Source organism: Stenotrophomonas sp. 86428_Sma (genome assembly GCF_056481585.1).
The window spans coordinates 1951154-2008824 of sequence record NZ_CM151156.1 but is presented as its reverse complement, the minus strand read 5'-3'; the positions used below and the strand labels follow the sequence as shown (position 1 = coordinate 2008824).

At 66.4% G+C, this 57671-nt stretch carries 47 protein-coding genes and 2 pseudogenes (2 of these 49 running past the window's edge); 22 read left to right on the top strand and 27 right to left on the bottom strand.

The annotated features are described in order from the left end of the window. Window positions 1-171 (top strand): IS3 family transposase gene (locus ACZK3J_RS09295; protein ID WP_223224739.1); it begins 1064 nt to the left of the window's first position. Within the gene, window positions 1-171 belong to an annotated coding region that runs on past the window's edge; the region does not span the whole gene. Window positions 172-428: 257 nt separating this feature from the next. On the opposite strand, the gene galU is transcribed toward ACZK3J_RS09295, so the two are convergent. From galU to cmk, 8 genes are all read right to left on the bottom strand, one after another. Further along, window positions 429-1307: a UTP--glucose-1-phosphate uridylyltransferase GalU gene (galU, locus tag ACZK3J_RS09290; RefSeq protein WP_019336276.1), complete on the bottom strand. Its 879-nt coding sequence runs from the start codon at window positions 1305-1307 to the stop codon at window positions 429-431. Beyond that, window positions 1304-3217 carry a polysaccharide biosynthesis protein gene (locus ACZK3J_RS09285; protein WP_032130079.1) on the bottom strand — a complete coding sequence of 638 codons (1914 nt, stop codon included), beginning with the start codon at window positions 3215-3217 and terminating at the stop codon, window positions 1304-1306. Before ACZK3J_RS09285 ends, galU begins: the two co-directional genes overlap by 4 nt. Before the next feature lie 3 nt (window positions 3218-3220). Next, window positions 3221-4210 (bottom strand): MraY family glycosyltransferase, encoded by a 990-nt coding sequence (locus tag ACZK3J_RS09280; RefSeq protein ID WP_049462301.1) that lies wholly within the window; start codon window positions 4208-4210, stop codon window positions 3221-3223. A gap of 3 nt (window positions 4211-4213) precedes the next feature. Then, window positions 4214-5392, bottom strand: a complete 1179-nt coding sequence (lapB, locus tag ACZK3J_RS09275) for a lipopolysaccharide assembly protein LapB (RefSeq protein ID WP_005416232.1) — start codon at window positions 5390-5392, stop codon at window positions 4214-4216. A 6-nt stretch (window positions 5393-5398) separates the two neighbouring features. Further along, window positions 5399-5683: a LapA family protein gene (locus tag ACZK3J_RS09270; RefSeq protein WP_010484569.1), complete on the bottom strand. Its 285-nt coding sequence runs from the start codon at window positions 5681-5683 to the stop codon at window positions 5399-5401. A gap of 77 nt (window positions 5684-5760) precedes the next feature. After that, window positions 5761-6066, bottom strand: coding sequence for an integration host factor subunit beta (locus tag ACZK3J_RS09265; RefSeq protein ID WP_005409286.1), 306 nt, complete (start codon window positions 6064-6066; stop codon window positions 5761-5763). Between the two features lie 87 nt (window positions 6067-6153). Further along, window positions 6154-7839 carry a 30S ribosomal protein S1 gene (gene rpsA, locus ACZK3J_RS09260; protein WP_005416230.1) on the bottom strand — a complete coding sequence of 562 codons (1686 nt, stop codon included), beginning with the start codon at window positions 7837-7839 and terminating at the stop codon, window positions 6154-6156. A 198-nt stretch (window positions 7840-8037) separates the two neighbouring features. Continuing rightward, window positions 8038-8715, bottom strand: coding sequence for a (d)CMP kinase (gene cmk, locus ACZK3J_RS09255; protein ID WP_049462302.1), 678 nt, complete (start codon window positions 8713-8715; stop codon window positions 8038-8040). Window positions 8716-8912: 197 nt separating this feature from the next. Between cmk and ykgO the strand changes: the two genes are divergently transcribed. The 6 genes from ykgO to ACZK3J_RS09225 all read left to right on the top strand — a co-directional run bounded on the left by ykgO (window position 8913) and on the right by ACZK3J_RS09225 (window position 13411). Continuing rightward, the gene (gene ykgO / locus ACZK3J_RS09250) at window positions 8913-9038 is read left to right on the top strand and encodes a type B 50S ribosomal protein L36 (protein WP_005409283.1); all 126 of its coding nucleotides are present in this window, start codon (window positions 8913-8915) and stop codon (window positions 9036-9038) included. Window positions 9039-9214: 176 nt separating this feature from the next. Beyond that, on the top strand, window positions 9215-9514 hold the full coding sequence (locus ACZK3J_RS09245) for a hypothetical protein (protein WP_227837998.1): 300 nt from the start codon (window positions 9215-9217) through the stop codon (window positions 9512-9514). Between the two features lie 39 nt (window positions 9515-9553). Beyond that, window positions 9554-10591 carry an agmatine deiminase family protein gene (locus ACZK3J_RS09240; protein ID WP_032130076.1) on the top strand — a complete coding sequence of 346 codons (1038 nt, stop codon included), beginning with the start codon at window positions 9554-9556 and terminating at the stop codon, window positions 10589-10591. A 162-nt stretch (window positions 10592-10753) separates the two neighbouring features. Then, window positions 10754-11641, top strand: a complete 888-nt coding sequence (locus ACZK3J_RS09235; protein WP_005409280.1) for a carbon-nitrogen hydrolase — start codon at window positions 10754-10756, stop codon at window positions 11639-11641. A gap of 14 nt (window positions 11642-11655) precedes the next feature. Then, window positions 11656-12186: a GNAT family N-acetyltransferase gene (locus ACZK3J_RS09230; RefSeq protein WP_049461887.1), complete on the top strand. Its 531-nt coding sequence runs from the start codon at window positions 11656-11658 to the stop codon at window positions 12184-12186. Window positions 12187-12190: 4 nt separating this feature from the next. Continuing rightward, the gene (locus ACZK3J_RS09225; protein WP_100437560.1) at window positions 12191-13411 is read left to right on the top strand and encodes a TraB/GumN family protein; all 1221 of its coding nucleotides are present in this window, start codon (window positions 12191-12193) and stop codon (window positions 13409-13411) included. A gap of 201 nt (window positions 13412-13612) precedes the next feature. On the opposite strand, the gene ACZK3J_RS09220 is transcribed toward ACZK3J_RS09225, so the two are convergent. Genes ACZK3J_RS09220 through ACZK3J_RS09210 form a run of 3 tightly spaced genes read right to left on the bottom strand, consistent with a single transcriptional unit; the run spans window position 13613 to window position 21365 of the window. After that, on the bottom strand, window positions 13613-16699 hold the full coding sequence (locus tag ACZK3J_RS09220) for an efflux RND transporter permease subunit (RefSeq protein ID WP_049461885.1): 3087 nt from the start codon (window positions 16697-16699) through the stop codon (window positions 13613-13615). Then, entirely contained in the window at window positions 16696-20217 is a 3522-nt protein-coding gene (locus ACZK3J_RS09215; protein ID WP_478476790.1) for an efflux RND transporter permease subunit, read from the bottom strand. Before ACZK3J_RS09215 ends, ACZK3J_RS09220 begins: the two co-directional genes overlap by 4 nt. Further along, window positions 20214-21365 (bottom strand): efflux RND transporter periplasmic adaptor subunit, encoded by a 1152-nt coding sequence (locus ACZK3J_RS09210; RefSeq protein ID WP_478476788.1) that lies wholly within the window; start codon window positions 21363-21365, stop codon window positions 20214-20216. The genes ACZK3J_RS09215 and ACZK3J_RS09210 overlap by 4 nt, the downstream gene beginning before the upstream one ends. A 206-nt stretch (window positions 21366-21571) precedes the next feature. Here ACZK3J_RS09210 and ACZK3J_RS09205 point away from each other — a divergent pair, with 206 nt between their 5' ends. After that, window positions 21572-21961: a c-type cytochrome gene (locus tag ACZK3J_RS09205; RefSeq protein WP_012510782.1), complete on the top strand. Its 390-nt coding sequence runs from the start codon at window positions 21572-21574 to the stop codon at window positions 21959-21961. Window positions 21962-21970: 9 nt separating this feature from the next. Further along, on the top strand, window positions 21971-22432 hold the full coding sequence (locus tag ACZK3J_RS09200; protein ID WP_006361215.1) for a c-type cytochrome: 462 nt from the start codon (window positions 21971-21973) through the stop codon (window positions 22430-22432). A gap of 148 nt (window positions 22433-22580) precedes the next feature. On the opposite strand, the gene ACZK3J_RS09195 is transcribed toward ACZK3J_RS09200, so the two are convergent. Together ACZK3J_RS09195 and ACZK3J_RS09190 are read right to left on the bottom strand one after the other, a co-directional pair. Continuing rightward, window positions 22581-24461 (bottom strand): ATP-binding cassette domain-containing protein, encoded by a 1881-nt coding sequence (locus tag ACZK3J_RS09195; protein WP_049461882.1) that lies wholly within the window; start codon window positions 24459-24461, stop codon window positions 22581-22583. A 256-nt stretch (window positions 24462-24717) separates the two neighbouring features. Then, a complete protein-coding gene (locus ACZK3J_RS09190; protein WP_049461881.1) occupies window positions 24718-25593 on the bottom strand; it encodes a LysR substrate-binding domain-containing protein in 876 nt (291 codons plus the stop codon). Between the two features lie 102 nt (window positions 25594-25695). Here ACZK3J_RS09190 and ACZK3J_RS09185 point away from each other — a divergent pair, with 102 nt between their 5' ends. Both ACZK3J_RS09185 and dbpA read left to right on the top strand, forming a co-directional pair. Then, complete coding sequence (locus ACZK3J_RS09185; RefSeq protein ID WP_049461880.1) at window positions 25696-26775, top strand: YeiH family protein; 1080 nt, start codon at window positions 25696-25698, stop codon at window positions 26773-26775. Between the two features lie 84 nt (window positions 26776-26859). Continuing rightward, window positions 26860-28236 (top strand): ATP-dependent RNA helicase DbpA, encoded by a 1377-nt coding sequence (gene dbpA / locus ACZK3J_RS09180; protein WP_049461879.1) that lies wholly within the window; start codon window positions 26860-26862, stop codon window positions 28234-28236. Between the two features lie 174 nt (window positions 28237-28410). On the opposite strand, the gene ACZK3J_RS09175 is transcribed toward dbpA, so the two are convergent. From ACZK3J_RS09175 to ACZK3J_RS09155, 5 genes are all read right to left on the bottom strand, one after another. After that, the gene (locus ACZK3J_RS09175; RefSeq protein ID WP_049461878.1) at window positions 28411-28947 is read right to left on the bottom strand and encodes an adenine phosphoribosyltransferase; all 537 of its coding nucleotides are present in this window, start codon (window positions 28945-28947) and stop codon (window positions 28411-28413) included. 215 nt (window positions 28948-29162) lie between these two features. After that, window positions 29163-30514, bottom strand: a protein-coding gene (locus ACZK3J_RS09170; protein WP_329916253.1) for an IS3-like element ISStma2 family transposase whose coding sequence is annotated in 2 segments (ribosomal slippage) — window positions 29163-30067 and window positions 30067-30514 — 1353 coding nt in all. Because the reading frame shifts where the segments join, the coding sequence is not laid out codon by codon here. A gap of 452 nt (window positions 30515-30966) precedes the next feature. After that, window positions 30967-32532, bottom strand: coding sequence for a protein adenylyltransferase SelO (locus ACZK3J_RS09165; RefSeq protein WP_478476786.1), 1566 nt, complete (start codon window positions 32530-32532; stop codon window positions 30967-30969). Between the two features lie 32 nt (window positions 32533-32564). Continuing rightward, window positions 32565-33254, bottom strand: a complete 690-nt coding sequence (locus ACZK3J_RS09160; RefSeq protein ID WP_049461212.1) for a glutathione S-transferase family protein — start codon at window positions 33252-33254, stop codon at window positions 32565-32567. A gap of 188 nt (window positions 33255-33442) precedes the next feature. Continuing rightward, the gene (locus ACZK3J_RS09155; protein ID WP_004153307.1) at window positions 33443-33652 is read right to left on the bottom strand and encodes a cold-shock protein; all 210 of its coding nucleotides are present in this window, start codon (window positions 33650-33652) and stop codon (window positions 33443-33445) included. Window positions 33653-33953: 301 nt separating this feature from the next. Between ACZK3J_RS09155 and ACZK3J_RS09150 the strand changes: the two are divergent. Further along, window positions 33954-34443: pseudogene (locus ACZK3J_RS09150) on the top strand (YaiI/YqxD family protein). Window positions 34444-34449: 6 nt separating this feature from the next. Here ACZK3J_RS09150 and ACZK3J_RS09145 read toward each other — a convergent pair. Then, window positions 34450-35328, bottom strand: coding sequence for a pseudouridine synthase (locus tag ACZK3J_RS09145; RefSeq protein ID WP_049461203.1), 879 nt, complete (start codon window positions 35326-35328; stop codon window positions 34450-34452). A 125-nt stretch (window positions 35329-35453) separates the two neighbouring features. Here ACZK3J_RS09145 and ACZK3J_RS09140 point away from each other — a divergent pair, with 125 nt between their 5' ends. From ACZK3J_RS09140 to ACZK3J_RS09130, 3 genes are all read left to right on the top strand, one after another. Further along, on the top strand, window positions 35454-36002 hold the full coding sequence (locus ACZK3J_RS09140) for a YaeQ family protein (protein WP_005409263.1): 549 nt from the start codon (window positions 35454-35456) through the stop codon (window positions 36000-36002). Further along, window positions 35999-37183, top strand: a complete 1185-nt coding sequence (locus tag ACZK3J_RS09135) for a BaiN/RdsA family NAD(P)/FAD-dependent oxidoreductase (protein ID WP_049461201.1) — start codon at window positions 35999-36001, stop codon at window positions 37181-37183. Before ACZK3J_RS09140 ends, ACZK3J_RS09135 begins: the two co-directional genes overlap by 4 nt. Before the next feature lie 91 nt (window positions 37184-37274). Next, window positions 37275-39344 (top strand): GGDEF/EAL domain-containing response regulator, encoded by a 2070-nt coding sequence (locus ACZK3J_RS09130; protein ID WP_049461210.1) that lies wholly within the window; start codon window positions 37275-37277, stop codon window positions 39342-39344. A 60-nt stretch (window positions 39345-39404) separates the two neighbouring features. Here the strand turns inward: ACZK3J_RS09130 and fabV are convergent, their stop codons facing one another. From fabV to queA, 6 genes are all read right to left on the bottom strand, one after another. Then, window positions 39405-40664 carry an enoyl-ACP reductase FabV gene (gene fabV / locus ACZK3J_RS09125; protein ID WP_164139171.1) on the bottom strand — a complete coding sequence of 420 codons (1260 nt, stop codon included), beginning with the start codon at window positions 40662-40664 and terminating at the stop codon, window positions 39405-39407. A 650-nt stretch (window positions 40665-41314) separates the two neighbouring features. After that, window positions 41315-42295: a protein translocase subunit SecF gene (gene secF, locus ACZK3J_RS09120; protein ID WP_071228983.1), complete on the bottom strand. Its 981-nt coding sequence runs from the start codon at window positions 42293-42295 to the stop codon at window positions 41315-41317. Window positions 42296-42310: 15 nt separating this feature from the next. Continuing rightward, window positions 42311-44167 carry a protein translocase subunit SecD gene (secD, locus tag ACZK3J_RS09115; RefSeq protein WP_277778588.1) on the bottom strand — a complete coding sequence of 619 codons (1857 nt, stop codon included), beginning with the start codon at window positions 44165-44167 and terminating at the stop codon, window positions 42311-42313. A gap of 61 nt (window positions 44168-44228) precedes the next feature. After that, entirely contained in the window at window positions 44229-44573 is a 345-nt protein-coding gene (gene yajC / locus ACZK3J_RS09110) for a preprotein translocase subunit YajC (RefSeq protein ID WP_005409257.1), read from the bottom strand. A 134-nt stretch (window positions 44574-44707) separates the two neighbouring features. Continuing rightward, entirely contained in the window at window positions 44708-45838 is a 1131-nt protein-coding gene (gene tgt / locus ACZK3J_RS09105; RefSeq protein ID WP_478476783.1) for a tRNA guanosine(34) transglycosylase Tgt, read from the bottom strand. A 97-nt stretch (window positions 45839-45935) separates the two neighbouring features. After that, on the bottom strand, window positions 45936-47003 hold the full coding sequence (gene queA, locus ACZK3J_RS09100) for a tRNA preQ1(34) S-adenosylmethionine ribosyltransferase-isomerase QueA (protein ID WP_049462689.1): 1068 nt from the start codon (window positions 47001-47003) through the stop codon (window positions 45936-45938). A gap of 210 nt (window positions 47004-47213) precedes the next feature. Here queA and ACZK3J_RS09095 point away from each other — a divergent pair, with 210 nt between their 5' ends. Beyond that, window positions 47214-48710: an aminotransferase class III-fold pyridoxal phosphate-dependent enzyme gene (locus ACZK3J_RS09095; RefSeq protein WP_032128302.1), complete on the top strand. Its 1497-nt coding sequence runs from the start codon at window positions 47214-47216 to the stop codon at window positions 48708-48710. A 217-nt stretch (window positions 48711-48927) separates the two neighbouring features. Continuing rightward, a complete protein-coding gene (locus ACZK3J_RS09090) occupies window positions 48928-49521 on the top strand; it encodes an LOG family protein (protein WP_032128301.1) in 594 nt (197 codons plus the stop codon). Between the two features lie 19 nt (window positions 49522-49540). Here the strand turns inward: ACZK3J_RS09090 and ACZK3J_RS09085 are convergent, their stop codons facing one another. Continuing rightward, complete coding sequence (locus tag ACZK3J_RS09085; RefSeq protein WP_100437557.1) at window positions 49541-52381, bottom strand: bifunctional diguanylate cyclase/phosphodiesterase; 2841 nt, start codon at window positions 52379-52381, stop codon at window positions 49541-49543. Between the two features lie 247 nt (window positions 52382-52628). Here ACZK3J_RS09085 and ACZK3J_RS09080 point away from each other — a divergent pair, with 247 nt between their 5' ends. From ACZK3J_RS09080 to ACZK3J_RS09060, 5 genes and pseudogenes are all read left to right on the top strand, one after another. Continuing rightward, a complete protein-coding gene (locus ACZK3J_RS09080; RefSeq protein WP_229301232.1) occupies window positions 52629-53147 on the top strand; it encodes an RNA polymerase sigma factor in 519 nt (172 codons plus the stop codon). Next, window positions 53144-54147 (top strand): annotated as a pseudogene (locus ACZK3J_RS09075) (hypothetical protein). The gene ACZK3J_RS09080 and the pseudogene ACZK3J_RS09075 overlap by 4 nt, the downstream one beginning before the upstream one ends. Window positions 54148-54187: 40 nt before the next feature. Beyond that, the gene (locus ACZK3J_RS09070; RefSeq protein WP_049400110.1) at window positions 54188-54784 is read left to right on the top strand and encodes an IMPACT family protein; all 597 of its coding nucleotides are present in this window, start codon (window positions 54188-54190) and stop codon (window positions 54782-54784) included. After that, entirely contained in the window at window positions 54777-56549 is a 1773-nt protein-coding gene (locus tag ACZK3J_RS09065) for an ABC transporter transmembrane domain-containing protein (protein ID WP_049462692.1), read from the top strand. Before ACZK3J_RS09070 ends, ACZK3J_RS09065 begins: the two co-directional genes overlap by 8 nt. Window positions 56550-56619: 70 nt before the next feature. Next, complete coding sequence (locus ACZK3J_RS09060; protein WP_005409247.1) at window positions 56620-56814, top strand: hypothetical protein; 195 nt, start codon at window positions 56620-56622, stop codon at window positions 56812-56814. 265 nt (window positions 56815-57079) lie between these two features. On the opposite strand, the gene ACZK3J_RS09055 is transcribed toward ACZK3J_RS09060, so the two are convergent. Next, window positions 57080-57671 carry the 3' portion of a prephenate dehydrogenase gene (locus ACZK3J_RS09055; RefSeq protein ID WP_478476781.1) on the bottom strand. It continues 533 nt past the right edge of the window, so 592 of the gene's 1125 nt are visible here — the last part of the coding sequence; its start codon lies beyond the right edge, outside the window; it ends in the stop codon at window positions 57080-57082.

Below are 57671 nucleotides of genomic sequence, written 5' to 3'. Positions count from 1 at the left end.
CGAGTCAACGGGATCCTCAAGTGCGAGTTCCTGCTTCATCGCCCACGGGACCTGGGGCAAGCCCGCCAGATGGTGGCTGAGGCCGTAGACATCTACAACGCTGAGCGCCCCCACCTGTCCCTTAAAATGCAGACGCCCGATGCGATGCATCGGGCGTCTTTGGCCGCCTGACGGCGGCCGGACCATCCACCCATCGGTGTCAACCTATGGCAGGACGAGTCACTGTTTTTGCCTTTGATTCCGCCCTTCCCGTCCGCGCCCGCAGGAAACATGACAGGCGGGGCGGGTGGGCCTTTGCAGGACCGTTCGCCGCATGGATGCGGCGACCGAGCCCCCATGGACGGGTTTACGGCGTGTCCTGCAAAGGCCCACCCGTCCCGCCCATCACGTATCAATCAAGGCGCAGCACGGAGCGCTTGATAGAACCCTTATTCCGCCAACATCGCCGTCAGTTTCTCCCGCGCCGGCCCTGCCAGCTTCGGGTTGTCCAGCGCGAAGCGGATCGTCGCCTCCACCAGCCCCAGGTGCGTGCCGCAGTCGAAGCGGGTGCCCTCGAAGCGGTAGGCATCGACCTCTTCGGTCTTCAGCAGCTGCGCGATCGCATCGGTCAGCTGGATCTCGCCACCGGCACCACTGCCGGTCTGTTCCAGCAGCTCGAAAATCTTCGGGCTCAGCACATAACGGCCAACCACCGCCAGATCGCTCGGCGCGTCCTCCGGCTTCGGCTTCTCCACGATCTGCGAAATGCGACCCTTGCGGCCGTCGAACGCGTCAGTGGCAACGATGCCGTAGCTGGCAGTCTTGTCGTGCGGCACGTCTTCAACGGCGATCACGCTGGCACCACTGGCCTCGTTGAGGTCGGCCATCTGCTTCAGTGCGCCGTCGCCGCGGTTCCAGATCAGGTCGTCCGGCAACAGCACCGCGAACGGCTCGTCACCGATCACGGCCTTGGCGCACAGCACCGCATGGCCCAAGCCCAGTGCTTCGGCCTGGGTCACGAAGATCGCGCGCACGCCATTGGGCAGCACATGGCGGATCATCTCCAGCTGCTCCTGCTTGCCGGCGCGCTCGAGCTTCTGCTCCAGTTCGTAGGCCTTGTCGAAGTAGTCGGCCACGGCATGCTTGTAGCGGTTGGTGATGAACACCAGCGTGTCGCAACCGGCTTCAATCGCTTCATCGACCGCGTACTGGATCAGCGGACGATCAATGATCGGCAACATTTCCTTCGGAACCGTCTTGGTTGCCGGCAAAAAGCGCGTCCCGAGCCCTGCCACTGGAAAAACTGCCTTGCGAATTCGCTTGCTCATTGGTGCCTGTTGGCCTCACGTGCCGGAAAGGGCACGACTTTAGCGGATGAAATGTAAGCATCCTGTTCGATGGGAGAGAACTCCGGCATCGTCGCGAACAGGATCTCCTGGATGCTGGTCGTGTCGTAACCAGCCACGGCATCGCGCAGGCGCGGGACATTGCCCAGCACCAGGTCACGCGAGAACGTACGTACACCGGCCTCGAGAATCTTCGGGTGCGCGGTGGAACGGTAGTCCTCGTCCGAATAGAACAGCGTCTCGTGCAGCTTTTCGCCCGGACGCAGCCCGGTGTAGATGATCGGAATGTCCTTGTACGGCTGCTTGCCGGCCAGGCGGATCATCTGCTCGGCAAGCACGCGGATCGGCACCGGCTCGCCCATGTCGAGCGTATAGATCGCACCATGCGATGCCGAAGCGGCCGCCTGCAGGATCAGCTGGCAGGCCTCCGGGATGGTCATGAAGTAGCGACTGACTTCCGGGTCGGTGACGGTCACCGGACCGCCACGCAGAATCTGTTCGCGGAACAGCGGCACGACGCTGCCGGCCGAGGCCAGCACATTGCCGAAGCGCACCGTAACGAAACGGGTATGCGTGGACTTCTGGTCCAGGCTCTGGCAGATCATCTCCGCATAGCGCTTGCTGGCGCCCAGTGCATTGACCGGGTCGACCGCCTTGTCGGTGGAGATGAACACGAAATGCTCAACGCGCGCTTCCAGACAGGCGCGGGCCACGTTCTCGGTGGCCAGGATGTTGTTGCGCACCGCTTCGCGCAGCTGCCGCTCCAGCACCGGCACGTGCTTGTAGGCAGCCGCGTGGAAGGCGGTGTCGACCGGATGCAGCGACAGGGCGTGGCGGATCACCGCCGGGTCACCGCAGTCGCCCAGCACCGCTTCGATCTCGACATCGGGGAAGCTGCGCCGCAGCTCGCCTTCGATGGTCAGCAGCAGCAGTTCGCTGATCTCGAGCAGGATGATGCGGCCGGCACCATGCCGTGCGCACTGGCGGCAAAGCTCGGAGCCGATCGAACCGCCGGCACCGGTGACCATCACCGTACGCCCGCCCAGCCAGCCACGGATCAGGTTCCAGTCCGGCATGATCGGCTTGCGGCCCAGCAGATCCTCGATCGCCACTTCCTTCAGCTGCCCCGGCAGCGACTGGCCCTGCAGGATGTCGCTGAGCTTGGGCACGGTGCGGAACGGCACGCCGGTGCTTTCGCAGATGGCGACGATCCGCTGCATGCCCGCCGCGTCCAGCGACGGAATGGCGATCACCAGCAGCTTCGCCGCTGTCTCCCGGACCACCGTCGGCGCATCGTCCAGGGTGCCGAGGATCGGCAGGCCCTGCAGCTTGGCGCCGCGCAGGTGCGGCGCATCGTCCAGCAGGCCGACCGGCTCGAAATTACCGGAACGGCGCAGGTCACGGACCAGAGTCTCGGCGGCCTGGCCGGCACCCAGGATCAGCACGCGGCGCGCGGACGAGTCCGACTGCAGTGCCTGATAGTCCTTCCAGGCCCGGTACAGCAGGCGCGGCGCGCCCAGCAGCGCCGACAGCGCGAACGGATAGATCACCAGCACCGACATCGGCACGCCGTCGAAGCGCTTCCACATCAGCACCAGCACGATGGCGACCATGCCGATGAAACTGGCCTTGAAGATGTTCAGCAGGTCGCTGACGCTGGCGAACCGCCACAGGCCCCGATAGAGGCCCACGCGCCAGAACACCATGCCCTGCAGCAGCAGCACCAGCGTGGTGTCGACGTTCCAGAGAGGGAGCTCGGGGGCGTTGGCCAGGATCGAATACCGCCCCGCGTGGAGCAGCTGCCAGCATGCCCAGACCATGAACAGGTCGTGGCAGACGATGGCCGAACGCGGCATCAGGCCGAGGATTCTGTCCCGCCAGGGTGAAGCCATAAGTCAGGTATTTCCTTTTGGGTGGCGCAATCCATTGCGCAGGAGGAGCCAGAGGACGCTCAGCGCAATGAACCACGCGAACGCCACGGCAGCCTCCCACCTCGGCTGCAAATTGGAGCAGACATTAAGCACTGTAATACTGAACAGGCCCAAAGCAAAGTACATCCCTGTTACCTGGGCGTGACTGGCTCCTGCCTGCACCGCGCGCTGGTAGACATGCTGGGTATGGGGTTCCATCCAGCGTTGTCCGGAAATGATGCGCGCCAGCAGTGTGAAGCCCGCGTCCACAAGGAACGGCGATGCCGACACCAGCAGCAGGATCCAGTGGATGTCGGTCTTGACGCTGGCCAGTGCCAGCACTGCCGCCACCGCGTAGCCCAGCGCGCCACTCCCGACATCGCCCATGAAGATCCGGGCCCGCGGGAAGTTGAACGGCAGGAAGCCCAAGCAGGCCAGGCCCAACGCGACCGCCGCCAGCGAGTACGGCCAGGGCAGCAGCGGCGCCAGCCCCAGCGCGACCACAATGGCCTGGCTGGCCGCGATGCCGTTGATCCCATCCATGAAATTCCAGATGTTGATCAGCGAGGCGGTGAACAGCAGGACCAGTACGGCCAGCAGCCAGCTGCCACCGTGGACCTTGACCAGCGCGGCCAGCAGCGCGGCGGCGATGAAGTGCACCATCAGGCGGCGCATGGCCGGCAGCGGCCGGTGGTCGTCCCACCAGCCGATACCCGCCACCAGCGCCAGGCCAAGGCTGGCGACCAGCAGGCTCGGACGCGCTTCGGGCCAGGCCCACATGGCAACACCGGCGGTCACCAGCAGGCTGATGACAATGGCGATGCCGCCGCCGCGGGGGGTCGCCACGCTATGGCTGCGCCGCTCGCCCGGCTGGTCAAACAGTTGCCGGCGCAGCGCGTAACCCCGCGCCGCCCAGGTCAGTGCCGCACTCAGCAGGGCCAGGCCCAGCAGCGCGCCCATCACGAGCCACGGCATGGATCAGAGCACCGCGTAGTTCAGCAGCGGCTTGACCGTACCCCACTCCTTGCAGCTCGGGCACTGCCAGTGGTGGGTGCGCGCACCGAAACCACAACGGGTGCAGCGATAGGCCGGATTGCGCACCAACAACTGGTCGGTGATGTGCTTGAGGTCGTGCAGGGTCGCCGTGGAATCGGCGCCTTCAGCCAGGGTCAGGTCGATCAGCGCGGACTCGCCACGCACCGACGGGCGATCCTTGAGCTGGCGGCCCAGGTAGGCACGGGCCGGCGCCACGCCCTCCTGCTCTTCCATCAGGCGGGTCAGCGCCAGCACCGGGGCGATGCCGCGGTAGTGCTCGGTCATCTCCGACAGGAACGCGCGTGCGCCTGCCAGATCGCCGACCTTGCGGTAGTTCTGCATCAGCGCCGGCAGCAGTTCCGGCAGGTATTCGGGGTCGTTGCGCGCGGCACGCTCGAAGGCGCGCACGGCCGCTTCCGGATTGCCGGCATCGGTTTCCAAGCGTCCTTCAATGATGCCGGCGCGTACCGACATCGCATCGGCCTGGTAGGCCCGGGCAATCGCTGCCCTCGCCTCTTCCAGCTTGCCAGCACCGCGGAAGCGTTCGGCCAGTTCGCACTCGAACTGCCCGATCAGCTTGCCCATCGGCTCGCCGGTGACGTCCTCGAAACGGGTCGCGTTGTCGATCGCCTTTTCCCAGTCGCGCTCGGCCTGGTAGATACCGATCAGGTGCTTGAGTGCCTGCGGCGCACGCTGGTCCAGCTGGGCCAGTTCGGTGAACACGGTCTCGGCGCGGTCCAGCAGGCCGGACTTCATGTAGTCCTCGCCCAGTGCCAGCAGCGCCTGCACGCGTTGCGCATCGCTGAGGTCGTGGCGGTTGACCAGGCCCTGGTGCAGGCGGATGGCGCGGTCGACTTCGCCGCGGCGACGGAACAGGTGGCCCAGCGCGACCTGGGTCTCGAAGGTTTCCTTGTCCAGCTCGGCGATGTGCAGGAACAGCTCGATGGCCTTGTCCGGCTGTTCGTTGAGCAGGTAGTTCAGGCCGCGGAAGTAGGTGCTGGACAGGCGGCTGACCTGGCTGTCACCGTGGCGTTGACCACCACGCCGTCCGATCACCCACCCGGCCAGTGCGGCCAGCGGAACGAACAGGAAGAACCAGAACCACTCGGTGACGAAATCCATCTTCGATCAGCGTCCATCAAAAGATTGGGGGGAAGCAACCGGTGCCGGCGTGGCGACAGCGGACTTGTTGGCGCGGCGCAACTGGCTGTAGAGCGGAATGACCACGCTCACCAGCACCAGGCCGGCACCGACGATGACACCCACCAGCAGCGCGGCGATCAGGGCCACGCCCACCGAGGTATGCAGTTGGGTAAACAGCAGGTTGATCGACATCGCGGTCATGTTGACCGCACCGATGATCAACCCAAGGATCAGAACCGCCAGCAGGACCAGCAGACGAAAAACCTTCATGCGACAGCTCCAGTGGCAGGAGTCCGTAGCTTATCCGACTCGCGGCTGGATTCGCACGCGGTGGCGCGACGGGAGGCTCAGGCCGGATCGGCGTCCAGCGGCAGCACGCTGCTGACCCGCTCACGCAGTTCCTTGCCCGGCTTGAAATGAGGGACGTGCTTGCCCGGCAGGGCAACCGATTCGCCGGTCTTCGGGTTGCGACCCAGGCGCGGCGGACGATAGTGCAGCGAGAAGCTGCCAAAACCACGGATTTCGATGCGATCCCCGGCGGACAGCGATCCGCCCATCATTTCCAGCAACGACTTCACCGCCAGATCGACATCATCGGCCTTCAGGTGCGCCTGGCGGCGCGCAAGGATTTCGATCAGTTCGGATTTGGTCATTACCGGCTCACATCAGGGGTATCTCAGCCTGAAACGGCCCGGGCAATGCCCGGGCCGTCCAGGAAACAACGAACAGCGTAAGGCCGATTACTCGGACTTGTTGCCGTTCAGCTGTGCACGCAGCAGCGCGCCCAGCTGGGTGGTGCCGCTGGAAGCCGAAGAGGACTGGTATTCCTCCAGCACTTCGCGCATTTCAGCGTCGTCCTTGGCCTTGATCGACAGCTGCAGGGTACGGCCCTTGCGGTCCATGCCCACGAACTTGGCTTCGACCTTGTCGCCGACCTTCAGGTGCTGGGTGGCGTCGTCAACGCGCTCGTTGGCGATGTCGCGTGCCGAGACGTAACCTTCGATGCCGTCAGCCAGCTCGATGATCGCGCCCTTGGCGTCGACTTCCTTCACCACGCCTTCGACCTTGGAGCCCTTCGGATTGGCAGCCATGTACTGGCCGAACGGATCCTGCTCCAGCTGCTTCACGCCCAGGGAGATGCGCTCGCGCTCCGGATCGACAGCCAGGACGACGGCGTCCAGGGTATCGCCCTTCTTGAAGTTGCGAACGACGTCTTCGCCAGTGGTGTTCCAGCTGATGTCGGACAGGTGGACCAGGCCGTCGATGCCGCCGTCCAGGCCGATGAAGATGCCGAAGTCGGTGATCGACTTGATCTGGCCCGACACCTTGTCACCCTTCTTGTGGGTGGCAGCGAAGGTTTCCCACGGATTGGCGGCAACCTGCTTCATGCCCAGCGAGATACGGCGACGCTCTTCATCGACGTCCAGCACCATCACTTCGACTTCATCACCAACCTGGACAACCTTGGACGGGTTGACGTTCTTGTTGGTCCAATCCATCTCGGAGACGTGCACCAGGCCTTCGACGCCCGGCTCGATCTCAACGAACGCACCGTAATCGGTGACGTTGGAGACCTTGCCGAAGACGCGGCTGTTGGCCGGGTAACGACGGCCGATGTTGTCCCACGGATCCTCGCCCAGCTGCTTCAGGCCCAGCGAAACGCGGTTGCGCTCGCGGTCGAACTTCAGCACGCGGACGTCCAGCTCGTCGCCGACGTTCACGACTTCCGACGGGTGACGCACGCGCTTCCACGCCATGTCGGTGATGTGCAGCAGGCCGTCGATACCGCCCAGGTCCACGAACGCGCCGTAATCGGTCAGGTTCTTGACGACACCCTTCAGGATCGCGCCTTCCTGCAGCTTGTCCATCAGCTGCTCGCGCTCTTCCGAGTGCTCGCTTTCGACGACAGCGCGGCGCGAGACCACGACGTTGTTACGCTTGCGGTCCAGCTTGATGAGCTTGAACTCGAGCTCCTTGCCTTCCAGGTAGGCCGGATCGCGCACCGGGCGCACATCGACCAGGGAACCCGGCAGGAAGGCGCGGACATCCTTGATGTCCACGGTGAAACCACCCTTGACCTTGCCGCTGATGCGACCGGTGATGGTTTCGTTCTTTTCCAACGCTTCTTCCAGCTCGTCCCACACCATCGCGCGCTTGGCCTTCTCGCGCGACAGGACGGTTTCGCCGAAGCCGTTCTCGATCGAGTCGAGGGCGACCTTGACGATGTCGCCTTCGGCGACGTCGATTTCGCCAGCGTCGTTACGGAACTGTTCGATCGGCACGATGCCTTCGGACTTCAGGCCAGCGTTGATCACCACGACGTCGCCGCGGACTTCAACAACGGTACCGCTGACGATGGCGCCCGGCTTCAGCTTGGCCAGATTGGCCTGGCTGGCTTCAAACAGTTCGGCAAATGATTCGGTCATTAGATTTACTCTGTTGGACACATGGGTCGGTGGCGTCCCCTTCAGGGGAATGGCGACCGCCCGCCTGTTGGTCGACCCCGAAAACGCAGGTCGTGTGTAGTAGGAAAACCGCCACGCATCATTGCGCGACGGAGCTGGTACAGCACTGCTATGCGCGACCACCACCGATGCTGCTGGCAGCGCTCCCGCGCGAACGGATCAGGCAGCCGGAACCGGAAGCAGATCCATCACTCTGGCAACGACATCTGCGATGCCGACGCCTGTGGTGTCGATGAGGACAGCATCGTCTGCCGGCTTCAGGGGCGCCACGGTACGCTGAGCATCACGGGCGTCGCGGGCCATGATCTCGCGCAGGAGGTCATCAAAGTTAACAGAAACCCCCTTGTCTTTCAACTGCTTATGCCGGCGCTCGGCGCGCTCCTCGGCACTGGCGGTCAGGAAGACCTTGTAGGAGGCGTCCGGGAAGATCACCGTGCCCATGTCGCGGCCATCGGCAACCAGGCCGGGCAGCTCCCTGAATGCGCGCTGACGCTCCTTCAGGGCAGCCCGGACCTCGGGAATGGCGGCGATGGCCGAGGCCAGCGCGCCGGTGGTCTCCAGGCGCAGCTCGTCGGTGGCATCGGTCCCGTTCACCATGACCCGCATGGCTTCACCCTGCTCGACAAACTGAACGTGGGTATCAAAGGTGCAGCGGACCAGCGCCGAGGCATCGGAGGTATCGATGTCGGCCCAGCTCGCGGCCACGCCCACTGCCCGGTACAGCGCGCCCGAGTCCAGGTAATGCCAGCCCATCCGGCGCGCGATGATGCGGCTGATGGTACCCTTGCCAGCCCCTGAAGGGCCGTCGATGGTCAGGACGGGAGCGAGTGGATTCATGGGGTTCCCAGAGCGTGTGAAGGGGTCATTCTAGCCCCTGTCAGACGCCCCCAATGGGATCTTTTGTGCAACCACTTGAAACCACGAGGAAAAGCCCGGTAGAATGGCGGGCTTGAACGAGCGTCAACTGCCGATTGTCTTTCGCATATCGCGGCCACGCTCCACCCGAACAACTACTGTTTACGCCGAGGTATGCCATGAAAGTCCTGTCCTCCCTGAAGTCGGCGAAGGCCCGTCACCGTGACTGCAAGGTCGTGCGTCGTCGTGGCAAGATCTTCGTCATCTGCAAGTCGAACCCGCGTTTCAAGGCGCGTCAGCGCTAAGCCCAACGGCCTTCGCGGCTGCGGCTGGCCCTACGCGGGGCCGACCCGATGCAAAAAGCCGCCTTCGGGCGGTTTTTTGTTTATGCGGCTTTTTCCTGCCGTTTTTGCTGTAATCGCCTTTCTTGACCACTGGGGAGTAGATCGAGATGAAGCGTTACCTGTCCGCCCTGGCCGTGATGGCCACCCTGGCCGCCGCCACGCCGGCGCTGGCCGATACCCTGCTTGTCGACCGTGCCCGCGAGAAGCCGGCCGGTGCCCTGCCCGTGCGCGGCCAGAGCATGCAGCAGGTACAGGCGCAGTTCGGCGCGCCGAGCGAGCAGCTGCAGCCGCGTGGCGGGCAGAAGCGGCAATGGCCGACCATCAACCGCTGGGTGTACCCGCAGTTCACCGTCTACTTCGAGAAGCAGAAGGTGATCGACGTGGTGGCCAACCAGGCGGACCCGAACGAAATCGGCCCGAAACCGCCGATCCGTTGATCCCTTTACCCGCCCTGGGCGGGCCTGTGTAGCGAGACCATGAACCAGACCCTTCGTTTTCCTGCCGAGTGGGAAGCCCAGAGCGGCGTCCTGATTGCCTGGCCCACCGCCGACACCGACTGGGCCGACCGCCTGGGCCAGGTGGAAGAGACCTACATCGCGCTGGTCGCGGCCATCACCCGCTTCCAGCCGGTGCTGATCTGCGTGGCAGACGACGATGTGGAGACCTATGCCGAGATGCGGCTGCGCTCCAACCGCATCGACATGGACAAGGTCCACTTCACCACGGCGGCCTACGACGATACCTGGTTGCGCGACTCCGGCCCGATCACCCTGCGCCGTGCCGACGGCGGCTTCCAGCTGCTGGATTTCCGCTTCACCGGCTGGGGCGGCAAGTTCGACGCCACCCTGGATGACCAGCTGGTGGGCGTGCTCGACCAGGCCGGCGTGTTCAACGACGCACCGGTGCGCAGCATTCCGTTCGCGCTGGAAGGCGGCGGCATCGAGACCGACGGCGAAGGCACCCTGCTGACCACCTGGAAGTGCCTGCACGAGCGCCACCCGGACCGCGACCGCGCCAGCCTGAGCGCCGACCTGGCCGACTGGCTGCAGCAGGACCGCGTGCTGTGGCTGGACCACGGCTACCTGGAAGGCGACGACACCGACGCGCACATCGACACCCTCGCCCGCTTCGCCTCGGCTGACAGCATCGTCTACCAGGCCTGCGACGACGAGAGCGACTCGCACTACGCCGAACTGCAGGCGATGGGCAATGAGCTGGCCGCGCTGCGTACCAAGGATGGCCAGCCGTACCGCCTGTTCCCGCTGCCGTGGGCACAGCCGGTGATCGACGAAGGCCGCCGCCTGGCTGCCTCGTACGCCAACTACCTGATCGTCAACGGCGCGGTGCTGATGCCGGCCTATGGCGATCCGGCCGATGACCTGGCCCGCGACGTGCTGGCACAGGCGCACCCGGGCCGCGAAATCGTGCAGGTGCCCTGCCGCTCGCTGATCTGGCAGAACGGCAGCCTGCACTGCATCACCATGCAGCTGCCGGCAGGGTTGTTGAAGGCCTGAGGATGGGTAGTGCCGGCCGCTGGCCGGCAACCATGCAATGCCTGATGGATTGACGGGGTTGCCGGCCAGCGGCCGGCACTACCAGCACCCATTCAGCGCGCGACACGCCGTCGCCGCCCATCCGCGCTAACATGCTGGTTTTCCCCCGCAGGAACGCCCCGCATGAACTCGCGCAGCCCCCTTACCGTCGCCCTGATCCAGGAGCGCAACCACGGTGATGCCGCCGCCAACCTGGCGGTGATCGAAGCACGCGTGGCCGAGGCGGCTGCGCAGGGTGCCAAGCTGGTGCTGCTGCAGGAACTGCATAACGGCCCGTACTTCTGCCAGCACGAATCGGTGGACGAGTTCGACCTGGCCGAGCCGATCCCGGGCCCGAGCACCGAGCGCCTGGGCGCGCTGGCGAAGAAGCATGGCGTGGTGCTGGTCGGCTCGCTGTTCGAGCGCCGTGCTGCCGGCCTGTACCACAACACCGCCGTGGTGTTCGAGAAGGACGGTACGCTGCTCGGCAAGTACCGCAAGATGCATATCCCGGACGACCCGGGCTTCTACGAGAAGTTCTACTTCACCCCGGGCGACATCGGTTTCAAGCCGATCGATACCTCGGTGGGCCGCCTCGGCGTGCTGGTGTGCTGGGACCAGTGGTACCCGGAAGCGGCACGCCTGATGGCGCTGGCCGGCGCCGAGCTGCTGCTGTACCCGACCGCGATCGGCTGGGACCCGGACGACGTGCAGGACGAGAAGACCCGCCAGCGCGACGCCTGGGTGCTGAGTCACCGCGGCCACGCTGTGGCCAACGGCCTGCCGGTGCTGAGCTGCAACCGCGTCGGCCACGAGGCATCGCCACTGGGCGCGTCGGGCATCCAGTTCTGGGGCAACAGCCACGTGCTCGGCCCGCAGGGCGAATTCCTGGCCGAAGCCGGCACTGACGCCACCGTGCTGCTGTGCGATGTCGACCTGCAGCGCAGCGAGCACGTGCGCCGCATCTGGCCGTTCCTGCGCGATCGCCGCATCGACGCGTACGGTGACCTGCTCAAGCGCTACATCGACTGAGCCGGAGCCCGCGCATGGCCGTCCTCATCCGTGATGCCGGCCCGGCCGACATCGACGCGATCACCGCGATCTATGCGGTGGAAGTGACCGACTTCGTCAACACCTACGAGTACGACATCCCCGACGCGTCCGAGATGCTGCGACGCATGCGCGACATCATCGACCGTGGCTTCCCCTACCTGGTCGCCGAAATCGACGGCCAGGTGGCCGGCTATGCCTACGCCAACACCTACCGCACCCGCGTTGCCTACCAGTGGACCGTGGAGAACTCGGTCTACGTCGATGCCGCGTTCCAGGGCCAGGGCGTGGGCACCGGCCTGCTGCAGGCCTTGATCGATGCCTGCGTGGCGCGTGGTTACCGGCAGATGGTGGCCGTGATCGGCGAACCGACCAACGCCGCGTCGATCAAGCTGCACGAACGCTTCGGCTTCGAGCTGGTCGGCGTGTTCCGTGGCCTCGGCCGCAAGCATGGCCGCTGGCTGGATACCGTGCAGATGCAGCGCGCGCTCGGCGATGGCGCCGACACCGCACCTTCCAATGAATGAATCCATGACTGAAACCCTTCCTGACACCGGCGACGACCTGTTCGCCGGCCAGCCGGTGCGCATCGTTGAACGCGACGGCGTGCGCTACACCCTGCTCGGCACCGCGCACGTTTCCCGCGCCAGCGTCGAAGCGGTGGAAAAAGCGATCGACAGTGGCCGCTTCGACGCGGTGGCCGTCGAGCTCGATCCGCAGCGCCTTCAGGCGCTGAGCGACCCGGACACGCTGGCCAAGCTCGACCTGGTCGAGGTGATCCGCAAGGGCCGCGTCGCCCTGTTCGCCGCCAACCTGGCGTTGTCCGCCTATCAGCGGCGCCTGGCCGAACAGCTCGACATCGAGCCGGGCGCCGAACTGAAGCGCGCGGTGGAACTGGCGCGCGAGCGCAACCTGCCGGTGCATCTGATCGACCGTGAAGTCGGCCTGACCTTCCGCCGTGCCTCGCAACGGCTGGGCTTCTTCGGCAAGCTGAAGCTGGTCGCCGGGCTTGGCGCAGGTCTGTTCTCATCCGAGGAAGTGGGCGAAAACGAGATCGAGAAGCTCAAGCAGGGCGACATGCTGGAGTCGAGCTTCGGCGAGTTCGCCAGCGAGAGCCCGGCGCTGTACGAGACCATCATCGGCGAGCGCGACCGCTACATGGCCACGCGCCTGCGCGAGGAACACGACCCACAGCAGCGTGAAGTGCTGGCGGTGGTCGGTGCCGGTCACCTGGCCGGGCTGGCACGCTATCTGGAAACCGACACCGAGGCGCCGGCACCGCTGCGCGCCGAGCTGGAAGCAGTACCGAAGAAGCGCAACATTCCGTGGTTCACGCTGGGCATCCTGGCGATCGTGGCGACCGGCATCGGCGTAGGCTTCTACCGCGGCGGTCTGGGTGTGGGCACCGAACTGCTGGCAACCTGGGCGATGTACACCGGCGGCCTCGCCGGCCTGGGCTGCCTGCTGGCCGGCGGCCATCCGCTGAGCATCCTCACCGCGATCGCGGTGGCGCCGTTCAAGCCGTTCCGCCTGAGCATCCCAACCGGCGCATTCTCGGCCCTGGTGGAAGCGCGCCTGCGCAAGCCGGCGTACGAAGACTTCCTCAAGCTGCGCGACGATGCGCAGAGCCTGAAGGGCTGGTATCGCAACCGCGTCACCCGCGTGGTGCTGACCTTCATGCTGACCAACATCGGCAGCATGCTGGGCCTGTGGCTGACCACGTTCAAGGTGTGGGGCAAGGTCGCCGGTTGATTGCAACGCCCCGCCGGGCATGGCCCGGCGCTACCGGCCGCACGGCGTCTGCGCGCGCGCCCGGCAGGTGCCAACCTTGGTTGGCACGCTTTACGCCGACCGCAAAGATCGGCCGAGCATGCTCTGCGCAGAACATCAAAAAAAGGGGGAGGCCGCCCCACTACGACCGGCCTCCCCCACACCACAACACGTTGATGTGCATTACAGCCGGGCAGCGCCCGGCTCTACCATTTCCACTCCACGCGCGCGGCGGATCAGTCGCGTGACCGCACTGCGCAGGTCATCCAGCACTGCATAGATCGTCGGCAGGAACAGCAGGCTGACCACGGTCGAGAACGCCAGGCCGCCGGCAATCGCGCGCGCCATCGGCGCGTACTCCGGGCCGTTGCCGAACATCTGCGTACTGGTCAGCGAGATCGGCACCATCGCCAGGATCGCCGTGCCCATCGTCATCATGATTGGCCGCAATCGCTCGCGTGAGCCCTCCACCAGCGCCTGGGTGCGTCCCATGCCGCCGCGCCGCAGGTTGTTGATGTGCTCGATCATCACGATGCCGTTGTTCACCACCACACCCATCAGCACCAGGATGCCGATGAAGGACATGATCCCGAACGAGGTACCGGTGATCCAGAACAGCCAGAACACGCCGAAGATCGAGAACAGCACGCCACTCATGATCGCCGCCGGGAACAGCAGCGACTCGAACACCGCCGCCATCACCACGTAGATCATCACCAGCGCGATCAGCAGGTTGAACACCATCTGCTGCATCGCTTCGTCGTCGTTGCCGTAGTCACCGCCATCGAAGGTGAAGCCATAGCCGGCCGGGAAGTTCATCGGCTTGAGCACCGACTCCATCGCCTTGCGGCCATCCGGCGCGGTGACCTTCTCGGCCAGGTTGGCCTTGATGGTCAGCGTGGTCTGGCGGTTGGTGCGTCCGATCTGGGTGGCTGACGAACCGACATCGACGGTGACCAGGCTCAGCAGTGGCACGCTGCGGCCATCGCCGGTGCGCACGCTGAAACCGGCCAGGTCTTCCGGGCTGCTCTGCTCGGCACCGGCGAAGCGCACCCATACCGGCACTTCGTTGTCGCCGCGGCGGAACTCGCGCATCGGTGCACCGCGCAGCGCCAGGCCGACGAAGCTGGCTACCTGCTCGGCATTGAAGCCGAACGCCGCCGCACGCTCGCGGTCGACCCGCACCTTCAGTTCACCACCCTTTTCGCCGTTGTCGATGCGCACATCGCGCAGCTCGGCGCGCTGGGCCAGCAGCGGCACCACTTCCTGGCCGATCTCCTGCAGCATCGAACTGGAGTCGCCGACCAGCTGCACCTGCACGCCCTGGTTGCCGCCACCACCGCCATCACCGCCCTGGTTGCCAACGAAGTAGTCGGTGCGGGCCGACTTCGGCAGGCCCTTGCGCAGCTCTTCCTGCAGCGCCTTGATGTCCTTGGCGTACCTTTCGTCCAGGGTGACCACGGTGGAGCTGCCTTCCTGCTCGCTGTACCAGGAATACACCTGCTTGACGTGCAGGCGCTCGCGGTTGGCGTCGATCCAGTTCTCCACCCGCGCCACTTCCTCGGACATCTGCCGGTAGGTGTAGGCGCCCTTCCACATGTAGCCGATGAAGATGTCCTTGCCGCCGTCACCACCGAACATGTCGACCTTGGTCAGCTTCATCGGCACCAGGCTGACCAGCACCACCAGCACGATGCCGAGCAGGCTCCAGCCGCGATGGCGCAGCGACCAGTCCAGCAGTGTCGCGTAGCGCCGCTGCAGGCGCGCGATCACGCCGGTCTGCGAGTGCACCAGCTTCGGCGTGGCCATGCGCGCGGACAGCATCGGGATCAGGCTGACCGCGACCAGCCACGAGGCCAGCAGCGAGACCGAGATGGTGATCGCGATCTGCGCCATGAAGATGCTGATGTTGTTGGTCTCGCCGAACAGGTTCGGCACGAACACGATGCAGTGGCACAGCGTGCCGGCGCTGAGCGCGATGGCCACGTTGCGGGTGCCGATGATCGAGGCCAGCCGCGGCTGCCCCGGCATGCGCTCGCGTTCCTGGTAGATGCTCTCCACCACCACCACGGCGTTGTCGACCAGCATGCCCACCGCCAGCAGCAGGCCCATCATGGTCAGGATGTTCAGCGTCACCCCGACGAAGTACATGAAGCCCAGGGTGATGGTGAAGCAGATCGGAATGGCCAGGGTCACCATCAGCGTGGACGGCCAATGGCGCAGGAAGAAGAACAGCACCGTGATCGACAGGATCAGGCCGACCGCACCGGCCTCGGCCAGTTCCAGCAGCGAGGAGGTCACCGCCTTGCCCTGGTTGTCGATCACCTTGATCTGCACGTCGCGCATCGACGCTTCGGCACGGATCGATTCAACCTCGGCCAGTGCCGCGCGCGACACCTCCACCAGATTGGCACTGCGCTCCTTGAAGATGTCCAGGCCGACCGCCGGGTTGCCGTCCAGGCGGCGCCCGTAGTTCATCCGCGCCGGCTTCAGGCGCACATCGGCGATATCGCCCAGGCGCAGGCCCTTGGCGTTGATCACCAGATCGCGCATTTCCTGCAGGTCGGTGATCTCACCCACTGGCTGCACGCGCACGCGCTGGCCGTTGTCGTCGATCTGCCCGGCCGAGATCGAGAAATTCAGCGTGCGCAGGCGCTCGCTCAGTTCATTGATGCTCAGGCCGTGCGCGTTGAGGCGGTTCGGATCGATGGCGATCTCCACCTCGTTCGGCGGCGCACCGGTGATGTCGACACGGGCCACGCCGGGGATGCGCTCGATGCGCCGCTTGAACTCGCGATCGAGCATGTCGTACGCAGTGGTCAGGTCGGTGGTGCTGGCCAGGCGCACCTTCAGCACCGGCTGGTCGCTGCTGGACCACTTGAACACGTTGTAGCGCTGCAGGTCGTCGGGCAGGTCGCTGCGGATCGCATCGATGCGCTCGCGTGCATCGGAGGCGGCGATGGCGATGTCGCGGTCCCAGTCGCTGAACTCGATGAAGATCAGCGCCGCTTCGGAGGTGGCCGACGAGCGCATGCGCTTGATGCCGGTCATCGTCGCCAGCGACTCCTCGACCGGACGGATGATGGTCCGTTCCACTTCCTCCGGGGTGGAGCCGGTGTACGGAATCTGCACGAACAGGAACGGCGCGGAGATGTCCGGCAGCGCTTCCAACGGCAACCGGAACGAAGCGATCAGGCCGATCACCACCAGCGACACGAAACACATGATGGTGGTGACCGGACGGCGGATGGAGAACTCGGCCACACTCATGCCGGTTCCTCCGTACCCGCCGCAATGCCCGCTGCACCCGGCTCGATCCCGCCGGCATGATTGCGGCCACGTTCGCGGTAATACGCATCGCCACGACGGTCCATCAGGTCGTACACCACCGGGATCACCAGCAGGGTCAGAAGGGTCGACACCAGCAGGCCGCCGATCACGGTGATCGCCATTGGCGCGCGCACTTCAGCGCCCTCACCCATCGCCACCGCCAACGGCAGGAAGCCGAACAGCGTGCACAGCGTGGTCATGATGATCGGCCGCAGGCGCGAGCGCGCGCCTTCCACCAGCGCCTCGTGCTTTGCTACGCCGGCCTCGCGCAGCTGGTTGACCTTGTCGATTAGGATGATCGCGTTCTTGGTGACCAGGCCGACCAGAAGGATCAGGCCGATGAACACCACCACCGAGATGGGCTTGCCGGTCAGCATCAGCGCCAGGATCGCACCGACCAGCGCCAGCGGGATGGTGAACAGGATCACGAACGGGTGCAGCAGCGATTCGAACTGCGACGCCATCACCAGGTAGACCAGGAAGATCGCCAGGCCGAAGGCGAAGATCAACGACTTCGCCGCCTGCGCCAGCTCCTCACCCTGGCCACCGATGTGCAGGCCGACGCCCGCACCCAGCGGCTGCTCGGCGACCATCTGCTGCACCTCGCGCATGGCCGCGCCGAGGTCGATGTCGCGCAGGTTGGCCGACACCACCGCAACCCGGGTCTGGTCGGCGCGGTGGATTTCGCTGGGGCCAGTGGTGGCAACCACCTCGGCCACCGCGTCCAGCGTCACCGGACGGGTACTGCCCGGATTGACGATCAGCCGGCGGATGCTCTCCACGCTGGCGCGGTCGCCTTCCTGTGCACGCACCAGCACGTCGATCTTGCGGTCACGGAAGCTGTAGCGGGTGGCGACATCGCCGCGCACCTTCTTCACCACCACGTCGGCGATCTGGCGGGTGGTCAGGCCCAGCGCACCGGCACGCTCCTGGTCGAAGCGGATCTGGATTTCCGGGAAGCCCTCTTCCACCGTCGACTTCACGTCGGCGTAGTGCGCATTGCCGCGCAGCAGCGCCGCCAGGCGCTGGCCGGCTACTTCGAGCGTCGCCATGTCCTGCCCGCGCAGCTCGATTTCCAGCGGTGTGGAGAAGCTGAACAACGCCGGCCGCGCGAAGTCGACCTGTGCCCCCGGATGCTGGCCCATGGTGTCACGCAGGCGCTCGGTGATCTCGGCTTCGGTACGCGCATTGCCGCCGCCTTCCATCACCACGGTCAGCTTGCCGATGTTCTCGCCGCTCTCGGTGGGGCTGGCATCCAGGCGGGTGCCGCTGCCGCTGACACCGTACAGCGAGGCCACGCCTTCGCCCTTGCCGTGTGCCAGCTGCAGCTCGCGCACCAGTGCATCGGTCTGCTTCAGCGGCGTGCCGGCCGGCAGCTTCACCGTCATCTCGAAACGGTCCTGCGCCAGCTGCGGAATCAGGTCGGCACCGAGCATCGGCACCAGCGCCATGGTCGCCACGAAGATGATCGAGGCCACGCCCAGCACCTTGCCCGGGTGCGCCAGTGCGCTCGGCAGCAGGCGCAGGTAGCCACGCTCGGCGCCGGCATAGGGCTTCATCGCCAGATCGCTGGCCTTGCGCATCACCGGGCCGACCACCGCCACCACGCCACGCCACGCCCGCACGACCAGCCAGGCCAGCGCGTAGAAGCTCCAGCGCGCGGTCGCCACGGCGCCACGACGGCCCAGCGCGACCGGCTTCTGCCAGCGGTTCTGCGGCTGCCACGGCGCGTTCGGCGCCTCTTCCGGGAACGCCAGCGGCGGCCGCCCCTTCAGCGAGCTGAGCATCGGGATCAGGGTCATCGACACCAGCAGCGAGATCGCGATGGCGATCGCCACGGTCAACGCCTGGTCGCGGAACAGCTGGCCAGCGATGCCATCGACGAACACCAGCGGCAGGAACACCGCGATGGTGGTCAGGGTCGAGGCGACCACCGCCATGCTCACTTCGCGGGTACCGGCGATGGCGGCCTGCAGGATGCCCAGGCCACGCTCGCGCGCCTTGGCGATGCTCTCCAGCACCACGATCGAGTCATCCACCACCAGGCCGGTGGCCAGTGCCAGACCGCCCAGCGACATCACGTTCAAGCTCAGGCCGAGCTGGCCCATGAAGAAGAATGTGGCGATGATCGAGACCGGCAGCGACAGGCTGATCACGAACGTGCTCCAGCCATCACGCAGGAACAGGAAGATGATCAGGATCGCCAGCAGGCCGCCGATCACTGCATCCTTCTTGACGTCGGCGATGGCGTGCTCGATGAAGCGCGACTGGTCCTCGATGGTGGTCATCTCGACGTCGGACGGGAACGTGCCCTTGATCTGCTCCAGGCGCTTGCGCAGCGCTTCGGCGGTGGACACGGTATTGGCGTCGCCTTCTTTGTAGATCGCCAGTTCGACCGATTCCTTGCCGCCCAGGCGGATCACCGCTTCGCGCTCCTTGTAGCCCTGGCGCACGGTAGCCACGTCCTTCAGGCGCACCGGCACACCGTTGGCGACCACGCTGGAACCACCGCCGGACGATGCGCTCTGCGCCGCCGATGCCGCCGCGATGGCTGCCGCCGAACCGGTCGACGCGGCGATGTTGAACATCTGCTGCAACGCCGAGTCGGCCGCGCTGCCGTTCGACGCCTGGGTGGTGACCAGCAGGTTGCGGATCTCCTCCAGATCGGCGAACTGGTTGACGGTACGCACCAGGAAGCGCTGCGAACCCTCCTCCAGGCGGCCGCCGGAGATGTTGATGTTCTCGTCCTTCAGGCGCTTGATGACGGTGTCGATCGGCAGGTTCAGCTGGGCCAGCTTCTGCTGGTCGATGTCGACCTGGATCTCGTCCTCGAGGCCGCCACCGACCTTGACCGCCGCCACGCCGCTGACCGGCTCCAGCTTCTTCTTCAGGTCTTCATCGGCATAGCGGCGCAGGCCGGTCAGCTCACGGACCGCATCGGCATCGCTGGTCGGCGCCACCTTGTTCGACAGCACCAGGCGCATGATCGGTTCGGTGGACGGATTGAAGCGCAGCAGCACCGGCGCTTTGGCCTCCAGTGGCAGGTTCAGCGCTTCCATCTTGTCGCGCACTTCCAGGCTGGCCTGGTCCATGTTGGTGCCCCAGGCGAACTCCAGCACCACATCGCTCTGGCCGGTGCGCGAGACCGACTTCAGCTTGCGCAGGTTCTTGACCACGCCGACCGCTTCTTCAACAGGCTGGGTGATCAGGGTTTCGATTTCGATCGGCGCCGAACCGGTGTACTCGGTGCGCACGGTCAGCGTCGGGTAGCTCAGGTCGGGCAGCAGGTTGACCTTGAGGTTGCCCAGCGCGATCAGGCCAAACAGCAACAGGGTGACCGTGCACATGGCGATGGTCACGCGGCGGCGGGTGGCGAATTCCACCAGACCGCCGCGCATGCTGGCGGCGGCGCCGTCGCTCGCCGGCGAGGCACCGTGGTCGTGGCCCGGGGCGGTCATTGCTTGCTCCCGGCCTTGTCTGCCGGCTTGGCGGCCGCTGCGACCGTCTTCGGCTTTGCCTTCGGATCGGCGATCACCTGCACTGCGGTGCCGTCGCGCAGGGCGACCTTGCCGGCGGTGACCACCTGATCACCGGCCGCCAGGCCATCACGGATCTCCACCCACGGGCCCTCGGCGTAACCCAGCTTGACCGGAACGCGTGCGACCTTGCCTTCGCGCACCCGGAACACCGCCGGCTCACCATCGTCGAGCAGCGCCAGGCGCGGCACCACCAGCGCATCGGCACGCTGGTCGTAATCGATGCGGATGCGACCGAACATGCCGGGCTGCAGCGCGTGCGCGGCGCCGTCGAAGGCGCTGACCACGCGAAACGTGCCACTGCCCGAATCCACCACCGGCGCGATGCGATCGACCGTACCGGTGAAGCTCTGGCCCGGCAGCGCGTCGGCGGCCAGCGTCACCGGCTGGCCAGCGCGCAGGGTGGCCAGCTCGCGCTCGGGCACGTTGAGGGTGGCTTCCAGCCGCGAGTTGTCGACGATGCGGAAGATCGGCGTGTTGATCTGCACGAAGTTGCCGGTCTTGATCGAGCGCGACGCGATCACGCCGGAGATCGGCGCCACCACCGTGGTGTAGGACAGTTCCAGCGTGGCCAGGCGGTACTGCGCGCGTACGTTTTCCAGGTCGTAACGCAGCTGGTCGACATCGGCGGCGCTGACCATCTGCTGGCCAACCAGTTTCTGCGCGCGCTGGTAGTTGTTTTCCAGCTTGCGCATCTGCGCTTCGCTCTGTGCCACGGCCAGGCGCGCGCGGTCCGGGTCCAGACGCACCAGCGGCTGGCCAGCGCTGACCCGCTGGCCTTCTTCAACCAGCACCGCCAGCGCCACGCCGGAAGTCTTGGCCACCACCTGCGACTCGGCGCGTGGTTCCAGCGCAGCGGTACCGGTGTAGCTGGCCGCGACAGCACGGTGGCTGGCCACGGCCACTTCGACCGGGACCGCATCGACCTTCTTCTCCTCCTTGGTCTCGGCGGCCTTGGCTTCGGAATTGGGCCCTGCGGCGCAACCGCCCAGCAGCAGGGAGGTGGAGATCAGCAGTGCGGCAGCGCAGATTCCGCTGCGACGGCCGGACAGGAAGGTTGGGTGCGACATCGTCAGATCCCTGGAGGATGCGTGGACAGGTGTGGTGGCAAAGTAATGCACCACTTCACGGCAACACCATATCCCAAAGGTCATGGTGTCTTCGTGCCACTGGTCGGCCCGCCCCCCATTTCAGCTAGATGAAACCTGGGGCTATACTCGGGTCGTTCCGTACCCCACGCCGGAACGACCAGACCCGAATCCCCGGAAACGACACCATGCGCCCGCAGCCGCTCGCCGCTTGTCTCGCTCTGGCCGTCCTCCTGCCCCTTGGGGCCGCCGCACAGCCCGCTCCTGCTCCTGCCACACCTGCCCCAGCCCCGGCGCCCGCCGCCGCGCCGCAGGCCACCGCTCCCACCGGCAACTTCGACAATGGCCGTGTCCTGGCCTACACCTGCCAGGGGTGCCATGGCATCACCGGCTACAAGAACGCCTACCCCAGTTACCGGGTGCCGAAGATCGGCGGCCAGACCCAGCAGTACCTGGCCCAGGCCCTGACCGAGTACCGCCAGGGCAAGCGCAGGCATCCGACGATGCAGGCGCAGTCGATGAGTTTCAGCGAACAGGAGATCGCCGATCTCTCTGTTTACCTGTCCACCGTCAAGTAAGGCCCGCCCATGTCGAAAGCCGCGCATCCGATGCGTCACGCCATCGCCCTGTCCGTTGCACTGCTGCTGGCCGCCTGTTCACAGTCGCAGGTGGAAAACAGCGAGAAATCCGCCGCCGACCCGGGCCATGCCAGCGGCGAACACGGCTCTTCATCCTCCGCCGGCCTGCCGCCGGGCCGCGAGGCCGCCGGTGAAGCCCGCGCCAAGGTGAAGAGCAAGGCCACCAACCAGAGCTGCATCGACTGCCACGGCGCCGACGGCAACGCGCCGATCGATGCGACCTATCCGAAGCTGGGTGGGCAGTACGGTGATTACCTGGCGCATGCGCTGCAGGCCTACCGCGCCGGTGACCGCCAGCATGCGCTGATGACGCCACAGGCGAAAGACCTGAGCGATCAGGACATCGCTGATCTGGCGGCGTATTTCGGCAGCCGGCCGAGCCAGCTGCGGGATCTGCACGGGGTCAAATGACCGCCGGCGCCCCGGTGGGTGCGGACCTTGGTTCGTACGGAGGCGTAACCGGCTTCGGTAGGTGCGGACCGTTGGTCCGCACGGATCCCGATATCCACGCATGGCGTGGATCTACTGAGTTCACCGGCAGCGCCGGCGGACGCTCAGCTCAGCCTTCCAGCTCTTCCCAGCGCGCGTACGCGGCATCCAGCTCGGCCTGCACCTTGGCCAGCTGCTGGGTGTGCGCGGTTACTTCGGCACTGCTGCGGGTGTAGAACGACGGGTCGTTCATCGCCGAGGTCAGCCCTTCGACATCGCCTTCCAGCTTCTCGATGGTCTTCGGCAGCTGCTCCAGCTCGCGCGCTTCCTTGTAGGCCAGCTTGCGCTTGGGCGCAGCCGGAGCAGCGGCCGTGGCGGCCGGTGCAGCGACCGCCGGCTTGGCTGCCGGGGCCGCAGCAGGCGTCGCCAGACTGGCCGCATAGCGCTGCCAGTCGCTGTAACCACCGACGTACTCACCGATCACGCCATCGCCTTCCATCACCAGCGTGGAGGTCACCACGTTGTCAATGAAGTCACGGTCATGGCTGACCAGCAGCAGCGTGCCGGTGTACTCGCCCAGCAGCTCTTCCAGCAGCTCCAGGGTTTCCACGTCCAGGTCGTTGGTCGGTTCGTCCATCACCAGCAGGTTGGACGGCTGCGCGAACAGCTTGGCCAGCAGCAGGCGGTTGCGCTCACCGCCAGACAGGCGGGTGATCGGCGCACGCGCGCGCTCCGGCGTGAACATGAAGTCCTGCAGGTAGGCATGCACATGCTTGCGCTTGCCGTTGAATTCGAGGAAATCGCGGCCTTCGGCGACGTTCTCGATCGCGCTCCAGTCTTCGCGCAGTACCGCGCGGTACTGGTCGAAATAGGCGATCTGCAGATTGGTGCCCGCGTTGACCTCGCCCTTGGCCGGCTGCAGTTCGCCCAGCAGCAGCTTCAGCAGCGTGGTCTTGCCGCTGCCGTTGGGACCGATCAGGCCGATGCGGTCGCCACGCAGGATGGTGGTGGTGAAATCGCGGACCATGGTGCGCTCGCCGAAGGCGAACGAAATGTCCTTGACGTCGATGACCTTCTTGCCGGAGCTGACGCCCTGCGCGGCTTCCATCTTGACGTTGCCGCTGAGGTCGCGGCGCTGCGAGCGTTCGGTGCGCATCGCCTTCAGGCGACGTACGCGGCCTTCATCACGGGTACGGCGCGCCTTGATGCCCTGGCGGATCCAGACTTCTTCCTGCGCCAGCAGCTTGTCGAAGCGGGCGTTTTCCTGCGCCTGCGCATTGAGGCGTTCCTCGCGGCGGCGCTCGTAGTTGGCCCAGTCGCCCGGCCAGCTGGTGACCTGGCCGCGATCGATCTCGACGATGCGGGTGGCCAGCGCACGCAGGAAACGACGGTCATGGGTGACGAACACCACGCTGCCGCTCCAGCCCTTCAGGAACGCTTCCAGCCAGTCGATGGCTTCGATGTCCAGGTGGTTGGTCGGTTCGTCCAGCAGCAACACATCCGGGCTGGACACCAGCGCACGGGCCAGCAGCACGCGGCGCTTCATACCGCCGGACAGACGACCGAACTCGGCCTCGCCGTCCAGGTCGAGCTTGGTCAGGGTTTCGCTGACGCGCTGGTCCAGGCCCCAGCCGTTGGCGGCGTCGATCTTGGCCTGCACGTTGCCGAGCGCTTCGCCATCGAACACTTCGGCATGGCTGAGGTGGTGGAACTCGGCCAGCCACTGGCCCAGTTCGCCGAGGCCGTCGGCCACGACATCGAACACCGAACCGGCGGCGCCGTGCGGCACTTCCTGCTCCAGGCGGGTGACACGCACGCCCTGCTGCACGCGGACTTCGCCGTCATCGGGCTTGTGGTCGCCGGACAGCAGCTTGAGCAGGGTGGATTTGCCGGCGCCGTTGCGGCCGATCAGGGCGATGCGTTCGCCCGGCTCGATCGACAGTTCGGCCTTTTCCAGCAACAACGGGCCGCCGACGCTGAAGTCGACGTTCTGCAGAGTAATCAGAGGCATCCGGATATTGTACGGGTTGGGGGCGTCGGCCGGGTTGCACCCGGCACCCGCGGTAGTGCCGGCCGCTGGCCGGCAACCTCAACGGCAACGTCAAAAGCGGGTTTCCTGCGGGATGGCGGAGTGGATCCCGCGATCTGTCGGAACGGCATTCTGCTCTGGTGGGTGTCGACCTTGGTCGGCACGGTAGATCCACGCCATGCGTGGATGAGCGCTGCAAGGCCTGTCGATGGATGGAATCAACTGGGGTTCTGATGGATTACCCCACCTCCCCCAGCAACGCCTGCAGCCCCGGCAGCCACTGCTTGCCGGGATGCCGTACCAGCCACAGGGTGCGCTGCAGCGGAGGCAGCGGAGTCTCGAGCACGCGCAGGCGACCGAGGGCCAGCGGCTCTTCCAGCGCATGACGGGAAAGACAGGCCAGGCCAAGACCGGCGATGGCGGCCTGCTTGATCGCTTCGGTATTGCCCAGCTGCAGGGTCTGGGCGAAGCCGCGCAGGTGCGGCAGCAGCGCCTGTTCCACCGCTTCGCGGGTACCGGAGCCCGGCTCGCGCAGCAGCCAGCGTGCGCCGCGAAGTTCATCCAGCGACCAGCGTGCGGGGGCCTCGGCGGCCGCCACAATCACCAGCGGGTCCTGCTGCCAGGCCGTGACCTGCAGGCCGCGCTCGTGGCACGGGCCTTCGATCAGGCCGGCGTCCACGTCCAGTCGCTGCACGGCGGCGACCACGCCGGCACTGTTGTCGATGCGCAGGTCGACTTCCGCCTGCGGCGCCTGCCGCAGCAGTTCGGCAATGCGCGGCGGTAGCAGGTAATTGCCGATGGTGGTGCTGGCGGCCAGCACCAGCCGCAGTGGCGCGCCCTGCGACGGGTCACCGCCGGCGGCGAGCTGGCGCTCGAGGTCGGCGGCGTTGACCAGCAGCGTGCGCGCGGGTTCCAACAGGGCGCGGCCGTGGCCGTTCAGCGCCAGGCGGCGGCCGATGCGGTCGAACAGGGGCGTGCAGAAGTGCGCTTCCAGCTCCTGCAGGGCGGCGCTGCTGGCCGACTGCGAAAGCGCAATGGCCTGGCCGGCGGCGGTGGTGCTGCCGTGATCGGCGATGGCGACGAAGACCTGAAGCTGGCGCAAGGTGAGGCGCATGGCTGTTACCCGCTTGATAGGTAGGTTTCACCCATATTATTCGTTTTACAGGTCGATCAAGCAGGCGCACGCTTGCCCCATCCCTCCAGCCCTGCCCCTGCCATGAACGCCCCCGCTCTCTCCTCCTGGTCCCTGCCCGCCCTGCGCCAACGCTGGCAGCCGCGTCTGCCCGGCCTTCTGCTGGTGGGCCTGATCGCGGCGGCGTCGCTGTACCTGGCCGAGCTTCCCTGGTTGCAGGCGCATGGCCTGAGTGCACTGACCGTCGCCATCGTCGCCGGCATCGTGGTCGGCAACACCCTCTACCCGCGGCTCGCGCCAAGCAGCGCGGCCGGCGTCGGTTTCTCCAAGCATTGGCTGCTACGCGCCGGCATCGTGCTGTACGGCCTGCGCCTGACCTTCCAGGACATCGGCCATGTCGGCGTCAGCGGCGTGCTGATGGACGTGCTGGTGGTCGCCAGCACTTTCGGCCTGGCCTGCTGGCTGGGCATGCGCGTGTTCAAGATGGAACGCGAGGCGGCGATGCTGATCGGTGCCGGCAGCGCGATCTGCGGCGCGGCGGCGGTGATGGCCGCCGAACCGGTGGTGCGTGGCCGCGCGGCACAGGTCACGGTGGCGGTGTCGACGGTGGTGGTGTTCGGCACGCTGGCAATGTTCCTGTATCCCGCCCTGTATGCACTGGTGCAGTCGCACGGCTGGCTGGCGATGGACGCGCGACAGTACGGCCTGTTCACCGGTGCGACGGTGCATGAAGTGGCACAGGTGGTGGCGGCCGGCCGCGCGGTCAACGAAGCGGCAGCTGATACGGCAGTGATCACCAAGATGGTGCGGGTGATGCTGCTGGCGCCGTTCCTGGTCGCGCTGTCGCTGTGGCTGGCGCGTGGCGGCAAGGCCGGCGCCGACGGCAGTAAGGCGCGCATCGTGGTGCCGTGGTTCGCGTTCGGTTTCGTGGCGGTGGCCGGTTTCAACTCGCTGCATCTGCTGCCGGCCAGCCTGCAGGCGGGGCTGGTGCAGCTGGACACCGTGCTGCTGGCGATGGCGATGGCCGCGCTCGGCCTGACCACCCACGTTTCGGCGCTGCGCCAGGCCGGACTGAAGCCGCTGCTGCTGGCGCTGATCCTGTTTGCGTGGCTGCTGTTCGGCGGGCTGGCGATCCACCAGGGTGTGCTGGCGGTGCTGGGCTGAGCGGGAGCGTGCCGACCAAGGTCGGCACCCACATGGATGAAGGCCCCAGGACGGGGCCGGCCGCGCGGACGGGTACAATGCGCCATGACTGACTTCTCGACCCTGCCGCTGAGCCCGGCCCTGCAGCCCGGCCTGGATGCCCTCGGCTACACCACCCTCACCCCCGTGCAGGCGCAGAGCCTGCCGGCCATCCTGGATGGCCGCGATGTGATCGCACAGGCGCCGACCGGCAGCGGCAAGACCGCCGCCTTCGGCCTGGGCCTGCTGCAGGCCATCGACCCCAGCCTGATCCGTGTGCAGGCGCTGGTGCTGTGCCCGACCCGCGAACTGGCCGACCAGGTCGGCAAGCAGATCCGCAAGCTGGCCACCGGCATTCCCAACCTGAAGCTGCTGCTGCTGGTCGGCGGTGTGCCGCTGGGTCCGCAGCTGGCCTCGCTGGAAGGCCATGACCCACACGTGGTGGTCGGCACGCCCGGCCGTGTGCAGGAGCTTGCACGCAAGCGCGCGCTGAATCTTGGCGCGGTGCGCACGCTGGTGCTGGACGAAGCCGACCGCATGCTCGACATGGGCTTCGAGGAGCCGATCCGCGAGATCGCCGGCCGCACCCACAAGGATCGCCAGAGCCTGCTGTTCTCGGCCACCTTCCCAGACAGCATCCGCACCATGGCGCGTGACCTGCTGCGCGACGCGGTGGAAGTGACCGTGGAAGGCGCCGACCAGGCCCCAGCCATCCGCCACCTGTTCTGCGAGGTGGAACCGGCGCACCGCCAGAAGGCGCTGGCTGGCCTGCTGCTGAAGTACACGCCGGAATCGGCGGTGGTGTTCTGCAACACCCGCAAGGACGTGGACGAAGTGGCCAACTCGCTGCAGCAGTTCGGCTTCTCCGCACTGGCCCTGCACGGCGACATGGAGCAGCGCGACCGCGAGGAAGTGTTGTTGCTGCTGGCCAACCGCAGCTGCAACGTACTGGTGGCCAGCGATGTGGCCGCACGCGGCCTGGACGTGGAAGAGCTGGCGGCGGTAATCAACTACGAGCTGCCGACCGACGTGGAGAGCTACCAGCACCGCGTGGGCCGTACTGGCCGTGCCGGTGCCAGCGGCCTGGCGATCAGCCTGGTGGCCGGCCGCGAGAAGACCCGTGCCGAAGCCATCGAAGCGCAGATGGGTCAGCCGCTGGACTGGCAGAAGACGCCGCTGGCGACTTCGCGCCCGGCCGAGCTGCCGCAGGCCGCGATGCGCACGCTGCGGATCGACGGCGGCAAGACCGACAAGCTGCGCCCGGGCGACATCCTCGGTGCACTGACCGGCGACGCCGGCCTGTCGAGCAAGTTCATCGGCAAGATTGCGATCTTCCCGACCCGCTCCTATGTGGCGATCGCGCGAGAGCAGGCCAACAAGGCCGTGGCCAAGCTGGAAGCCGGCAAGATCAAGGGCCGACGTTTCCGCGTGCGGATGATGTGATTGAAGCAGCGTTGCCAACCTCGGTTGGCAACGACCTGACCTGGTAGCGGCCAACCTTGGTTGGCCCATCCGTGGCGCCAGTCGCGAAAGGCGCTGCCACCCAAGGTTGGCAACTACCGGCTCCAGGCCATTCGCTCTGGTAGATGCCAACCTTGGTTGGCACCCACCCTTCGATCAGAACACCAGTTCGGTGTGCAGCGGCAGGCCCGATTCCCAACGGGCGCGACCACCGAGGCCATCCAGTTCGACCAGTACACCGGCACCGACCACGTCAACGCCCAGGCGGCGCACCAGCGACAACGCGGCGACCAGCGTGCCGCCCGTAGCCAGCACGTCGTCGATGATCGCCACGCGGGCACCGGCCGACAGCGCATCGGCGTGCACTTCGATGCAGTCGCTGCGGTATTCCAGCGTGTATTCCTCGCGCAGCACCTGGCCCGGCAGCTTGCCCGGCTTACGCACCGGCACGAAGCCGACGCCCAGCTCCAGCGCCATAGCGGCACCGAGGATGAAGCCACGCGATTCGATGCCGATCACCGCGTCCAGCTTCTGGTCGCGCCAACGGTCGGCCATCGCGGTGATGGCACCGCGGAAGTCCTCGCCGTGGGCGAGCAGCGGCATGATGTCCTTGAAGAGGATGCCGGGCTTGGGGAAGTCGGCGATGTCGCGCAGGCGGGAGGCCCACTGCGGAGCGACGATGGCGTCGGTCATGTCACGTTGGCTATCTGATGGCGGCATAGGGTACCTGTTCCGGGCGTCGCCTGCCTGTTGGGGGGTATCGGCCGGGCTGCGCCCGGCACCTGCAGAGGCCACCGCGCAAGCAAAAGCGAAAGCAAAAGCCGCATTCCGAGAGATGGCGGGGTGGGTCCGGTTGCGGGAGACGCCGTAAACCCGTCCATGAAGTGACCCCCGAGACTTGGACGGGGTCAGGCGGCCGATTGGGCCTGCTCCCGGTACTTTATCGGGCTCAGACCTTTCAGTTTCAGTTTGATGCGTTCTTCGTTGTAGTACTGGATGTATTCCACCAGCCCAGCTTCCAGACTCTCGATGCTGTCAAAGCTGTTCAGGTAGAAGAATTCCGACTTCAGCGTCCCAAAGAAGCTCTCCATCGCCGCATTGTCCAGGCAGTTGCCGCGCCGGGACATGCTTTGCTTCAACGAGTGCTTTTCCAGCATATGCCGGTAGTTTTCATGCTGGTACTGCCAGCCCTGGTCGGAGTGGATCATGGGGCGCTCATCCGGGGAAAGCTTCTTGATGGCCTCCTCCAGCATTTGGCCCACCAGATCAAATACGGGCCGACGCTTGATCTGATAAGCCACGATTTCGCCGTTGTAGAGGTCCATGATCGGCGACAGGTACAGCTTCATGCCCTGCACCTTGAACTCGGTCACGTCAGTCACCCATTTCTGGTTGGGGCGCTCGGCATGGAACTGGCGATTGAGGTCATTGCCAACCACAACATTGGCCGCCCCCTTGAAGGCCTGGTAGCGCTTCACACGCACCCGCGATTTCAGTCCCATCTCCCCCATCAGGCGCTGAACCCGCTTGTGATTGGTCCGATGACCCTGATTGGCTAATTCCAGCGTCACCGTGCGATAGCCATAGCGCCCTTGGCTTTGATCGTAGATTGCACGGATGCGCTCGCACAGGGCTGCCTCATCCTGATCCGGATGGGCCAGGACATGGTTCTGGTAATAGAACGTACTGCGTGACAGCTCAGCTGCTTCGAGCAGAAGCGACAGCGTATGAACCTGCCTCAATCCTTGGACGGCTTGCGCTTTGCGTCCTGCGCCGCCTGCTCTTCCCGGATCAAGGCATCGAGTTTTTTTAGGTAGTCGGTCTCCGCACGCAGATAGGCGACTTCCTTGAGCAGCTCATCGCGGCTCATATCCTCAGGTGGCTTGGACGAACGGGTCTTTTTCATCGGCTTTCGGGGCGGCGGCGGAGGGGGTGCCAACGCTTGGGCACCGCCTTGAGCATACAGGCGCCGCCATCGTCCCACCGCGCCGGCATCGCCAATTTGAAAGTAGGTGGTGGCCTCCCGCCCGGACAGGCCGTCCTGGCTCATCTTCTCCAGGACAGCCAGCTTGAACGGGAGGTCATAGGACCGGGCCTGGCGATGAAATCCCCGCCAACCATGCAGCCGATAGGTCGCCACCCAGCGCCTGACCGTGGAGAACTCCAGGCCGTGGCGACGGGCAATGGCTTTGACCGATGTGGAGGTCTTGCAGGCCTCTTTGGCGACCTGCAGTTTGAAACGCGCGTCGTATTTGTTCATGTATCCCTCGGGGTTGGATCTGGTGTCCAACTCCCGGGGGTCACTTCACCATGGGGGCTTGGCCGCGGCATCCATGCCGCGGACACTCCCGCAACCGGACCCACCCCGTCTTCGACAGACTTCTGCGATCTGTTGATCCATGCGATGCGTGGATGGATCTCTATCGAAGTCGAATATTTCGAAGATTGAAAGAAGAGCATCCACGCATGGCGTGGATCTACCGTGTCGACCAAGGTCGACACCTACCAACAGCCGCCGGAATCTGTCAGAGGTGGGGCGGTGTCGGAGTGCGGGGTGTCAGCCGCATGGATGCGGCTGCCAAGCCTACAGGGACGTACTTGCGGCGTCCCCGCACTCCGACACCACCCCGCCAAACCACGGAAGCCAGCTCTTGCCTTGGCTTTTGATCTGGCCTCTGCGGGTGCAGGGCGCAGCCCTGCCGAAACCCACCCTCAGGAGCTGCAGGACAGCATCGAGCAGCCGGCGCGGTTGTCGGCCCACGCCGGGCGCTTGCCGGCGAAATGCTCCAGCCCGGCACGCTCGGTGTACGGATCACGCAGCACGTCCTGCAGTGCGTGAACGCCACCGAGGTCGCCCTGCTCTGCACGATCGATGGCTTCCTGCGCCAACCAGTTGCGCAGCACGTACAGCGGATTGGCCGCGACCATCTTCGCCATGCGCTCAGTGGCCGACAGCGGATCGGCCTGCAACCGTGCCGCGTAGTCCTGCAGCCACTGCTGCAACGGTGCCTGCACCGCCTGCTGGCGCGCCTCGTCGTAGTACACCGCGTCCAGCAGCGCCGCATCCGGTGTCGCCGGATCGAGGCGCATCAGCGCGCGCCAGGCCAGGGTCATGTCCATGGCACCGTCCTGCATCAACTGCTGCCAGCGCAGGTAGAGCTGCAGGTCGTCATCGTCGGCAGCGGCCAGGCCCAGCTTGGCTGCAGCATCGCGACGGGTGCAGGCCACGAAGGTGGACTGGTAGGCCGCCAGACCGGCCTGCAGCGGCGCCACATCGGCGAACAACGGCGACAACGCCTGGGCCAATCGGCTCAGATTCCAGTACGCCACCTGCGGCTGGGTACCGAAGCGATAACGGCGGCCCTGCGCGTCGGTGGTGTTCGGCGTCCAGTCCGGATCGAAATCCTCGACCCAGCCGTAAGGGCCGTAGTCAAGCGTGAGGCCGAGCACGGACAGGTTGTCGGTGTTCATCACGCCATGCACGAAACCCACGCGCATCCAGTGCGCGATCATCTCGGCGGTTCGCACCGCGATTTGTGCGAACCAGTCGCCATACAGCGCCTCGCCCTGCCCTCGCAGTTCGGGGAAATCGCGGGCGATGCAGGCATCAACCAGCTGCTGCAGCAAGGCAGTTTCCCCGCGCGATGCCGGAAGCTCGAAGGAACCAAAGCGCAGGAACGACGGCGATACCCGGCACACGATGGCACCCGGCTCCGCGCACGGGTGGCCGTCGTAGAACATGTCACGCACCACGTCGTCGCCGGTACCGACCAGCGACAACGCGCGCGTGGTCGGCACCCCCAGATGGTGCATCGCTTCGCTGCACAGGAATTCGCGGATCGATGAGCGCAGCACTGCGCGCCCATCGGCGCCGCGCGAGTAAGGCGTGGGGCCGGCCCCCTTCAGCTGCAGCTCCCAGTGGCGGCCATCCGGCGCGACCAGTTCACCCAGCGAGATCGCACGGCCGTCGCCGAGCTGGCCGGCCCAATGGCCGAACTGATGGCCACCGTAGTTGGCCGCCCATGGCTGCATGCCTGCATACAGTGCGTTGCCACCGAATACACGGGCGAAGCCTTCGCTCTCGACCTCAGCGGTATCGAAGCCAAGCATTTCGGCCACGTCCGGCGCCCAGGCCAACAGTGTGGGCGCCGTCACCGGGGTCGGCATCACTGGCGACCAGGCCGCGCCCAGCACTTCACGCCTGCGCGGGCCGGATTCGGGGTCGCCCGGCAGGGTATGCAGCAGGCGGTTGTCGAAACGGGGGCTGTCGGTATCCATGGTGCTGAAGATGGGGGCGACGGCCGCCCTCCTCAATTGCCGCTGAGCGCCTGCAGGTGGCCGCCGTGGGCCTCGGCACGCTGGTAGGCCGGGCGCTCACCGATACGCTTGAGGAAGCCACGCAGTGCCGGCTTGTCGTCGAGGCCACCACCGCGCGCGGCAGCGGCCTGGATCGGGAAGCTCATCTGGATGTCGGCCGCACTGAAGCGCTCGCCAGCAAACCACGGGCTTTCGGCCAGGCGGCGCTCCATCCAGTCCAGGTGCAGGCGCCGCTGCGGACCGATGAAGCCGCGCTCGGCCTTGTCGGCGATGCTGCGTGCGATCGGGCGCGCGAAGAACGGCATCGGTGCGCTGCGGATGCGACCGATCACCAGGGTCAGCAGCAGCGGCGGCATCGCCGAACCTTCGGCATAGTGCAGCCAGTAGCGGTAGGCGATGCGTTCAGCTCCGTCGGCCGGCATCGGTGACGGCGACAGCTGGCGCTGGGTGTCGTAACGGTCAGCGAGGTAGTCGAGGATCGCCCCGGACTCGGCCAGTACCAGTTCGCCATCCTGCAGCACCGGCGACTTGCCCAGCGGATGCACGTTGCGCAGTTCCGGCGGCGCCAGCAGCGTCTTCGGATCACGCGGATAACGGCGCAGTTCGTAGTCCAGCCCCAGCTCCTCCAGCATCCACAGCACGCGCAGGGAACGGGAGTTTTCCAGGTGGTGGACGATGCGCATGGACGGTTCCGCGATGGGAGGATGCATCTGATCTTAGCCCGCCCGGCTGCATGCCTTTTGTAGAGTCGGGCTTGCTCGACTGCTTTCAAACGCGGTCGAGCAAACCCGACTCTACAAAACAGCGGGCAATAAAAAACGCCGGAAGCTTTCGCTTCCGGCGTTCTGGCTACCAAACGGTAGCAGACGGATTAGACCGCCTGCACCTGGTCAGCCTGCATACCCTTCTGACCCTGGACGGCGATGAAGGTAACCTTCTGGCCTTCCTGCAGGGTCTTGAAGCCGGTGCCCTGGATGGCACGGAAGTGCACAAACAGGTCCGGGCCGCTTTCCGGGGTGATGAAGCCGAAGCCCTTGGCGTCGTTGAACCACTTGACGGTGCCGGTCTGACGATCAGACATTTGACTAACTCCTGAAACACATGTTGAAAAAATCGCAGCCACCGGGTATCGGGGCCGAGACTGAGTTGCAGGCGTTGGTAAAGCGGATCGATGAGCGGATCGTGAGATCAACTGCACCAGGCCACGATTCACGGTGACCCTAGCAAACACAGTGGGACGAACGATACGCGTGTTTTCTGCAAAAAGCGATAGCCCGGACGTTCATGGGCAGACCCCGCCCGCTAGACGTGACAAGGGCTGGCAGCCGATCGAGGCTAACTCCGAGTCCCCATTCAGGATTTTCCTACCCTACACTGGGTAAATGACTGAAGCTGAAACCCAAGCTGAACCCGCTCTCCCACGCATCTGGGTAGACGCGGACGCCTGCCCCGCCGTCATTCGCGACATCCTGTTCCGTGCCGCTGAACGCGTTGGGATCGAGCTGACCCTGGTCGCCAACCAGTGGATCCGGACCCCGCCCTCACGTTGGCTGCGCTCGATCCAGGTCCCCCAGGGCCTGGACGTGGCCGACAGCGCCATCGTCGAGCGGGTCGCCGCCGGTGACCTGGTGGTCACCCAGGACATCCCGCTGGCCGCACTGGTGCTGGAAAAGAAGGCGGTGGCGCTGAACCCGCGTGGCCAGCTGTACACCCCGAACAACATGGCCGAGCGGCTGTCGATGCGCAATTTCATGGAAGAGCTGCGCGGCGCCGGGGTGCAGACCGGGGGCCCCGCCGCCGCTGGGCCCGCGCGACCGGCAGCTGTTCGCCGCCGAGCTGGACCGCTGGCTGGCGCGGCGCCCGGTTCGTTGAACGGCCCTACCCGCTCTGGCCCGGCAGGCACAGGCGGCGCTGGCTGCTGAACCGCCTGGGCTCCCCGCTCAATGGATCGTCGAAGGCCAGCCCCTGCGCCAGCAGCTGCAGGGGCGCCTCGACCGTTTCATCCGGGCGCAGCATCAACTGCGGATACAGGTCATCGCCCTCGATGGGGGCGCCCAGCATCGCCATATGCACGCGCAGCTGGTGCTTGCGGCCGGTTTCCGGCCGCAACCGGTAGCGCCAGACCGGCCCCTCGGCCTCGATCAGCTCGATCCGGCTGCGGGCATTGGGCTCGCCCGGCACTTCGGCCATGCGGAAGAACGGCTCCCCCGGCACCAGACGACTGTCCCGCTGCAACGGAAACGCCAGCCCGGGCAGCGCCGGTGCAAGCGCCTCATAGGTCTTCTCGATGCGCCGCTCGCGGAACAGCCGCTGATAGGCATCACGCGTGGCCGCCTGGGTCGAGAACAGCACCAGGCCGGCGGTCAGCCGGTCCAGGCGGTGCAACGGCGCCAGTTCGGTGTTGCCGGTGCGTGCGACCAGGCGCGACAGCAGGGTTTCGCGCACATACCCACCGGCCGGCGTTACCGGCAGGAAGTGCGGCTTGTCGGCCACCAGCAGGTGCGCATCCAGATGCAGGATGGTCTCGGCGAAGGGAATCACCGGCTCGTCGGCAACCTCGCGGAAGTACTGGATCTCAAGCCCCACCTGCCAGGGCATGTCCGGCGCCAGTGCCCTGCCCTGCGCATCCTGCACACGGCCTCGGGCGAAGCGGTCCTGCCATTGCGCGCGACCGATGCGCGGGAAACGCGCGCACAGGCCGTCGAGCAGGCTGGGCCAGTGGCCGGGGGGCAGCTGCAGATGGCTGGGCAGGGTCATGGCGTCCATTCCGGCCGCGGGAAAGAGCGGCAAGCGTGCCACCGTTGACGCTGCACAGACAGCCCGGCAACGGACACCCATGGAGCAAACCTCTATCATTGACGTCTTTAGTCCACGGATCCCCCATGGCTCTTACTGCCACCATCCGCAAGGCCGAACTGCAGATCAGCGACATGGATCGCGGCTACTACGCGACCCACAACCTGACCCTGGCCCAGCACCCGTCCGAGACCGACGAACGATTGATGGTGCGCCTGCTCGCCTTCGCGCTGAACGCCGGCGACCGCCTGGAATTCGGCCGCGGCCTGAGTACCGACGATGAGCCGGACCTGTGGGAACACGACTACACCGGCGACATCCTGCAATGGATCGACCTGGGCCATCCCGACGAATCCCGCATCCGCAAGGCCAGCAACCGCAGCCGCCAGGTGCAGGTGGTCAATTACGGCGGCAACGCCTCGGAGATCTGGTGGGGCAAGCAGGGCAAGGGCCTGGCGCGCTTCGACAACCTGTCGGTGGTTGACCTCGATGGTGCCTTCGTCGAACTGTGGGGCCAGCAGATCCAGCGCGCGATGCGCTGGAGCGTGCTGATCCAGGACGGTGAAGTGCAGCTGCTCAACGATCAGATGCAGCTCGACGTGGTCCCGAACTGGCGCAAGCGCGCCAAGGCATGAGCACGATCCGTTGCGACGTGGTGGTCATCGGCGCCGGTGCGGCCGGGCTGATGACCGCGATCACGGCTGGCCAGCGCGGCCGCCAGGTGCAGGTGATCGACCATGCCAACAAGGTTGGCAAGAAGATCCTGATGTCCGGCGGTGGCCGCTGCAACTTCACCAACACCGGCACCACCCCGGCCAACTTCCTGTCGGCCAACCCGCACTTCTGCAAGTCGGCACTGGCGCGCTACACGCCCTGGCACTTCATCGAGCTGGTCAGCAAGCACGGCATCGCGTATCACGAAAAAGAGCTGGGCCAGTTGTTCTGCGATGTCTCGTCCAAGCAGATCGTGAAGATGCTGGTGGACGAATGCCAGGCGGCAGGCGTGCAGGTGCGTACCGACTGCAGCGTGCAGCGCATCGAGCATGGCAGCGATGGATTCCGCGTGCACACCACGCAGGGCCTGTTCCATTGCGCCTCGCTGGTGGTGGCCACCGGCGGCCTGTCCATTCCCAGCATGGGCGCCACCGGCTTCGGCTATGAAGTGGCCCGACAGTTCGGCCACCAGGTGCTGCCGACCCGCGCCGGGCTGGTGCCGCTGACGCTCAGCGGCAAGCACCAGGAACGGTTGGCCGACCTCAGCGGCGTCGCGCTGCCGATCGAGGCGCGCTGCAACGGCAGGAGCTTCCAGAACTTCATGCTGCTGACCCACCGTGGCGTAAGCGGCCCGGCCATCCTGCAGATTTCTTCGTTCTGGCAGCCCGGCGATGCGCTGGAGCTGGACCTGCTGCCCGGCCAGGATGCCGCCGAGTGGCTGCGCCAGATGAAGCGCGACCGCCCCGCCGCCGAGCTGCGTACTGTGCTGGGCGAGGTACTGCCGAAGCGGCTGGCGCAGCGCCTGTGCGAGCACTGGCTGCCCGACCGCCCCGTGCGCCAGCTGGACGAGCCGGTGCTGCGCCAGGCTGCGCAGCTGCTGGGCGCATTCCCGCTGGTGGCCAGCGGCACCGAGGGCTACCGCACCGCCGAGGTCACCCTGGGCGGTGTGGATACTGCCGAGGTCTCGTCCTCGACGATGGAATCCAAGCGCGTGCCCGGCCTGCATTTCGTCGGCGAGGTGCTGGATGTGACCGGCTGGCTGGGCGGCTACAACTTCCAGTGGGCCTGGGCCAGCGGCCACGCGGCCGGTGGCGTGGTGTGAACCACATCGCCGTTCAATGCGTGCAAGGGGTGCGCGCATGGACGGTTCGCCGCGCATCGTGTATCTAGATTTGCAGATTGGGGAGCAGTGCATGCAGAACGCGAACGACATCACCATCCGCCTGCTGATCGTCGATGACAGCGGCGAGAATGCCGAAGCCATCGTCAGCACGCTGCGCAACAGCGGCATCGCGGTACGCCCGTGGCGTCCGCAGGATGCAGCCGAGCTGGCCCAGGTGCTGGCCAGCCAGGCCATCGACCTGGTGCTGGCTTCGCCCTCCCAGGGCATCCCGCTGCCACTGGTGGCCCAGCATATTGCTGCCAGCGGCAAGGATATTCCGCTGGTGCTGCTGGCCGAGCGCATCGACGAAGACGAACTGGTGCAGGCCAGCAGCCACGGCATCCGCGCCCTCGCCCTGCGCCAACGTCCGGAGCATCTGCTCGCCGTGGTCCGCGACCAGTGGGTGGACCTGCAGGCGCGTCGCGGCCTGCGCCGCATCGAAGCACAGATGCGCGAAACCGAGCGCCGCTGCGATGCGTTGATCGCCTCCTCGCGCGACCCCATCGCTTATGTGCATGAAGGCATGCACATCCGCGCCAACGATGCCTATCTGGAGATGTTCGGTTACGAGCATTTCGACGACATCGAAGGCATCTCGCTGCTGGACATGGTCGCCGCCCAGCACGTGGAGGGCTTCAAGCAGCTGCTGAAGGGGCTGAGCCGTGGCGAGGCGCCGCCGCCGCAGTACCAGCTCGACGCGCGCCACGAGGATGGCAGCGCGTTCCCGGCGACGATGGAGTTTGCCGCTGCCACCTACGAAGGCGAATCCTGCCTGCAGGTGGTGCTCCGCCGCCGCATGGAATTCGACCCCGAGCTGGCACGTGAGGTCGAGGACCTGCGCCAGCGCGACCAGGTCACCGGCCTGCTCAATCGCCCGACCTTCATGCTGCAGCTGGAAAGCGCGGTGGCCCAGGCCGGGCGCAGCGAAGGCCAGTTCGGCCTGCTGCTGATCGAGCCGGACCACTACGCGCGCCTGCTGCCGGACATTGGCCTGGCCTCGGCCGACACCCTGATCGGCGCGCTCGCCGCGCTGCTGGCCGAAGTCGTTGGCGAAGACGCACAGCTGGCCCGCTTCGGCGAGCACAATTTCGCCGTGCTGCAGGCCGGGCCCTATGCGCAGACCGTGGCACTGGCCGAGCGCATCCGCGAAGCCTACGCCGCGCACGTCTTCAGCATCGGCGCACGCTCGGCCACGGTAACGGTCAGCATCGGTGGCGTGCAGGTGGGCGAGAAGATCGCCAGTATCGGCCAGGTGCTGGCACGCGCCAGCGAATGCACGCAGGCCGCCGCAGAACTGGGCAACACCTGCCGCATCTTCGACCCGGCCGCCGCCGACCGCGTGGAGGAAGAACGCGTGCTGCGCTGGGTCGCCCGTATCCGTGAAGCGCTGGCCGGTGACGGCTTCCAGCTGCACTACCAGCCGGTGCTGAACCTGCAGGGCGAGTCGCTGGAGCTGTATGAGGCCTACCTGCGCCTGGAGCACAACGGCGAACTGCTGAGTCCGACCGCGTTCCTCGGTATCGCGGAGGAGCACGGCCTGCTGGCCGACATCAACCGCTGGGTGGTGTCACGGGCCATCGCGGTGCTGGGCCAGCGTGCACGCGAAGGCCATGCCACGCAGATGCTGGTGAAAGTGACGCCGGAATCGTTCGACGACCCGCCAATGATCGCTACCCTGCGCCGCGAGCTGCAGGCTCAGGGTGTACCCGGCGAACGGCTGTGGCTGCATGCGCCGGAAGCGAAGGTGTTCACTCACCTGCGCAGTGCACAGCAGTTCCTTGCCGAAGTAGCACCGCTGGGCTGCCGCATCGGCCTGGAGCAGTTCGGTTCGGGGCTGGATTCGTTCCAGCTGCTGGCCCACTTCCAGCCGCAGTTCCTCAAGCTGGACCGCGGCTTCACCGGTGACCTGGCGGCTACCCGCGAGAACATCGACCGCATCAGCCAGATCACCGCGCGCGCGCAGGAAGCCGGCATCCGCACCATCGCCGAGTTTGTCAGCGATGCCAATTCGATGACGCTGCTGTTCAGTGCCGGCGTGGACTACGTGCAGGGCGACTTCGTCGGCCCGGCGCTGCCGGAGATGGGGTTCGAGTTCGGGTGACCCGGCGTCGCCGGGCATGGCCCATGCGAAAAAGCCGGCTTTCGCCGGCCTTTTCATTGATCAGGTCATGTCGACCAGGTTGTCGATCTTCACATCCGGATTGACGTCGGCCTCGTAGTCGACACCTTCCACGCCAAAGCCGAACAGGCGCAGGAAGTCGGCCTTGTAGCCGGCCAGGTCACTGATCTCGTACAGGTTCTCGTTGGTCACCTGCGGCCACAGCGCGACCACCTTGCCCTGCACGTCCGCCGCCATTTCCTTGTAATCGGCACGCAGGCGGCCTTCCTCATCGACCAGCGCAACGGTGTGGCCATCGCCATCGACCAGATCGTGGCGCAGGCGATCGATCGCCACGCCGTCGGCCTTGCCGCCGTAGAGGATGTCGTACAGCACATCCAGCTGTTCGATGCAGCCTTCGTGGGTGCCCTTTTCCTTCATCACCTTGAACAGCAGCGACAGGTACAGCGGCATGGTCGGAATGGCCGAGCTGGCCTGGGTGACTACCGCCTTCAGCACCGACACGCGCGCGTCGCCGCCGATTTTCGCCAGCTTTTCGCGCAGGCCCAGCACCTTGGTGTCCAGGTCCTTCTTGGCGGCGCCGATGGAGCCGTTCCAGTAGATCGCCTGGGTGATCTCTTCGCCCACGTAGGTGAAGGCGGTGGTGGTGCAGCCGTTGGCCAGCACGCCGGCATCGGCCAGCGCATCGATCCACATCTGCCAGTCCTCACCGCCCATCACCGCAACGGTACCGGCGATTTCTTCCGGGGTGGCCGGCTGCAGGTGGGTCTCGGTCAGCACTTCCTTGTCGGTATCCAGGCCACGCAGGGTGATCGGCTCACCGATCGGCTTCAACGTGGAGCTGATGATCTCGCCGGTCTTCGGATGCTTGCGGCGCGGCGCGGCCAGGCTGTAGACGACCTGGTCGACCTGGCCCAGATCGGCCTTGATCATCTCGATGGTCCTGGCCTTCACTTCATCTGAGAAGGCATCGCCGTTGATGCTCTTGGCGTACAGGCCGGCTTCGTCTGCGTACTTGTGGAACGCGGCCGAGTTGTACCAGCCGGCCGTGCCCGGCTTGGATTCGGTGCCCGGGCGCTCGAAGAAGATGCCGAGGGTGGCGGCACCGCTGCCGAAGGCGGCGGTGATGCGTGCAGCCAGGCCGTAGCCGGTGGAGGCACCAATGACCAGCACGCGCTTGGGGCCGTTCTGGATCGGCGGGCGCGCGCGGATGTAGTCGATCTGCTGCTTGACCGCGGCTTCGCAGCCGGTCGGGTGGGTGGTGACGCAGATGAAGCCGCGGACGCGCGGTTTGATGACCATGGATACCTCGGGTTGGCAGATGCGGCGCGCGGGGCGCTCAGCAGGAATACGGGCGCGCGCCTGCGCGCGCGAACCGCAGGATCGTAGTGCGCGGGGGAAGATTGCACAACCGACGGCGGCGTAGGGTGGGGTTTGTTCTGCAGGGTTGCACCCTGCACCCGCAGAGGCCGGAGCAACGGCCGGAGCCGGAGCAACTTCAAAAGCTGGGTTCCTGTGGGTTGGCGGGGTGGGTCCGGTTGCGGGGGACGCCGTAAATCCGTCCATGGAGGCTTGGCCGCGGCATCCATGCCGCGGACACCCCCGCAACCGGACCCACCCCGCCTTCGACAGATTTCCGCGATCTGTTGGAGCGGCATCCTGCTCTGGTAGGTGTCGACCTTGGTCGACATGGATGAACTCATTCAATATCTGACAGATGTGTCGACCAAGGTCGACACCTACCAACAGCCGCGCGGAACCGGTCTGGGGCAGAGCCCCCTGAGTCAGGGGGCGGCCGCGAAGCGGCGGGGGTCTGGGAGCTGGTAAGTGGGGCCCACGGTTCGCGCAGCGAAGCGTGGGAGCGACAGCGCGCATGCGATGACGCGTACCAGCCCTGCCAACAAAAAACCCCGCTTGCGCGGGGTTCTCTGTGTGCTGCATGCAGCGGGTGCTTACGGGCGACGGGCCAGGGCCTCGATGTCCTTCGCCTTCGGCAGCAGGTCCTGCTTGCTGACGCGCAGGAAACCGATCGTCAGCATCGGCACCGCCACCAGGATCGAGGACAGCACCACGATCACCGCACCGATCATGTGCGTCTCGGCCAAGCCTTCCATCGAGCTGCCGCCGTACATGTACAGGGCCAGCGCCGACAGGAAGAACATCACCGCGGTGATCACCGTACGCGACAGCGTCTGGTTGATCGAACGGTTCAGCACTTCCATCGAGTCCACGCGCAGGCTGCGGAAGTTCTCGCGGACGCGGTCGAAGACCACGATCAGATCGTTGATCGCAAAGCCCATCACCGACAGCAGGCCGGCCAGCACGGTCAGGTCGAACTCACGGCCCAGCAGGGACACGTAAGCGACCGTCACGATCAGATCGAACATCGCCACGATGCTGGCGGTGACCGCGAACTTCCATTCGAAGCGCACCGCGATGTAGATCAAGAAGCCGGCCAGCATGAAGATGGTGGCGTACAGGCCATTCATCGCCAGGTCCTTGCCGATCTGCGGGCCCACGAACTCGTTGCGGAGCACGGTGGCCTGGTTGTCGGCGGTGGACAGGGCCTTCACCACGGCGGCGGCGGTGGCCTTGTCCTCGTGCGCGGCGTCACCGGTACCGGCAGCGTGCTCACCGTGCGGGGCCAGGCGGATCAGCAGATCGGTGTTGCCACCGACGCTCTGCACCTGGGCACCGTCGAAGCCACTTTCCTCGAGCTTGGTACGGACCTGCTCGACGTCCACCGCCTTGTCGAAGCGGGCTTCGATCAGGGTGCCGCCGGTGAAGTCCAGGGCGTAGTTGAAGCCCTTGAAGCCGATGATGGCAACCGAGGCCAGGAACACGATGACCGTGACGACCATCGCGACATGGCGCCAGCGCATGAAGTCGATCTTGGTGTCGTTCGGGAGGATGTGCAGCGGAAACAGTTTCATGTGCGTGTCGTCCCGTCAGATGGCCACGTTCTGGAGCTTCTTGCGGCGGCCGTAGATCAGCGTCGCCAGCGCACGCGACACGGTGATCGCGGTGAACATGGAGGCGAAAATACCGATGATCATGGTCAGCGCGAAGCCCTTCAGCGGACCGGTACCGAATGCGAACAGCGCCACACCGACGATCAGGCCGGTCAGGTTGGCGTCGAGGATGGTGCCCGAGGCACGCTCGTAACCGGTCACGATCGCGGTCTTGCCCGGCACGCCGGCACGCAGCTCTTCACGGATACGCTCGTTGATCAGCACGTTGGCGTCCACCGACAGGCCGACCGACAACGCCAGGCCGGCGAAGCCCGGCAGGGTCATGGTCGCGCCGAACAGCGACATCACCGCCACCACGATCAGCAGGTTGAACAGCATCGCGATCGAGGTGATCACACCGAACATGCGGTAGTAGACGCTGAAGAACACCAGGGTGAACAGGAACGCGAACACCACCGCGCGCATACCGTTCTTGACGTTCTCGGCACCCAGGCTCGGGCCGACCACGCGCTCTTCGACGAAGTCCATCGGCGCGGCCAGCGAGCCGGACTTGAGCAGCTTGGCCAGGTCCTCGGCTTCCTTCTTCTGCAGGCCGGTGGTCTGGAAGTTCTTGCCGAACACGCCGTTGATGTTGGCCACCGAGATCACTTCCTCGTTGACCTTGAAGCCACGCACTTCCTGGCCGTCGACGACGGTCACGGTCGGCACGCGCTCGGTGTAGACCACCGCCATCGGCTTGTTCACGTTGGCGCTGGTGAAGTCGAACATGCGCTGGCCGCCGACATTGTTCAGCGTCACGCTGACCGCCGGAGAGCCGCTGTTCGAATCGGTCACCGCCTGCGCGCCGACCATCTGGTCACCGGTGACGATCACGCGCTTGTTCAGCAGGACCGGACCACCGCCATCACGACGCTGGTAGACCTTCGCTTCCGGCGGAATGCGCCCGGAGTTGATGGCGTCCTGTGCATTGCCGTCAACCACCGCGCGGTACTCGAGGGTAGCGGTGGCGCCGATCATGCGCTTGGCTTCGGCGGTGTCCTGCACGCCCGGCAGCTGCACCACCACGCGGTCGGCACCCTGTCGCTGGATGATCGGCTCGGACACGCCGAGCTGGTTCACGCGGTTGCGCAGGGTATTGATGTTCTGCTCGATGGCGCCGTTGGCGATCTGGGTGATCTCGGTTTCCGGCACGGTCACCGTGATGCGATTGCCACTGACGTCGTAGCCGAGGGTCGGCTGCGCCTTCACCAGGGCAGTGCGGGCACGCTGCGCGGCGTCGTCACCGGCGGACGGGCTCAGGTTCGCCACGATGCTGTTGTCAGCGCGGCGTTCCACCGACTGGTACGGAATGCGGGCGTCACGCAGCGTGCTGCGCACGTCTTCTGTGTAGGCGTCCAGGCGCTTGTCCAGGGCGGCCTTCTGGTCGACCTGCAGCACGAAGTGCACGCCACCCTGAAGGTCCAGGCCCAGCACCATCGGGCGACCGCCGAGGTTGGCCAGCCAGTCCGGCACGGTCGAGGCCAGGTTCAGGGCCACGGTGTACTTCTCGCCGATGGTGTCACGCAGGGCGTCGCTGGCAGCGGACTGCGCCTTCAGGTCCGGCAGGCGGACAATCAGGCTTTCCCCTTCCTTCTCGACACCGATGGTGGTGACACCGGCCGTCTTCAGGTCGGCCAGCACACGGTCACGCAGCGCATCGTCGATCTGGCCGCCACGGTTGGCGGTGATCTGGAGGGCCGGGTCCTTCTGGTAGATGTTGGGCAGCGCGTACAGCGCGCTGAGCGCCAGTACGATCAGGATGACGACGTACTTCCAGCGTGGAAATTCGAGCATTGCTTGGGTCCCGCGCGGCGCCATCCCCGGCGCCGCGGTTGTGCATCGGAAAGGGAGTGGCTTACTGGGCCGACTTCAGGGTACCGGCCGGCAGCACGTTGCCGACAGCGCCCTTCTGCACGCGGATGCGCACGTTGTCCGCCACTTCAATGGTGATGAAGTTGTCGCCGATGTCGGTGACGATGCCGGCGATGCCGCCGTTGGTCAGCACTTCGTCGCCACGCTTGATCTTCTCCAGCATGGCCTTGTGCTCCTTCTGCCGCTTCATCTGCGGGCGGATCATCAGGAAGTACATGATGGCGATCAGGATGACCGGGAACAGCAGCGTGGTCAGGCCCATGCCCTGCGGTTGGCCGCCGGCGGCCTGGGCGTGGGCGGCGGGAATCAGGAAGGCAAGCAGGTTCATTGTTGGTCCTTTGGTTGGGCGGCGCTTCGGCCCTTTCACGGGCACGAGGTGTCGACCGCGGATCTGGGTCAGCCTTGAAGTATGCCACGGCCCCGGGCGTTCGTCCTTGGGCCGTTTGGCAGGGGGTGTTCGGGTTACAGGGGCGGTGCTGCCGCCCCGCGTGCCGCGTAGAAAGACTCACGGAAGGCCAGGAAGGTTCCCGCCTCGATGGCCGCACGGATGTCGGCCATGAGCTTTTCGTAATAGAACAGGTTGTGCAGGGTGCCCAGCATCGGCGCCAGCATCTCGTTGCAGCGGTCCAGGTGGCGCAGGTACGAACGCGTGTAACCGCCGGTGCAGGCCACGCAGCCGCAGCCGGGCTCGATCGGATCCATGTCGCGCGCGTACTGGGAATTACGGATGCGGACGGTGCCGAACGAGGTGAAATAGTGGCCGTTGCGCGCGTTGCGGGTGGGCATCACGCAGTCGAACATGTCCACGCCACGTGCGACACCCTCGACCAGGTCCTCCGGCCGGCCCACACCCATCAGGTAGCGCGGACGGTCGCCCGGCAGTTCCGGGTCCAGGTGGTCGAGCATGGCGTTGCGCTCGTGCTCCGGCTCGCCCACGGCCAGGCCACCGATGGCGTAACCGTCGAAGCCGATCGCCTGCAGGGCCTCGGCCGAGCGGCTGCGCAGGTCGGTGTGCACGCCGCCCTGGACGATGCCGAACAGGGCCGCGTCGTTGCCCAGCTCGTCATGCGCGTTGCGGCTGCGCTGGGCCCAGCGCAGGCTCAGCTCCATCGAGCGGCGCGCCACATCCTCAGTGGCCGGGTACGGAGTGCACTCGTCGAAGATCATCACCACGTCCGAATCGAGCACCTTCTGGATCTTCATGCTCTCTTCCGGGCCCAGGAACACACGGGCGCCGTCGGTCGGCGAGGCGAAGGTCACGCCCTGCTCGGTGATCTTGCGGCGGTGGGCCAGCGAGAACACCTGGAAGCCGCCGGAGTCGGTCAGGATCGGGCCATCCCAGCGGCAGAAGCCGTGCAGGCCGCCGTGGTCGGCGATGATGTCCAGGCCCGGGCGCAGGTACAGGTGGAACGTGTTGCCGAGGATGATCTCGGCGCCCAGCGCACGCACCTGGTCCGGCAGGATGCCCTTGACCGAGCCATAGGTCCCCACCGGCATGAAGGCCGGCGTTTCCACCGTGCCACGCGGGAAGGTCAGGCGGCCACGGCGGGCACGGCCGTCGCGGGTCTTGAGCTGGAACTGCAATCGGGACATGGAGCGGTCGTTCAGGCAAATAGTCGCCTATTGTCTCCCAAGAAGGCGTGCGCACCAAGGTGCGCACCCACAGGGGACCCTGCCCTCCCTGGCTGCCCTACCCCGCCTGCGGGAACAGCAACATCGCGTCGCCGTAGCTGAAGAAGCGGTAGCGCTGCTCGATCGCGTGCTGGTAGGCCTCGAACACGCGCTCCTTGCCGGCGAACGCGGAAATCATCATCAGCAGCGTGCTTTCCGGCAGGTGGAAGTTGGTCACCATCGCGTCGACGCTGCGGATGCGGTAGCCGGGGGTGATGAAGATCTGCGTTTCACCGGCGAACGGCAGCAGTTCACCATCGCGCATCGCGCTTTCCAGCGCGCGCACCACGGTGGTGCCGACGCCGATCACGCGGCCGCCAGCGGCGCGCGTGCGCCGCACCTGCTGCACCAGCTCGGCACCGACATTCAGCCACTCGCGGTGCATCACGTGGTCCTTCAGGTCATCGGCACGCACCGGCTGGAAGGTGCCCGCACCCACGTGCAGGGTGACGTGGCCGAAGTCCACGCCCTTGTCCTTCAATGCGGCCAGCAGCGGTTCGTCGAAATGCAGGCCGGCGGTCGGCGCGGCCACCGCGCCCACTTCACGCGCGAACACGGTCTGGTAGCGCTCGCGGTCATCCACACCCGGCTCGCGCTGGATATAGGGCGGCAGCGGCAGGCGGCCGGCATGCAGCAGCCACTGTTCCAGCGATTCCGGCACATGGAACTGCAGCACGTAGAACTCGCCATCGCGACCCAGCACCTCGGCTTCGCCACCGGCATCCAGCGCGATGCGGCTGCCGGCCTTGGGCGACTTGCTGGCGCCCACCTGCGCGCGGGCCTGCTGGCCACCCAGCAGGCGCTCGATCAGAATCTCCACGCGGCCGCCACTGGCCTTCTGCCCGAACAGGCGCGCCGGGATCACCCGGGTGTCGTTGAACACCAGCAGGTCGCCCGGCTGCAGCAGCGACGGCAAGTCGCGCACCTGCAGGTCGGTGAAGGCATCGGGCGCCGGAGGCACCAGCAGCAGGCGGCTTGCGGAACGTTCGGCCAGGGGCGCCTGCGCGATCAGTTCAGCCGGCAGGTCGTAGTTGAAATCGGACTTCTTCAAGGCAGTGGGCGGCAACAGGTCGACAATGGCGCGCATTGTACGTCCAGCGTCTGCGAGCCGGCGTGCTTCGCGGCGAACGTCGCGCAAAATGCTGCTATGCAGCAGGTTTCTGCGGGGTTATCGCGCAAAAAAACAAGTGCTAGCATCGAGTCGGAAGTCCGCTGCACGAGCCTGCCCCAAGCGCGCGTGATGACGCGCGTTTTGCTTTTGAAGACCCGTGCGACCCATTGTTTCAGGAGATCTGCAATGAGCTTCATCGAACGCCTCGCCCCCCTGCGCAACCAGCCCGGCACCCGCCTCACCTCCGGCCTGGACGACGCCACCCTGACCGCCCTGTCCGCCAACCACCCGCAGCTGATCGCCGCGGTGGACGCCGCCGCCGAGGAATTCGCGCGCGTGCAGGCCGACCTGGGGCCGCTGCTGGCGCAGGACGAACAGGCGCAGATCGACGCGATGCAGGACGGTTTCGTCAATTTCTATGCCGATGACGCGGTGACCCCGTATGTGGCACTGGCTGCGCGCGGCCCGTGGGTGGTCACCCTGAAAGGCGCCGTGCTGTACGACGCCGGCGGCTACGGCATGCTCGGCTTCGGGCACACCCCGGACGCCGTGCTGGAGGCGATGGCCCGCCCGCAGGTGATGGCCAACATCATGACCCCCAGCCTGTCGCAGCAGCGCTTCATCACCGCCCTGCGCGCCGAGATCGGCCACCGCCGTGGCGGCTGCCCGTTCGCCCGTTTCATGTGCCTGAATTCCGGTTCCGAGGCGGTCGGCCTGGCCGCGCGCATCGCCGACGTCAACGCCAAGCTGCAGACCGACCCGGGCGCACGCCACGCCGGTGCTGCGATCAAGCGCGTGGTGGTCAAGGGCAGCTTCCATGGCCGCACCGACCGCCCTGCCCTCTATTCGGATTCCAGCCGCAAGAGCTACATGCAGCACCTGGCCAGCTACCGTGGCGAGGATTCGGTGATCACCGTGGCGCCGTACGACGAAGCCGGCCTGCGCAAGGTGTTCGAGGATGCCGCACGCAACCAGTGGTTCATCGAGGCGGTGTTCCTGGAACCGGTGATGGGCGAAGGCGACCCGGGCCGCTCGGTGCCGCCGTCGTTCTATGCCGTTGCCCGCGAACTGACCCGTGCCCATGGCAGCCTGCTGCTGCTCGACTCGATCCAGGCCGGCCTGCGTGCGCATGGCGTGCTCTCGGTGGTCGATTACCCGGGCTTCGAAGGCCTGGACCCGCCGGACATGGAGACCTACTCCAAGGCACTCAACGCCGCGCAGTACCCGCTGTCGGTGCTGGCGGTGACCGAGCATGCCGCGCAGCTGTACCGCAAGGGCATCTATGGCAACACGATGACCAGCAACCCGCGTGCACTGGACGTGGCCTGCGCCACCCTGGCCCAGCTGACCCCGCAGGTGCGCGCCAACATCGCCGAGCGTGGTGCCGAGGCCGTGCGCAAGCTTGAACAGCTGAAGAACGAGCTGGGCGGACTGATCACCAAGGTGCAGGGCACCGGCCTGCTGTTCTCCTGCGAACTGGCGCCGCAGTTCAAGTGCTACGGCGCCAACTCCACCGAGGAATGGCTGCGCCAGCACGGCATCAACGTGATTCACGGTGGCGAGAACTCGCTGCGCTTCACTCCGCACTTCGGCATGGACAGCGAAGAGCTGGACCTGCTGGTGGGGATGGTCGGCCGCGCGCTGCGTGAAGGCCCGCGCCGCGAGCAGGCAGCGGCGGCGTAAGTCTCGTTCTTTGTAGAGTCGAGCTTGCTCGACTGCACTTCGTTCAGGCGCCGCGATAGTCGAGCAAGCTCGACTCTACTGAACGAAGAACAGCCGAGCGTGGCTCGGCTCTACAGAAGGCCTCTCAAGGCCTCATAATCCTTGGACACCCCGTCCCTGACCGCCCTGCGGTCGGCGACGGGGCGTTTTCGTTTCCGGCCAAGAGACAGGAAGATCCATGAAATCGATCTGTGTGTACTGTGGTTCCAACGCTGGCAGCAAGCCGGCCTATACCGAACGCGCCCTTGCCCTGGGCGATCGCATCGCCCGCGACGGGATGCGCCTGGTGTACGGCGGCGGCAATGTCGGCCTGATGGGAACCGTGGCCAATGCCGTGCTCGCCGCCGGCGGCGAAGTGACCGGCGTGATCCCACGCCAGCTGGCCGACTGGGAAGTGGCCCACCGCGGCCTGACCGAGCTGGAGATCGTCGGTTCAATGCATGAGCGCAAGTCGCGCATGTTCGACCTCGCCGATGGCTTCGTCACGCTGCCCGGCGGCTTCGGCACCATGGAAGAGATCTTCGAGATGCTGACCTGGCGCCAGCTTGGCATCGGCAACAAGCCGTGCGCCTTCCTCGACGTGGAAGGTTTCTACGCCCCGCTGATCGGCATGATCGACCGCATGGTGGAAGAGCGCTTCCTGCACCCGGACCAGCGCCAGGACCTGTGGTACGGCTCGGATATCGAAGAGATGCTGGAGTGGATGAAGAACTACAAGCCAGCGCAGGCCTCGAAGTGGATCGACGAAAAGCGTCGCGCCGCCCTGCGCTGATGCTTTCCTGCGCGGCGGCTCAGACCGCCGCGCAGCTCCACGGTGCGGGCCGCCCCAGCAGATAGCCCTGGCCGTAGTCGCAACCCAGTTCGCGCAGGGTCTGCCGCTGCGCCTCGGTTTCGATGCCCTCACCGATGGTCTCGATGCCCAGCGTACGCGCCAACGACAGCACGCCCTCGACCAGCGCCCGCGTGCTCTGCACTTCCGGCCCATGCAGGCCGGCGATGAAGCTCTGGTCGATCTTCAGCGTACTGATCGGGAAACGGTGCAGGTAGGACAGCGCCGAGAAGCCGGTACCGAAATCGTCCAGCTGCACCTGGATGCCGCGCTCGCGCAGGCCCTGCAGGATGCCCAGCGTGTGCGGGCCATCGTCCAGCAGTGCGACCTCGGTGATCTCCAGGCGCAGCCGGTGCGGATCGGCACCACATGCATCCAGCAGGCCGAACAGGCGGCCGCTGAACCCGGCGGAGCGGAAATGGCGCGGTGATACGTTCACCGAGACGTAACTCTGCCCGCCCTCGGCCAGACCGGCAATCACCTGTTCGTAGATCAGCCAGTCGACCTGCTCGATCAGGCCGCTTTCCTCGCCCAGCTCCAGGAACGCCCCCGGCAGCAGCAGGCCGCGGCGCTCATGCTGCCAACGCAGCAGCGCTTCGTGGCCCACCACCTCGCCATCGGACAGGCGCACGATCGGCTGGTAGAACGGGACGAAATCGCGGTTGTTGATCGCACGACGCAGGTCGGCTTCCAGATCGAGGCTGCGCATGGCCTGCTCGCGCATGTCTTCGTCGAAGATCGCACAGCGGTCATGGCCCTGCGCCTTGGCCCGGTACATTGCCGCGTCGGCATCACGCAGCAGCTCTTCGCCGGTGCGGTAGCGGGGGTTCCACAGCGCGATGCCCAGGCTGCCGGACGGGAACAGTTCGCGCCCGGCGATCCACATCGACTCCTGCAGCGCCAGCAGCAGGCGCTGGCCAAAGTCCAAGGCCTGGGCCAGGCCCTGCGGGCATTGCAGCAGCACCGCGAATTCGTCACCGCCCAGCCGGGCCACCACGTCCTCGGTGCCGGCCATCGATACGATGCGCTTGGCCACTTCCACCAGCATGCGATCGCCGGCGGCATGGCCGATGCTGTCGTTGACCAGTTTGAAGCGGTCCAGATCGAGGAACAGCACGGCGAACACCGGGCCGCCCTCACGCTTGGCCAGTGCCAGCGCATCCTGCAGGCGGTCCAGCAGATGCAGGCGGTTGGGCAGGCCGGTCAGCGCATCGTGCATGGCCTGGTGAGTCAAGCGCTGTTCGGCACGCAGGCGCTCGCCGATCTGGCCGAGCAGCTTTTCGTTGACCTCGGCCAGTTCGCGCGTGCGCTCCTCCACGCGCTTCTCCAGCTCGGCATGCGCCGAGCGCAGCCGTTGCTGGTCGCGCTGACGGGCCAGGCCGGTACCGATGTTCTGCGCGACGAAGGTCAGCAGGCGCTGGTCATGCACGCTGAAAATGCTGTTCTCGCTGTAGCTCTGCACCACGATCGCGCCGACCACTTCGTCGTCGCGCAGCAGCGGTACGCCCAGCCAGCAGTGCGAACGCGCACCGGATTCACGCACTTCGCCACTGGCCAGCAGCGCATCGATCTGCGCGCGTGACGCCAACAGTGGCCGCCGGTTGCGCACGACATACTCGGTCAGGCCCCGGCTGAACGGTCGCGGCGCGCGGCTGGCGTTGTGCTCGTCCACCGAATAGACGAAGTCCAGGCCGTTGCCGGCCGGGTTGACCAGGGCGATGTAGAAATTGCGAGCGTCGAGCAGGCGCCCGACCACCCCATGCACCTGTCCGTAGAACTGCGCCAGGCTGTCGGCCGACATCGCCATCTCGGCGATGTTGTACAGGGCGGTCTGCAGCTGTTCGGCGCGTCGACGCTCGGCAACCTCGTCCTGCAGGCTGTGATTGGCGCGCTGCAGTTCCTGGGTGCGCCGCGCCACCTGCTGCTCCAGCCGCACCTGCGCCTGGCGCCGGTCCATCGCGGTCTGCACGTGCTGCGCAACAAAGCCCAGCAATGCGCGTTCGGCCTCGCCATAGCGGGCCGCCTGCTCATAGCTCTGAACCACGATGGCACCGCATACGCGGCCATCGCGCAGCATCGGCACGCCCAGCCAATCCAGGCTTTCGGGCCCGCGTTGCGGGTCGTGCTCCTGCTCCATCACCTGCGCCAGCAGTTCGCGCGAGGGACCACTGAGCGGCTTGCCATGACGCAGCAACGCCACGGTCAGGCTGCGCGGCATCTCGCTGGCGTCATGGCTCTGCGTGGGATCGGCGACGAAATCATCGACCTGATCGGCGAAGTACAGGAAACGGATCTGGTCGCGCACATCGTCGTATTCCACGATGTAGCAGTTCTCGGCATACATCAGCGTGCCCAGCACACCATGCACGTGGCGCAGCATCTCGGGCATTTCCAGGTCGGCACCGGCCAGATCTGCAATCTGGAACAAGGCCTGCTGCAACCGCTCGGCCTCTTCCAGCGCCTTGATCTGGCCGGCCTGGCGGCCGCGCTGCAGCGCCAGCTCCATCGCCTGCCGGGCAACCCCCCACCATGCCGGCGAAGGCACCGCGCCTTCCACCGACAACAGCAGGCGCGCCCCATCATGTTCCCAGCCGTGCTGGCCGTCGCCCACGCCTGGCGCTGCCGCATCACCTCCGGCAGCCGCCCTCGGCCAGGCCCCCTGGCCACGGCCAAGCTGCGGGTCATCCCAGCCGACGCGGACCACGGCCGTTTCCGGCAGAAGCGCATGCAACGCGCGCACCAGCGCCGCGCTCAGCACGGCCTCGTGTGGTGGCTCTTCCGCCGGTTCAGCATGCGTGGACAAATGACAATCTCTTGGCGCCGTCAGTGCGTCGCCTCCCCTGAGCCGCCGAGCATAGCGCGCCACCCGGGGGGCAATGGAAGCCCGTAAACCCCGAATCGTGCGCCCGTACGTTTTTCCTGCTGACCGTAGCCCCTTCCGAGCCATGACCCTCGCCCTGCCCGCCCTCGCCACCGGCTATGCGCCATCGCCTGCAGGCCTTACCCTGTACGCCGTGGAAGCCAGCGCACTGCCAACCGATGAAGCCTTGATGCTGGCCTGGGCCGGTGGCGACCTGCGTGCGTTTGAAAGCCTGTATGCGCGCCATCGCAAGCGCCTGTTCGGCTTCCTGCTGCGGCAACTGCGCGACAACGCGCTGGCCGAGGAGATCTTCCAGGACGTCTGGCAGCGGGTGATCAGCGCCCGTGCGGGGTGGCAACCGGACGCGGCGTTCAGCACCTGGCTGTTCCGCATCGCCCACAACCGCCTGAACGACCATTGGCGCGCCGCCCGCCACCGGCCGGCTGCCCCGGCCGATGCCGACCTGCGCCTGGCCGCGATCGAGGATGGACAGACCCCGGAAGGCGAGCTTTCCGAATTCGAACAACGTCGCCGCATCCAGCTGGCGATGGAACAACTGCCGCCGGAGCAGCGCGAAGTGCTGCAACTGCGGCTGGATCAGGAACTGAGCCTGGAGGAGATCGGCCAGATCACCGGCGTAGGCCGGGAAACCGTGAAATCGCGGCTGCGCTATGCGATGGACAAGCTGCGTGCGGGATTGAACGCATGAACCGAGACGAACCGCTGACGCCGGAAGAACGCGAGCTGGCCCGGCTGCTCGGCCGTCGCGCCGAACAGGCACCGCCCGCCGCACTGGACGCCGCCATCCTGGCCGCGGCCCGCGCTGCCGTGGACGCTCCGGCTGCCGATGCGGTCGCCTCTCCCGAAGCACCACGTACGCAGCGCACACGCCCGCGTTGGCCGGCGGTGTTCGGCATCGCCGCCTCGATGGTGTTCGCCATCGGCATCGCCTGGCAGCTGCGTCCGGAACCGCCACCGATTCCGGCGGGTGAGGCCGCTGTTGCGGCGGCACCGGCTGCGGCAGAAGACGTCGCGGCTGCCGATCAGGCCGCTGAGCGCAGTGCAGCCGACAGCGCGGTGGCGACTGCGGAACCGGCCGCTGCGCCCGCAGCACCCGAGGCAGCCCCGGTTGCCGCTGCCCCGGCACCGACCAACGCGCGCGCAAGCAAGCCTGCGCCGGCCGGGACCGCTGAAGCGCCGGCCCAGGCTGCACGATCGATGGCTGCGGATGCGGCCGCCGATACCTCCTTTGCGGCCCTGCCGCCCGCTCCGGCCGCAGCGCCGGCAGCAGCCCCCCTGCGCCTCCGGCTCCCACCGCCTACTCGGCACCCGCGCCGCTGATGGCGCCGGTTGTCGCCAGTGGTTCGCTGAAGGCACGCTCGGCAGGCACGCCAGAGTCCAACAGCGTGCAGGCCGAACAGGCCCCGGCATTGGACCGGGTAGAAATCACCTCGATGAAGCGCGAGGCTCCCAGCCGTTCCGCACCCGGCATCATGCGCCGCGGCAGCGATGCGGGCCTGAGCGCGGATGCCGTGCAGGCCGAGGTGGACGCCGACGCACGACTGCCGCGCCGGCAGTGGCTGCAGAAGATCCGTACACGACGCGACGACGGCCAGCGCGATCTGGCCCGTGCCAGCCTGGAGCGCTACATGCAGCAGTACCCGGAAGCACGCCTGCCGCGCGACCTGCGCCCGCTGCTGGACGACTGAAGCGGACGGGAATACCCGGCAACCCCGTAGAATGACGGGAATGCTCGATACTCTCGCCCAGCCGGTCAGCCACACGCTGGAAGTCAAACACAGCCGTTTCATCGCCCATGCCGCGCCGATCGATGGCGCCGCAGCGGCCATGGCGTTCCTGCAGCAGGTTGCGGTGGCCGATGCCACCCACAACTGCTGGGCCTACCGGCATGGGCAGGACTATCGCTCCAGCGACGATGGCGAGCCGGCCGGCACGGCTGGACGTCCGATCCTGGCGGCGATCGACGGCCAGGGTTTCGACCGGGTGATGGTGGTAGTGACGCGCTGGTTCGGCGGTATCAAGCTCGGTGCCGGTGGCCTTGTGCGCGCCTACGGCGGCGCCGCCGCCGAGTGCCTGCGCACCGCCCCGCGCCTGCCGCTGGTGGCGATGGCCCGGCTGCAGCTGCTGGCCGGCTTCGAGGACCTGGGTACCCTGCATGCCACCCTGCCCGCCTTCGGTGCCGAAAAGCGCGATGAACAGTTCGATGCCAATGGTGTGTGCCTGCGGATCGAATTGCCTGCCGATCAGGTCGACGCATTGAAAATCCGCCTGCGCGACGCCACCCGTGACCGTATCCGCATAGAAGACGACGACCAGGATGACTGACAAGGACGACGCCCCCGCTTCGACCCCGCCACTGCGGCGCCTCGGCAGCCTGCGCACGCTGTGGCCGTTCGTGCGCCGCCACAGCGGCCTGTTCACCGCCTGGCTGCTGGCCCTGGCGGTGTCTTCTGCAGCCACGCTGAGCCTGCCTCCGGCGGTGAAGCAGATGATCGATCACGGTTTCAGCAGCGGCGGCCAGATCAACCGTGCCTTCGCCCTGCTGATGCTGGTGGCGGTCGTCATGGCGTTGGGCACGGCCGCGCGCTTCTACTTCGTATCGTTGCTGGGTGAAAAGGTCGTGGCCGACCTGCGCAGCCAGCTGTATGCCCACCTGATCCAGCTGGGTGCCGGCTTCCACGACCGCAGCCGCAGCGGAGAGCTGGTCTCGCGCCTGACCGCGGACACCGAACTGCTGCGCAGCGTGGTCGGCTCGACCATGTCCGTGGCGCTGCGCAGCACGGTCACCGTCATCGGCAGCCTGGCGATGCTGTTCGTCACCAGCCCGCGGCTGGCCGCATGGTCGCTTCTCGGCATTCCACTGGCGGTGCTGCCGATCATCATCGGCGCGCGCAAGCTGCGCACGGTCGCACGCAACAGCCAGGACCGCATCGCCGATGCCAACAGCCTCGCCAGTGAAACCCTGGGTGCGGTACGCACGGTGCAGGCACATGCACGCGAGCCTTACGAGCGCGGGCGCTTCGACAAGGCACTCGGTGATGCCATCGGCGCCGCCCGTCGCCGCATCGGCGCACAGTCGCTGGTCACCGCCAGCGCCATCCTGCTGGTGTTCGGCGCCATCGTCGGTGTGTTGTGGCTGGGCGCGCACGACGTCATCGACGGCCGCCTCAGCGCCGGTACGCTGGGCCAGTTCGTGCTGTATGCATTGATCGGTGGCGGCTCGGTGGGCGCGCTGGCCGAAGTGTGGAACGAGCTGCAGCGCGCGGCCGGCGGCATGGGCCGCATCGGCGAACTGCTGCAGGAAGACATCGAGATCCGCGCGCCGGCACAGCCGCACGCGCTGCCGCAGCCGCTGCGTGGCGAGATCCGGTTCGACGACGTGGTGTTCCACTACCCGCAGCGACCGGACCAGGCCGCACTGGACCACTTCAACCTGCACGTGCACCCCGGCGAGACCGTGGCGCTGGTGGGTCCGTCGGGGGCGGGCAAGAGCACGGTGCTTTCGATGCTGCTGCGCTTCCATGATCCAGCCAGCGGCCGCATCGACGTGGACGGCATCGACGTGCGCCAGGCCGACCCGGCCGAGCTGCGTGCGCAGCTGGCGCTGGTGCCGCAGCAGCCGACGCTGTTCGCTGCCAGTGCGCGCGACAACATCCGCTATGGCCGCCTGCAGGCCAGCGACGCCGAAGTCGAGGCTGCCGCGCGTGCCGCCGAGGCCGATGGCTTCCTGCGTGCGTTGCCGCAGGGCTACGACAGTGAGCTGGGCGAACGCGGTGCGCGCCTGTCCGGTGGCCAGCAGCAGCGCGTGGCGATTGCCCGCGCGCTGCTGAAGGATGCGCCGATCCTGCTGCTGGACGAAGCCACCAGCGCGCTGGATGCGCAGAGCGAGCATGGCGTGCAGCAGGCGCTTGAGCGGCTGATGGCCGGCCGCACCACGCTGGTCATTGCCCACCGCCTGGCCACCGTGCTCAAGGCCGACCGCATCGTGGTGATGGACCAGGGCCGCATCGTCGCCGAGGGCACGCACGCACAGCTGCTGGCCGAAGGTGGACTGTACGCTGAACTTGCGCGCCTGCAGTTCATCGATTGATGACGTCCGGCTAACATCGGCGCGGCCAAGCTGGCCGCGCAACAGCCGCATCCGCTGAAGGAGGTGCACGATGTCGTTCCGTCAGTTCCCCGCCGTCGACAGCAACGGCGAAAGCCACATCATCATCGAGTTCAAGCCCGAGGCGAATGGCAGCGGGCATCACTCCGAAGCCACGCCACGCTACGAACTGGATGACGGGCGGCCGCTGGTGCGCGATGGCCGCGAGTTCACCACCAGTGGCGGCGAGCTGCGGCTGACGATCTGAGGTTCGCCGGGCATGACCCGGCGCTACCCGATTTCGTATCGCCCCGCTCTGGCGGGTGTCGACCTTGATCGACCCGCTTTCTTGCCTCTGGTAGGTGTCGACCTTGGTCGACACGCCTTTTGCCCAAGGCGGTCGAGCATGGCTCGACTCTACAAAAGGCGTGATCATTTTTTGGCCAGGCATCTTGACAGCCTTGGCTGGCAAGGCCTGAGCAAGGTTATCCACACGTTTGCTCAGGAACCATCCACACCGCCTGTGGATGAATTCAGCCCAGTACCCGCCCGATGCCGCTGGCGTCCACGTCGGCTGCTGCCCGGGTAATCGCCGCCACATCGCTGCCGGCCACGAACCCGATGCGGAAATGCACTTCGCCACCGGGCGTGCGCGAGGAATGGATCGAAGCCAAGCTGATGCGATGCTGCTCGAACACGTTCAGCAGCTCACGCAGCGAGCCGGGCCGGTCTTCCGGCAGGTGCACCGACAACGCATTACGCTCGGTCAGGTCAGCCAGCAGATAACCCACGCGTTCAAAGGTGTAGTTGCCGTCCGCCAGCGCCTGCTCGCCGAAGGCACTGCGGTTGGCCGACAGCAGCTGCTCGCGGAATTCACCACGCGCACGGTCGTCGCCCTGCCCGACCTGCGCCTGCAGGGCCTGCAGCTGGCCGACCAGCCGTTCCAGCATCGGCGCCACGTACGGGTTACCGAACTGGATGTCTTCGTAGATCGCCGGGTTGAGCGACAGGATGCGCGAGATGATCGCCGTGTCCAGCTCGAACGATGCCGAACGGTACGGCATCATCGCGGCCAGATCGCCCAGCTGCGGCTGGTACTGGCGCAGCACGCCGGCCTGGGCCAAG

Bases quoted from the DNA above. Each gene is read 5' to 3' on its own strand.
- ACZK3J_RS09265 (WP_005409286.1), bottom strand. From the start codon at position 6,066: ATGACCAAATCCGAACTGATCGAAATCCTTGCGCGCCGCCAGGCGCAC.
- ACZK3J_RS09080 (WP_229301232.1), top strand. From the start codon at position 52,629: ATGCTGGCCTGGGCCGGTGGCGACCTGCGTGCGTTTGAAAGCCTGTAT.
- yajC (WP_005409257.1), bottom strand. From the start codon at position 44,573: ATGAACCTGCTTGCCTTCCTGATTCCCGCCGCCCACGCCCAGGCCGCC.
- tgt (WP_478476783.1), bottom strand. From the start codon at position 45,838: ATGTCCCGATTGCAGTTCCAGCTCAAGACCCGCGACGGCCGTGCCCGC.
- ACZK3J_RS09165 (WP_478476786.1), bottom strand. From the start codon at position 32,532: ATGGATACCGACAGCCCCCGTTTCGACAACCGCCTGCTGCATACCCTG.
- ACZK3J_RS09280 (WP_049462301.1), bottom strand. From the start codon at position 4,210: ATGCCGTGGCTCGTGATGGGCGCGCTGCTGGGCCTGGCCCTGCTGAGT.
- ACZK3J_RS09090 (WP_032128301.1), top strand. From the start codon at position 48,928: ATGAAATCGATCTGTGTGTACTGTGGTTCCAACGCTGGCAGCAAGCCG.
- ACZK3J_RS09215 (WP_478476790.1), bottom strand. From the start codon at position 20,217: ATGACCGCCCCGGGCCACGACCACGGTGCCTCGCCGGCGAGCGACGGC.
- ACZK3J_RS09200 (WP_006361215.1), top strand. From the start codon at position 21,971: ATGTCGAAAGCCGCGCATCCGATGCGTCACGCCATCGCCCTGTCCGTT.
- ACZK3J_RS09070 (WP_049400110.1), top strand. From the start codon at position 54,188: ATGCTCGATACTCTCGCCCAGCCGGTCAGCCACACGCTGGAAGTCAAA.
- ACZK3J_RS09140 (WP_005409263.1), top strand. From the start codon at position 35,454: ATGGCTCTTACTGCCACCATCCGCAAGGCCGAACTGCAGATCAGCGAC.
- rpsA (WP_005416230.1), bottom strand. From the start codon at position 7,839: ATGACCGAATCATTTGCCGAACTGTTTGAAGCCAGCCAGGCCAATCTG.
- secD (WP_277778588.1), bottom strand. From the start codon at position 44,167: ATGCTCGAATTTCCACGCTGGAAGTACGTCGTCATCCTGATCGTACTG.
- ACZK3J_RS09160 (WP_049461212.1), bottom strand. From the start codon at position 33,254: ATGCGCATCGTCCACCACCTGGAAAACTCCCGTTCCCTGCGCGTGCTG.
- ACZK3J_RS09095 (WP_032128302.1), top strand. From the start codon at position 47,214: ATGAGCTTCATCGAACGCCTCGCCCCCCTGCGCAACCAGCCCGGCACC.
- ACZK3J_RS09145 (WP_049461203.1), bottom strand. From the start codon at position 35,328: ATGACCCTGCCCAGCCATCTGCAGCTGCCCCCCGGCCACTGGCCCAGC.
- ACZK3J_RS09130 (WP_049461210.1), top strand. From the start codon at position 37,275: ATGCAGAACGCGAACGACATCACCATCCGCCTGCTGATCGTCGATGAC.
- ACZK3J_RS09270 (WP_010484569.1), bottom strand. From the start codon at position 5,683: ATGAAGGTTTTTCGTCTGCTGGTCCTGCTGGCGGTTCTGATCCTTGGG.
- ACZK3J_RS09245 (WP_227837998.1), top strand. From the start codon at position 9,215: ATGGCCACCCTGGCCGCCGCCACGCCGGCGCTGGCCGATACCCTGCTT.
- ACZK3J_RS09195 (WP_049461882.1), bottom strand. From the start codon at position 24,461: ATGCCTCTGATTACTCTGCAGAACGTCGACTTCAGCGTCGGCGGCCCG.
- ykgO (WP_005409283.1), top strand. From the start codon at position 8,913: ATGAAAGTCCTGTCCTCCCTGAAGTCGGCGAAGGCCCGTCACCGTGAC.
- fabV (WP_164139171.1), bottom strand. From the start codon at position 40,664: ATGGTCATCAAACCGCGCGTCCGCGGCTTCATCTGCGTCACCACCCAC.
- ACZK3J_RS09210 (WP_478476788.1), bottom strand. From the start codon at position 21,365: ATGTCGCACCCAACCTTCCTGTCCGGCCGTCGCAGCGGAATCTGCGCT.
- ACZK3J_RS09235 (WP_005409280.1), top strand. From the start codon at position 10,754: ATGAACTCGCGCAGCCCCCTTACCGTCGCCCTGATCCAGGAGCGCAAC.
- ACZK3J_RS09175 (WP_049461878.1), bottom strand. From the start codon at position 28,947: ATGACCGACGCCATCGTCGCTCCGCAGTGGGCCTCCCGCCTGCGCGAC.
- cmk (WP_049462302.1), bottom strand. From the start codon at position 8,715: ATGAATCCACTCGCTCCCGTCCTGACCATCGACGGCCCTTCAGGGGCT.
- lapB (WP_005416232.1), bottom strand. From the start codon at position 5,392: ATGGATTTCGTCACCGAGTGGTTCTGGTTCTTCCTGTTCGTTCCGCTG.
- ACZK3J_RS09220 (WP_049461885.1), bottom strand. From the start codon at position 16,699: ATGAGTGTGGCCGAGTTCTCCATCCGCCGTCCGGTCACCACCATCATG.
- queA (WP_049462689.1), bottom strand. From the start codon at position 47,003: ATGCGCGCCATTGTCGACCTGTTGCCGCCCACTGCCTTGAAGAAGTCC.
- ACZK3J_RS09240 (WP_032130076.1), top strand. From the start codon at position 9,554: ATGAACCAGACCCTTCGTTTTCCTGCCGAGTGGGAAGCCCAGAGCGGC.
- ACZK3J_RS09230 (WP_049461887.1), top strand. From the start codon at position 11,656: ATGGCCGTCCTCATCCGTGATGCCGGCCCGGCCGACATCGACGCGATC.
- ACZK3J_RS09225 (WP_100437560.1), top strand. From the start codon at position 12,191: ATGACTGAAACCCTTCCTGACACCGGCGACGACCTGTTCGCCGGCCAG.
- ACZK3J_RS09065 (WP_049462692.1), top strand. From the start codon at position 54,777: ATGACTGACAAGGACGACGCCCCCGCTTCGACCCCGCCACTGCGGCGC.
- ACZK3J_RS09155 (WP_004153307.1), bottom strand. From the start codon at position 33,652: ATGTCTGATCGTCAGACCGGCACCGTCAAGTGGTTCAACGACGCCAAG.
- ACZK3J_RS09285 (WP_032130079.1), bottom strand. From the start codon at position 3,217: ATGGCTTCACCCTGGCGGGACAGAATCCTCGGCCTGATGCCGCGTTCG.
- ACZK3J_RS09190 (WP_049461881.1), bottom strand. From the start codon at position 25,593: ATGCGCCTCACCTTGCGCCAGCTTCAGGTCTTCGTCGCCATCGCCGAT.
- ACZK3J_RS09135 (WP_049461201.1), top strand. From the start codon at position 35,999: ATGAGCACGATCCGTTGCGACGTGGTGGTCATCGGCGCCGGTGCGGCC.
- ACZK3J_RS09185 (WP_049461880.1), top strand. From the start codon at position 25,696: ATGAACGCCCCCGCTCTCTCCTCCTGGTCCCTGCCCGCCCTGCGCCAA.
- ACZK3J_RS09060 (WP_005409247.1), top strand. From the start codon at position 56,620: ATGTCGTTCCGTCAGTTCCCCGCCGTCGACAGCAACGGCGAAAGCCAC.
- ACZK3J_RS09205 (WP_012510782.1), top strand. From the start codon at position 21,572: ATGCGCCCGCAGCCGCTCGCCGCTTGTCTCGCTCTGGCCGTCCTCCTG.
- secF (WP_071228983.1), bottom strand. From the start codon at position 42,295: ATGAAACTGTTTCCGCTGCACATCCTCCCGAACGACACCAAGATCGAC.
- dbpA (WP_049461879.1), top strand. From the start codon at position 26,860: ATGACTGACTTCTCGACCCTGCCGCTGAGCCCGGCCCTGCAGCCCGGC.
- galU (WP_019336276.1), bottom strand. From the start codon at position 1,307: ATGAGCAAGCGAATTCGCAAGGCAGTTTTTCCAGTGGCAGGGCTCGGG.